General features: G+C 38.2%; 34 protein-coding genes, 4 tRNA genes and 3 pseudogenes. 15 read left to right on the top strand and 26 right to left on the bottom strand.

From position 1 onward, the window contains the following. The 9 genes and pseudogenes from CL42_RS07755 to cxpE all read right to left on the bottom strand — a co-directional run. Positions 1-419, bottom strand: a pseudogene (locus CL42_RS07755) (alkyl hydroperoxide reductase subunit F); the annotation flags it as partial. A 171-nt stretch (positions 420-590) separates the two neighbouring features. Then, positions 591-1,511, bottom strand: coding sequence for a hypothetical protein (locus CL42_RS07750; protein WP_035266876.1), 921 nt, complete (start codon positions 1,509-1,511; stop codon positions 591-593). A gap of 17 nt (positions 1,512-1,528) precedes the next feature. Next, positions 1,529-2,659: a toxic anion resistance protein gene (locus CL42_RS07745; protein WP_035266874.1), complete on the bottom strand. Its 1,131-nt coding sequence runs from the start codon at positions 2,657-2,659 to the stop codon at positions 1,529-1,531. A gap of 8 nt (positions 2,660-2,667) precedes the next feature. Then, positions 2,668-3,450: a hypothetical protein gene (locus CL42_RS07740; RefSeq protein WP_035266872.1), complete on the bottom strand. Its 783-nt coding sequence runs from the start codon at positions 3,448-3,450 to the stop codon at positions 2,668-2,670. 127 nt (positions 3,451-3,577) lie between these two features. After that, complete coding sequence (locus CL42_RS07735; RefSeq protein ID WP_035266870.1) at positions 3,578-5,989, bottom strand: CSLREA domain-containing protein; 2,412 nt, start codon at positions 5,987-5,989, stop codon at positions 3,578-3,580. Continuing rightward, on the bottom strand, positions 5,983-7,275 hold the full coding sequence (rbtA, locus tag CL42_RS07730; protein WP_081403256.1) for a rhombotarget A: 1,293 nt from the start codon (positions 7,273-7,275) through the stop codon (positions 5,983-5,985). The genes CL42_RS07735 and rbtA overlap by 7 nt, the downstream gene beginning before the upstream one ends. Positions 7,276-7,284: 9 nt before the next feature. Then, on the bottom strand, positions 7,285-7,791 hold the full coding sequence (locus CL42_RS16500) for a CSLREA domain-containing protein (RefSeq protein ID WP_051586560.1): 507 nt from the start codon (positions 7,789-7,791) through the stop codon (positions 7,285-7,287). A gap of 179 nt (positions 7,792-7,970) precedes the next feature. Further along, positions 7,971-8,678, bottom strand: a complete 708-nt coding sequence (gene hda, locus CL42_RS07725) for a DnaA regulatory inactivator Hda (protein ID WP_035266869.1) — start codon at positions 8,676-8,678, stop codon at positions 7,971-7,973. Between the two features lie 15 nt (positions 8,679-8,693). After that, entirely contained in the window at positions 8,694-9,917 is a 1,224-nt protein-coding gene (cxpE, locus tag CL42_RS07720; protein WP_035266867.1) for a chloramphenicol efflux transporter CxpE, read from the bottom strand. A gap of 135 nt (positions 9,918-10,052) precedes the next feature. Between cxpE and purM the strand changes: the two genes are divergently transcribed. Both purM and purN read left to right on the top strand, forming a co-directional pair. Further along, positions 10,053-11,123 (top strand): phosphoribosylformylglycinamidine cyclo-ligase, encoded by a 1,071-nt coding sequence (gene purM, locus CL42_RS07715; RefSeq protein ID WP_035266866.1) that lies wholly within the window; start codon positions 10,053-10,055, stop codon positions 11,121-11,123. A gap of 18 nt (positions 11,124-11,141) precedes the next feature. Then, a complete protein-coding gene (gene purN, locus CL42_RS07710) occupies positions 11,142-11,771 on the top strand; it encodes a phosphoribosylglycinamide formyltransferase (protein ID WP_035266864.1) in 630 nt (209 codons plus the stop codon). Positions 11,772-11,786: 15 nt separating this feature from the next. On the opposite strand, the gene CL42_RS07705 is transcribed toward purN, so the two are convergent. Together CL42_RS07705 and sppA are read right to left on the bottom strand one after the other, a co-directional pair. Beyond that, on the bottom strand, positions 11,787-12,596 hold the full coding sequence (locus CL42_RS07705; protein WP_035266862.1) for an alpha/beta fold hydrolase: 810 nt from the start codon (positions 12,594-12,596) through the stop codon (positions 11,787-11,789). Then, a complete protein-coding gene (gene sppA / locus CL42_RS07700) occupies positions 12,593-13,606 on the bottom strand; it encodes a signal peptide peptidase SppA (RefSeq protein ID WP_035266860.1) in 1,014 nt (337 codons plus the stop codon). The genes CL42_RS07705 and sppA overlap by 4 nt, the downstream gene beginning before the upstream one ends. A gap of 131 nt (positions 13,607-13,737) precedes the next feature. On the opposite strand from sppA, the gene CL42_RS07695 reads away from it, so the two are divergent. Then, entirely contained in the window at positions 13,738-14,673 is a 936-nt protein-coding gene (locus CL42_RS07695; RefSeq protein ID WP_035266859.1) for a lysophospholipid acyltransferase family protein, read from the top strand. Here the strand turns inward: CL42_RS07695 and CL42_RS07690 are convergent. The 3 genes from CL42_RS07690 to CL42_RS07680 form a co-directional block, all read right to left on the bottom strand. Next, a complete protein-coding gene (locus tag CL42_RS07690; protein WP_035266858.1) occupies positions 14,670-17,159 on the bottom strand; it encodes a DNA internalization-related competence protein ComEC/Rec2 in 2,490 nt (829 codons plus the stop codon). The genes CL42_RS07695 and CL42_RS07690 overlap by 4 nt on opposite strands. 82 nt (positions 17,160-17,241) lie before the next feature. Next, entirely contained in the window at positions 17,242-17,919 is a 678-nt protein-coding gene (gene lolD / locus CL42_RS07685; RefSeq protein ID WP_035266856.1) for a lipoprotein-releasing ABC transporter ATP-binding protein LolD, read from the bottom strand. Then, on the bottom strand, positions 17,912-19,147 hold the full coding sequence (locus CL42_RS07680) for a lipoprotein-releasing ABC transporter permease subunit (protein WP_035266853.1): 1,236 nt from the start codon (positions 19,145-19,147) through the stop codon (positions 17,912-17,914). Before CL42_RS07680 ends, lolD begins: the two co-directional genes overlap by 8 nt. A 23-nt stretch (positions 19,148-19,170) precedes the next feature. Between CL42_RS07680 and CL42_RS07675 the strand changes: the two genes are divergently transcribed. Beyond that, positions 19,171-19,746, top strand: a complete 576-nt coding sequence (locus CL42_RS07675; RefSeq protein WP_035266851.1) for a PilZ domain-containing protein — start codon at positions 19,171-19,173, stop codon at positions 19,744-19,746. Positions 19,747-19,755: 9 nt separating this feature from the next. On the opposite strand, the gene CL42_RS07670 is transcribed toward CL42_RS07675, so the two are convergent. Together CL42_RS07670 and CL42_RS07665 are read right to left on the bottom strand one after the other, a co-directional pair. Next, positions 19,756-20,664: a DMT family transporter gene (locus CL42_RS07670; RefSeq protein WP_035266850.1), complete on the bottom strand. Its 909-nt coding sequence runs from the start codon at positions 20,662-20,664 to the stop codon at positions 19,756-19,758. 23 nt (positions 20,665-20,687) lie between these two features. Further along, entirely contained in the window at positions 20,688-21,170 is a 483-nt protein-coding gene (locus tag CL42_RS07665) for a YaiI/YqxD family protein (protein ID WP_155756969.1), read from the bottom strand. A gap of 256 nt (positions 21,171-21,426) precedes the next feature. On the opposite strand from CL42_RS07665, the gene CL42_RS07660 reads away from it, so the two are divergent. From CL42_RS07660 to CL42_RS07635, 6 genes are all read left to right on the top strand, one after another. After that, a tRNA-Glu gene (locus CL42_RS07660) sits at positions 21,427-21,502 on the top strand. Between the two features lie 108 nt (positions 21,503-21,610). Continuing rightward, positions 21,611-23,023, top strand: a complete 1,413-nt coding sequence (locus CL42_RS07655; RefSeq protein ID WP_035266846.1) for an amino acid permease — start codon at positions 21,611-21,613, stop codon at positions 23,021-23,023. Positions 23,024-23,237: 214 nt separating this feature from the next. Then, a tRNA-Glu gene (locus CL42_RS07650) sits at positions 23,238-23,313 on the top strand. 24 nt (positions 23,314-23,337) lie between these two features. After that, positions 23,338-23,413 (top strand) — tRNA-Glu (locus tag CL42_RS07645). Positions 23,414-23,458: 45 nt separating this feature from the next. Continuing rightward, a tRNA-Glu gene (locus CL42_RS07640) sits at positions 23,459-23,534 on the top strand. Positions 23,535-23,691: 157 nt separating this feature from the next. Further along, positions 23,692-25,095: an iron-containing redox enzyme family protein gene (locus tag CL42_RS07635; RefSeq protein WP_035266843.1), complete on the top strand. Its 1,404-nt coding sequence runs from the start codon at positions 23,692-23,694 to the stop codon at positions 25,093-25,095. A 59-nt stretch (positions 25,096-25,154) separates the two neighbouring features. On the opposite strand, the gene CL42_RS07630 is transcribed toward CL42_RS07635, so the two are convergent. From CL42_RS07630 to CL42_RS07605, 6 genes are all read right to left on the bottom strand, one after another. Further along, positions 25,155-26,399 (bottom strand): NADH:flavin oxidoreductase/NADH oxidase family protein, encoded by a 1,245-nt coding sequence (locus CL42_RS07630; protein WP_035266842.1) that lies wholly within the window; start codon positions 26,397-26,399, stop codon positions 25,155-25,157. Positions 26,400-26,501: 102 nt separating this feature from the next. After that, on the bottom strand, positions 26,502-28,079 hold the full coding sequence (locus tag CL42_RS07625; protein WP_035266841.1) for a dipeptide ABC transporter ATP-binding protein: 1,578 nt from the start codon (positions 28,077-28,079) through the stop codon (positions 26,502-26,504). After that, positions 28,057-29,067, bottom strand: coding sequence for an ABC transporter permease (locus CL42_RS07620; protein ID WP_035266840.1), 1,011 nt, complete (start codon positions 29,065-29,067; stop codon positions 28,057-28,059). The genes CL42_RS07625 and CL42_RS07620 overlap by 23 nt, the downstream gene beginning before the upstream one ends. A 2-nt stretch (positions 29,068-29,069) precedes the next feature. After that, positions 29,070-30,140, bottom strand: coding sequence for a microcin C ABC transporter permease YejB (locus CL42_RS07615; protein ID WP_035266839.1), 1,071 nt, complete (start codon positions 30,138-30,140; stop codon positions 29,070-29,072). A gap of 11 nt (positions 30,141-30,151) precedes the next feature. Beyond that, positions 30,152-32,005, bottom strand: a complete 1,854-nt coding sequence (locus CL42_RS07610) for an extracellular solute-binding protein (protein ID WP_035266837.1) — start codon at positions 32,003-32,005, stop codon at positions 30,152-30,154. Between the two features lie 33 nt (positions 32,006-32,038). Next, a complete protein-coding gene (locus tag CL42_RS07605) occupies positions 32,039-35,251 on the bottom strand; it encodes a LysM peptidoglycan-binding domain-containing protein (RefSeq protein ID WP_035266836.1) in 3,213 nt (1,070 codons plus the stop codon). A gap of 215 nt (positions 35,252-35,466) precedes the next feature. Here CL42_RS07605 and rnhA point away from each other — a divergent pair. The 4 genes and pseudogenes from rnhA to nudC all read left to right on the top strand — a co-directional run. Then, a pseudogene (rnhA, locus tag CL42_RS17745) lies at positions 35,467-35,980 on the top strand (ribonuclease HI); the annotation flags it as partial. Positions 35,981-36,153: 173 nt separating this feature from the next. After that, positions 36,154-36,893: pseudogene (dnaQ, locus tag CL42_RS17740) on the top strand (DNA polymerase III subunit epsilon); the annotation flags it as partial. Positions 36,894-37,012: 119 nt separating this feature from the next. After that, positions 37,013-38,653, top strand: a complete 1,641-nt coding sequence (locus tag CL42_RS07595) for a hypothetical protein (protein ID WP_035266835.1) — start codon at positions 37,013-37,015, stop codon at positions 38,651-38,653. After that, entirely contained in the window at positions 38,653-39,411 is a 759-nt protein-coding gene (gene nudC, locus CL42_RS07590) for an NAD(+) diphosphatase (RefSeq protein WP_035266832.1), read from the top strand. Before CL42_RS07595 ends, nudC begins: the two co-directional genes overlap by 1 nt. 23 nt (positions 39,412-39,434) lie before the next feature. On the opposite strand, the gene CL42_RS07585 is transcribed toward nudC, so the two are convergent. The 4 genes from CL42_RS07585 to CL42_RS07570 form a co-directional block, all read right to left on the bottom strand. After that, positions 39,435-40,316: an alpha/beta hydrolase gene (locus CL42_RS07585; RefSeq protein WP_035266830.1), complete on the bottom strand. Its 882-nt coding sequence runs from the start codon at positions 40,314-40,316 to the stop codon at positions 39,435-39,437. Then, complete coding sequence (locus tag CL42_RS07580) at positions 40,316-41,008, bottom strand: BON domain-containing protein (RefSeq protein WP_035266827.1); 693 nt, start codon at positions 41,006-41,008, stop codon at positions 40,316-40,318. The genes CL42_RS07585 and CL42_RS07580 overlap by 1 nt, the downstream gene beginning before the upstream one ends. A 64-nt stretch (positions 41,009-41,072) precedes the next feature. After that, on the bottom strand, positions 41,073-41,489 hold the full coding sequence (locus tag CL42_RS07575; protein WP_035266825.1) for a YraN family protein: 417 nt from the start codon (positions 41,487-41,489) through the stop codon (positions 41,073-41,075). A 14-nt stretch (positions 41,490-41,503) separates the two neighbouring features. Continuing rightward, entirely contained in the window at positions 41,504-42,433 is a 930-nt protein-coding gene (locus CL42_RS07570; RefSeq protein ID WP_035266822.1) for a penicillin-binding protein activator, read from the bottom strand. An 11-nt stretch (positions 42,434-42,444) separates the two neighbouring features. On the opposite strand from CL42_RS07570, the gene rsmI reads away from it, so the two are divergent. Next, positions 42,445-43,287, top strand: a complete 843-nt coding sequence (gene rsmI / locus CL42_RS07565) for a 16S rRNA (cytidine(1402)-2'-O)-methyltransferase (RefSeq protein ID WP_035266821.1) — start codon at positions 42,445-42,447, stop codon at positions 43,285-43,287. The last annotated feature ends 13 nt before the right edge of the window (positions 43,288-43,300 follow it).

The raw sequence follows: 43,300 nt of genomic DNA, 5'->3' as shown, positions 1-43,300 counted from the left end.
AAGTTAAGTGCTTGAACCACATCTGGACAGTTATGACAGCTTAAAGATACGAATACGTCAAAGTCAGATTTGATTTCTAAAGCTTTGATGGATGCCAATACTTCATCAGATACTTTTGGTGCATAACCAGAAGTTTGTAGCAATGCCAAAATCAAAGACGTGAACTCATGACCCATTGGTAAACCTGCAAAGAAGACACGCGGTTCTTCACCTGCTTTTGCAATACCAAAGCTCGGCGCACGTTTATTTTGACCATCAAAACGAGCTGTGACTAATGGAGAAAGTGCAGCCACTTCTTCCACAAGTTCTTTGATTTTTGCAGATTTGTCTGAATCATTTAAAGTCGCAACCAATTCGATTGGACCTTCAAGGCGTTCTAAAAGCGTTTTTAATTGAGCTGAAGTATTTTGATCTAACATTGCTAACGTCTCCAAAGGAGTAATATTTGTTTGATAAAGCTATATTAGAAGAAATACAAAAATAGGTAAAACAGTTAGTTTACATAAAGACTATCGAAAAATTGAATTAAAAAATCATCCGTTTAAAAATGAATGATTCTTTTATGATGATCGTAACAGTACAAACTTTAACTATATCTCCAAACGTTGAGTGATCGTTTGAATTCTGCTTTTAAAACTACGAGCTAATCCAAAGAAAATAAACATTGCCAATAACATGATAGCTGAGAGCAGCATGAACATCATCTTGACGACTTCTGAGATTTGTCGTGCCTGATTTGCCCGAGGATCTATCGCTTTTGCCCAAGGAGTAATAGATTGACCATACACTTGTTGCTGCATTGACCATAACTGCTCTGTATTAAAGCCATATTCGACAAACTGTTTTTCATTTTTTTCAGCTTGCGCAAGTCGAGCTAAATATGCAGTTGCTAGCTTGGTATCTTCAGGTTTGTGAATCAAAGCCACTTGCGCAAGGACGTAGGCTTGAATAATTGGATTGACCTGTTGTTCACTCATGATGACAGCAATCTGACTTTCATGAATCGATTTATCATAATGACTTAATTGATATTGTTGTTCTAAAGACTCATCATTCAAGTCATATTGAACATAGGTCAAACTTGACCAAATTAAGATGACAGCAATTAACCAACCTACAAACTTAAGCACAAATGATTGAAAGCGCACATAGAAAAAACTTATTTTTTTTAAAAAATGAACAATAAAAAAAGCACCAATGACTGAGCTAAATACTTTTAGAATTAACCAGCCTAACCAAGATATTAAATTAAAAAAATAGTCAGGCTGATGTTGGTACACGTTTAAGACTTCATCTAAACTATGTGGCAAATGAAGCTGCTGAACAGTTTCACTCATGCCCATAAAACCATAAATCATGTCCTGATGAATAAAAAGCGACACGACTGAAATGATGAATACACTGGTACTCAAAAATCCCCATAAATTAAGTATGCGATTTCGTTTGTACAATTCAGGCAATCTTTTCTGAATCTCAGTCTGCGCCACAAGATATTCATTGGTTTTATTCAAATTTAAACCTCAAGAAATTAGTGTTTTGGCTGATTTTGACTCGAATCCAAAACAAGTTGTTGAAGATTTCCTTGCAAAGCCTTAATACGGATTGATGCCTCTTCACGTTTTTGCATCCCTTCTTTCTGAATACTAATAACATCATTCACTGTTTTAATGAGGGTATTTTGAACATGTTCAAGTGTTTCAATGTCAATCACTGAACGTTGATTTGCTCGAGCAGTATCGACTGAATTCTGGTGTAATAAATCTGCATTTCGTTTAAGCAATTCATTCGTCGCATCATCAATAGTATTGGCCAATTGGACGCTATTTTTTTGTTCCTGTAATGAAATCGCCAAACTAATTTGATTTTTCCAAGCAGGAAGCGTGATATTTTTTATCGCATAAAACTTATCCACCAACATTGAATTATTTGATTGAATAATTCGAATCATCGGTAATGTTTGCATCGCAGATTGTTGCAATACCTGTAAATCACTCACTCTTTTTTCCAAATTGTTTGCTAAGTGATTTAAGTCGTAGATTTTTTGATTGGTTTGCGCATCTTGTTCTAGCGTACTCAATTCAGCTATTTGCTCTTGAACTTCTTGTTGTTTAATTTTCCCTGCAGCAATATAAACCCCTAATTGTTTATATTCATCCTGCACACCATCAAACATACGATCCAATGTATTTACACGGTCTTTTAAACCTTGTTGAGAGGTTTCGATTTCTTTAACTAAAGCATCTATTTGTTCTTTAGTGGAATTGAACTTTTGATCAAAGCTCTGCTTCGCACCTTTAAATCGATTTAAGATACTGCCCAAGAAGCCTGAACTTTTAGCAGGGCTTAAAATACTGTTTGTATTGAGCTGTTGAGCCACTGTAACAACTTCATTTAACTTTTGACCTGTTGCATCCAAATCTTTATTTTTGACTAAATCCAGCAGTTCATCCGTATAAGTCGCCGTTCTAGTCGCAATGTTTTTCCCATATTCAGCAACCGTTGCATGATTCATATCAGATAGTTCTTGGTGAACTGATTCGACTGCTACAAGGTCTGACGTCGTCAACCCAATTTCTTTTAAATCTAACTTGGAAAACTTTTCCTCAGTAGAAATTAAGCTTAACGATTCATTTTTCTTTTGAATTGGTAAATCAGACATAACACACCTTATTCTTTAATTAATGATTTTTTTAGAGATCGAATCAGTTGTTCGCGACTTTGATCTAGCTTTTCAATATCGACTGCGCCATTTTTAATTTGAGTTTGCTCAAGATGATATTGCCAAGCTGGGATTAATACTTGCTGCGCTTCACGAAAACGATCCGTCAGAGTTAATGAAAGTTGTTGAGTCAATTGCATTTGCATGAGAGAAATATCATTGTTTGCTTGTACCGACTCTAATGTTTGTATTTTTTTAGCCAATCGCTCCTCAAAGTTATCGAGTGGATGGCGATGATGAGAAAAATCTGTGTATTCTGTTAAAAATTGTCTTGCTGCTTGAATGTAGCGCGCCATTTGCTCTCTTAAACCAACTGCTTGCTGAAATCGAGAACTAGACTTTTGGATTTCAATGTGAATACGTTGGGACAGCTGATCAGCATCTAGAATGAGTTTATCTAAATCACGAATATAAGAAATTTGACTCGCACCGAACTCTAAATCCAGACCTAACCACTTTTGGAGAGCATTAAATTTTTTTTGTTTTAATTTCTTTTTGGATTGATTCAATTTTTGAATAATATCTGAAATTGTTTCGCTTAATTTTTTATTTAAAGTCGGGTCTATTCCGACCAATAAAGCATTCTGTGCCTGCACAATATGTTCAGCATATAAATTAAGTTTAGACGAATCAGTCAATAAAGGAACAAGATCATGCCTCTTAATTGAGAGTAAATCCGAAGGATTAACTTCAATTTGATTTAAGGGTATAAGCTCATTAAAAGATGACATTAGCGTAATTTAAGCAAGTAATCAGCAATCCTTAAATGTAGCAATAAACTGTTCAAAATATACTAATTTTTTGCAAAATATTACACAAAATCAAATACAAAAAAAGCCAGCAAATGCTGGCTTTTGATTAATGCGATTTAGATTTTCTCATTCTAAGCCAACTCAAACCAATGAGTCCTAAAAGCCCGAACCCACCTAGGCTACCCCCTCCACTCGTACGAGAACTTCCAGGCCCTGTTTCCGTATTTAGAACAGCTAATGTTCCCTCACCTGATGAAGCGCCGTCTGCGTCCAATACTGAGTACTTAAGATCATAGGAAAAGACATCCAAATTATTGTTCAACTGAACTCGAATGTTTCCACCATAACACTTTTTAAAACGGTCATTAGCACATGGCTCTACCCGATCCGCGATAATTGAAACGGGATTCGGTACTCTTGCAAAATAAATTGATACCTCATCCCCATTAGCATTATGGTAAAACTCCTTTTTATTTGGAGGATTGATTGCATTTCTGTTGCCATCACCAGCATCACTCGCTTCAGCCAGTAAATTTACACTGATTTGAGTCGATTTTTTTGGATTGATTGTATATTCCACACGTTCAGGAACGGTTGGCACGATATTAATAAAATTACCAATTAAATATGCACTTGATGTTTTTTTACTGTCGCTTTTTGAAGTAAGCGTATATGTACAGAATTCAGAGTCTCCACTCGGTGTTATACGACCATCTGTTCTATACATGACTATCTGCTTAAGCTGCGGTTTCCATTCACATTTCAACCGATCATCAAACTTACCTAAGAACGTTTTATCGATATCTAATTTCCCAACTCCCACAACCTCAACTTTGACATCATAATTATCAACATTAAGATGCTCAATTTTTCGCACCTTACCATCAGGAGAAACAAATTCATCTGGTAAATTCAATTTAAATGGATCGAACAAAATTGGACGATATTGATTAAGATTATTTAACTCATTAAAAAATGCTTTTTGTTCAGTGAGCTCCTTATTATAATAATCAATCACTTCTTCTTTGGTTTCAGGATCGGCAATAGCATCTTCGAATGCTTTAATTCTATTCTCAGTTGATTTCTTTATTTGAACCAATGATTCATTTGCTTTACTTAAATTGGAAACAGTCAACTTTAAGGTTTCTATCGCACCAATATCGCAAGTATTGGGAGTCGCATCTAAACTATTGAGCGAGTCCAATCCAATCCGATTAATACCTCGTTGATCAAGCAGCGAACAACCATCAGTACCAAAATCAACTAAATCTGTACCACTAGAATTAATCTTCGGAAAAAAGACAGGATGAAAGTTAGTATTCTCATCATTAACCGGTAACGATGTTGAAAACAGATCATTGATACTCAATTGACTAACATCAAGACTATTTTTTTGAGCATTTTCTGACGCTTTTGCTGGTAGATCACAGTCTATAGATGGATTACTCAGTGGAATAGCATTTGCCAATAATTCAATACCTGCTGACTCAACTTGGCTCACATCACCGTGACTATATATACAGGCTTTAGCCTGATTAAAACCTATCACATTATGATTCAAGGCTTTTGCACCTGTATTTCCATACCAAAGCACAGATCGCGCGGTATTCGCGATAATCGTATTACTATCGAGCTTCAAAATAGAATTGGGACTCAAATTTATTTGACCCCCATCTGTTAAACGATCACTAAATTGAAAAATTTGACCTTGTGTAGTATTTAATACATTGGAAGAGATTGTATTTGCTTGCAATTGAGCTGTAGGTTCACCACAAAATGAGAATAAACTGTTTGAAGCTGTATTTCCATTTTCGGTAATAGACATACGGGATAAATCAATCTTACGGCGTGTGAACACAAGATTATCCAAACAAGACATCGCTATAACAGCGCCTTGCTGAGCTGTATTACCACTCACCCAACCGACCGAATAACTTAAAGAGCTATCACTGTCATTCAAAAATATCGCTCCACCTCTTAATGCAGAAGAGCTAGTGATATTTACATTATATAAATCAGTCTCGCCGCCCAATAGCAAAGCGCCACCGTTGGTAGATGATTTACCATTTCTCAGCTCTATATTTCTTAAACTCAAACTTGGTCGATTTAGATTGGTCGTATTGAAAATGCGATGTGTATTTTGACCATTAATTATAGTTTGAATTTTAGTTTGCGCAGGATAACTATTTGAAATGACATTCGGTTTGGAATAATCGACAGGCTCTTTTCCCCTAATTATCACTGAAGAAGTTGGCTGAAGCTCTGCATTCAAGCTATAGGTACCAGCTTCAAGCTGAATAATGTCAGTTTGTACTCGATCCGTATTACCTTTAGCACAACCTCCATAAGCTCGATTAGTCGAAGCAGCCGTCAACGCTTCTCTGAGTGAACACTTTGCATCATTAGTACCGTCTTCATCATCAAAGGTAGTGACATGAATTATTGTATCTTCAGCAGCCATCAAGGACATTGCAGAAAGGACTGCTAAGGTCAAAAAAGCTTTTCTACTTTTCAACATACGATTCCCTTATTATTTTTTCTACGTATCGCGATTAAAGTCATCAGACCTAATACGGAGATTAGACCTAGTCCCCCACCAGAAGTTTTTACTTTATCGCTTGTATAAGTATCTCTGGGGTCTTGTTTAATGACAGTTGGAATTTCAATATAAGGATTCATTGACTCATTCAATTGACGTGTAGAAACAACGACCAAAACTTTAAAATCATCAGTTCCGTGCCAATTCCCTTGAGGCGTATAAGTAAACTCCCCATTTTGGAGTAGTTCAGCTTTACCTTTACTTGGAGAATTATTTTGTTGGATGATCATACAGCCCGCTTGCCATTCTTCTTTTTTGGGATGAGGTCCGACTAAGGCATCACATTGACTAGCAGGTATTAGCTCACCATCGCCTAGAAAATCATTAATATTTAACTTAACAATTTCTCCGTAAAATATATCTTTGCCAAATCTACCTGAAGACGTACTTGACTGAATCAGTTCGATTGCGCCTCGATCACACAAAATACGATCCTTTCGTGCGTTGCCACGCTGATCAACTGTTTCACATGATGTACCATTTGAATCTGGTCCACGATTAATGATCGGAGAATCTGTCAATTGTCGATAACTAGGCAACACTCTTGGGCGGAAATATCCTAAAGCATAGCCAGAATAGACTTTGAACGGACATAAAATGCCAGATGAATTAACATCACATTCACCTTCTACATCAGTCCCAGCTAATAATGTGCGCTCGCCCAGTTTTTCTGAAGCTGTGCCCTCACAACCAAAACCATATAAATTATTGTTTAAATTTGATTGATCTATTGCAGTCTCTACACGGCAGTCTCGATTGCCATTTTTTGCAATTATATTGTTAGTAAGCGATGCCTTCTTAAACGGTGCATTAAAAACCAAGCCAAAATCATTAAAGACTAGCGTATTGTTATTAAGTGCAATACCATCCTTAACATTGATAATATAGCCCTTATTATTAAAAATTGTTGAATTGATCACTTTGGCATAATTGAGATTGGTCACCTTAGTTTCATCTTCACTCAACACTTTATGGCTATAAATTGCGAAACCTTCTGAATCTGTTGTTTTATTACCTTTAATAACAGAAGCACTAATGTCAAAATCAGGAAATTCACTATACAAAACAGCACCTTGTTGTGCTTGATTGTTTTCCAGTAACGAATTAACTAGATTCACTCGCGCGGAACGAATTTTGCTAGTTTCGGATTCAATAAATGATTCAACATTATAAATCGCACCACCAAAATTTGCTTTGCCATTGATAAGATGGCTTTAATCAAATTTTAGCCGTTCATAATTGAGAATTAATCCACCTTTGTCTTTGCATACAGATGCAGTACAACCTTGCAAGGTAATTTCGTAAAATTCCACACCAATTGCAGCATCTCTAATTTCATCATCAGCTTTAGGACGAATTCGCTCAATATGGAAAATTCGATCAGTACCCTTCATTGTTATGACGGCATTTTTTGTACCAGGAATATCGTCGACAATGGTAGTTTCATACTGCGTTCTAAAAACCATCGGTTTAGAGATGCGAACTTGCTCGTTTAGGAGATATTCTTTCGTAGATAAGATAATATTATCTGTGGCATCTTTACCACCACAGCCATTGAGACCTGCTTCAGGTTTACCCTGATTAATATATTCAATTGCTTCACGCAACGAACATTGATCATCATTTTTGGTGATATCTTCAGTGGTCGTAACCACAATATCTGCACTGAATACATGCCCTGTTGCACACAACAATACAAGACCTAAGCCCCGTCTGAGCATTACCATCTCCTTAATTTTTCTTTATTTTTTTAAGTAGCGAACTTTAATTATGTAGCGCTATTTGTCCATTTTGACTAATCTGTCACAAATTTTTAGAATTCTCAATTATTTTTAAGTAAAAAATTGCCGAGTTCAGATAAAATCTACATTTTGAGTTTTGAATAACATTTAAAAAGCATTTAAGCACTATACTGATCGATGAGCGCGTAGATTTGCTTAAGGGTTGCGTTGGATAGCTTAACTTTTTCACCCTGTAGTAACTTTGATAATTGATCAACCGTTTGTAATAAGGTACTGGTCTGTATCGGGCCATTGGTCAGCAGATAATCAATAATTAAAGGATCAAAATGCACACCTTTACGATCTAACACAGAATGTAATAAGGCATAGCGGTCAGCGTAGGATTGACCTGTTGGCACTTTAACACTCACCGCTTGAGTTAATCTCGACTGAAGATCTGGTAATTCAAGTTTCAATTCAATTGGCGCAGATCTAGATGAAAAGACTAGTTGTCCTCCACCATCATTATTATTATTTATTAAATGAAATACCGCCTTTTGCCAATGCGGTACACCACTAATCGCTTCAATATCGTCTAGAGCGACCAAATCATAACGATCCAATGAAGTAATCGCCTCAATTGGAGCATCGAGCAATTCTAGCAATGAAACTTTAATTGCAGATTTCCCAACATCTAGATATGAGTCACATATCGCAGTTAATAAGTGACTCTTACCTGTGCCCGCACCGCCATAAAGGTAAAATCGATTCATTAATCCAGCATGAAGTTGGCGAACTGCATCAATGACGGGTCCCCAACCTGGGCCGGAAAAATCACTGATCCGTGCATCAAGTTGAGGTTCTATATCAAGTTGCAGTTGCCGCATAAATGCTTGGTCACCTTAAGGTTCTTTATTTTGTGTCTGCACATCGATTTTTTCAGATGTTGCAATATCTTGTTGATTATTGATTGATTGTGGTTTGAGATCAAGCTCAATATCAACCTGATCGGTTTGGATCGTAATTTCACCACCACCATGATCAGCTACGGCAACAGCAGACGTACCATAAATTGTACTTTTTTCATAAGTGTCACGCGCATGTCGGAGCAGTACCACGATTACAGCAGCAACAGGTAATGCAATCAACATTCCCAAGAAACCAGCCAATTGTGCACCTGCCAGTACAGCGAATACAACTGCTACAGGAGAAAGACCAATTTTATCTCCCAATAAGAATGGCTGAAGCACATAACCTTCAACGGCTTGACCTACCATGAACACCACTGCAACTAAAAGGAGTTGAGTCCAATCCATACCAAATTGGAAGAAAGTTGCGATCACGGCAGCAATTATTCCTACTGCAAATCCTAAATATGGGATGATACTTGCCAAGCCCGCAATCATGCCAATGATCAAGCCGACTTCCAGACCAATCAGTTGTAGACCAACGGCATAAACAATCCCCAAAAGGATCATCACGAGGAATTGTCCTTTTACAAATGCACCTAGTACGCTATGGCATTCACCCACGATTTCAAGCGTAGAAGCTTCATAAGGGCGTGGAATGAGTCGACGCAAACTATTGAGCATTCGATCCCAATCTAAGAGGAAGTAAAATGCAATAATTGGAATCAGTACAATTGTCCCACCAATTTGAATAAAATTCAGACCAGATTGTGCCAATTTAAGTGCCATCGCTTGGATACTATCGGCACTATAATTGGTTTGAACATACTCCATAACAGCTGCTGAAATTTGATCTACATCCAACTCTAATGGCACTAAATTGAAAGTGTCTGATAACCACGGTAAGAAGCTATAATTTACCCAGTGAACTACTTTCGGGATGCTTGATTTGGCATACATGAGCTGTTCCCAGATTAAAGGAACCAAATACCACATCGCCCATGTGATCACGACACCAATACCGATAAATACCAAACTGATGGACAACCAACGAGGTAAACCTATCTTATGCAATCGATCAACCAATGGACTGAAAAGATAAGCTATTAAAAATGCACCAATAAATGGAATTACGACCGGTTTTAATAAGTATAAAATCCAGAGAAATAAAGCTATCCCTGCAAGGATAAAAACACGGCGTAGGGTACGATCTACCATAGAAACTCGCCTTTTTTAAGATTATTCGTTATGTAAAGGAAAATATTTTAGTAAAGATAACATTTTAGTGCATAAATAACATAAGAGTTTCGTATATTCAGGTTATAATCCCCGCGCGAATGCGGAGACTTCAATATGAGCAACTCAACTTCTACCCCAAACACTGGTTTAAGCTACAAAGATGCAGGTGTCGACATTGAGGCGGGCGACGCGTTAGTCGATCGTATCAAATCAGTCGCTAAACGCACGACTCGTCCTGAAGTAATGGGCGGTCTTGGTGGCTTCGGTGCACTTTGTAAAATTCCTAAAGGTTATGAAGAACCTGTTCTCGTATCTGGCACAGACGGTGTTGGTACAAAATTACGTTTAGCATTGAATTTAAACCGTCATGACACAATCGGTCAGGATTTGGTTGCAATGTGTGTGAACGACTTACTTGTCTGTGGTGCTGAACCACTCTTCTTCCTTGATTACTACGCAACTGGTCACCTCAATGTTGATGTCGCAGCAAATGTAGTGACAGGTATCGGTCAAGGTTGTGAGCTTGCTGGATGTGCATTGGTCGGTGGTGAAACTGCTGAAATGCCAGGCATGTATGAAGGTGAAGATTACGATTTAGCTGGTTTCTGTGTAGGTGTTGTAGAACAAAGTAAAATTATTGATGGCTCTAAAGTTAAAGCTGGTGATGTATTAGTTGGTGTTGCTTCAAGCGGCGCACACTCTAATGGCTACTCTCTTCTTCGTAAAATTTTAGATGTAAAAAATGTTGATTTAACTCAAATTGTTGATGGTCGTCCACTTGCTGATGTTGCAATGGAGCCAACTCGTATCTACGTTAAACCAATTCTAGAGCTTCTCAAACAGGTTGATGTTCACGCGATGGCACACATCACAGGTGGCGGTTTACCAGGTAACTTACCTCGCGTATTACCAAATGGTGCCCAAGCTGTAGTAAACGAATCTTCTTGGGAATGGCCTGAGCTGTTCAAACTTCTTCAACGTGAAGGTGGTGTAGAACAATTTGAAATGTACCGCACATTCAACTGTGGCGTAGGTATGGTTCTAGTTGTTGATGCTGCTGAAGCTGATAAAACAGTTGAAATCTTAAATCAACTCGGCGAAAAAGCATGGACAATGGGCCACATTGTTGACAATGCTGAATCTGTAGAAGGTGCAGATGAAAAAATTCGTGTGATCTTCGCTTAATCTGTTTATTGTTATAACATGATTAAAATTGCTGTTTTAGTATCAGGTAACGGATCAAACCTACAAGCATTAATCGATGCAAACCTTTCAGGTCAAATTGTCGGTGTGATCTCGAATAAACCTGCTGCTTACGCACTTGAGCGTGCTGCTCATGCCAACATTGCAACTGCAGTGATTGAACATAAAAACTTCCCAGATCGTGAAGCATTTGATGATGTTATGCACCAGCAACTACTCGACTGGGAAGCTGATCTTGTGGTTTTAGCGGGGTTTATGCGCATTTTAAGTGCTAAGTTCGTTAAAGCATGGGAGGGTAAAATGATCAATATCCACCCCTCTCTGCTGCCAAATTACAAAGGAATGCATACACATCAACGTGTATTGAATACTGGTGATCTATGGCATGGTTGCACAGTACATTATGTCACTGCAGAACTAGATGCAGGTCAAGCACTTGTTCAAGGCGTACTCAAAGTTTCTCACCATGATAATGTTGCATCTTTAGCAGATCGTGTACATCAACTTGAACATTTAATTTATCCTCAAGTTGTAGAATGGATTTGTAATCAAACCATTCAAGTCACATCCGAAGGTGTGCACTATAAAAATCAAATTTTGAAAGATCCAATACAGTTCTGTCATATTTGATTTAAAAAACGCAGCTTAGGCTGCGTTTTTTAGTGGCGTCAAAATAGTTTTTAAATGTGCAGCCAATTGCTCAGGATGTTCGAGTGGGAACATGTGTCCACCTTCAAAAATACTAAAAGGCACACCAAACTTTTTCCTCACTTTATGAGGGAATTTACGTGCTAAGAATGGACCTTCAGAAGCAACAATTAATTGACTTGGAACTTTGAGCTTAGGTTGAGGCAGCCACCACAATGAAGGATTGGTTCTAAAAATATCCACTTCAATAGATTTTGGAATCGCCAACTCAACGCCGCCACGCTTTGGATCTTCAACTAATGCAAATTGAATATAGTCATTAAAACATTGCTCATCAAATGCTGCATATAGGGCTTTTGGTCGAAGTAATGTTGCAGCTTGCTCTCGACTATCCCAATGATCACGTCGACGTTTAGACAATGCCGCTGGCGACATTTGATCCACTGCTTTTAACTTCAAAGACTTTGCAATATGCATAGCAAATGATTCTAGCCCCATAATAAGAGGTGGATCGAGAAGAATAGTTTGACTAAAAAGTTCTGGGCATTTCAACGCAGCTTTGAACGTCAAAACTCCTCCTAAGGAGTGCCCGATACCAATCACTTTACGACCATGGGATTTCTGAACAATATTATCAATCACTTGCTGTGTCATACTTTCCCAGTGTTGATCTACAGGATAACGTTGATCAACACCAAGATTGGTCGTATAAATCACATCGAATTGATCAGACAAAGCATCAAAAAATTTTTGATAAACTTTCGATGGAACCCCGTTGGCATGAGCAAAATGGATCAATGGTTTCATTGGATTCGATTCACCTGCTCAGATTGAATCTGCTTGGAAATTGAAGAAGCAAAACCTTGACCAATTTCACTTCCAAGTCGTCCAAGCACAGAATCAAAGGGGCTACGTTGAATAGTATAATCTACCGTTTTTTCGACTTTTAATTCACGTTTCAGTGTGTGAATACTGCCAATCCGATCTGCGATACCGAGCTTCACAGCCTGCTCACCAGTCCAAAACAAACCTGAAAATATAGCAGGGTCTTGCGATTTCAATTTATTGCCACGACCTTTTTTGACTGCATCAATAAAATGTTGATGAACATTATCCAATACACCTTGTACGTGTGCACGTTGTGCAGGATCAACTGGTTGTGTCATCGACAATAATGCTTTGTTCTCACCTGAAGTCATGGTGCGATCTTCAACGCCAAGTTTTTGCATCAAACCACTCACTCCATAGTTTGGCATAATGACGCCAATTGAGCCGACTAAACTTGATGGATTAACAATAATTTCATCCGCTGCAGACGCAATGTAATATGCACCTGAAGCACCTGTGTCACCAATTAATGCATAAAGTTTTTTATCTTTATAAACCGACTTTAAATATTGGATCTCTTGCCAAATTTCATCAGACTGAACTGGAGATCCACCCGGAGAGTTAATATTTAAAACAACAGCTTGCGATTGCTTGCTTTCAAATGCTTTTTTCAAACCTTTGATCGTATCTGCACTATTCACACTTTGCTGGTCTGCAGCAATCGTTCCTACAATATCGACTGTAGCAATATGCTGTGATGACACCGCACTATCAGTGGAAGTCGTTGAACAACTTTTCCCCATGACCAAAACTATAAACAACAGATATGCGAAAGTAAGAAATTTAAAAAAGATTCCCCAACGTCTTGCACGTCTCTGTTCTTCTACAGATGCGAGAACAGCTTTTTCTAAAATTTGCCATTCTTTTCCGTTCGGTTGGTTATTTGGTTTTTGATTTTCATTTTGTGGTTCAGGCGGCCAAGCGGACATACATACCATCCAAATTAAATTTAAGCTGACATTATATACAAGGAATGAGGTCAAACTATTTATAAGTCAAGATTTAACATATAATAAACCCAAATCACAATATTCTATGAACTTACCAAATTTTGAATCTAATGCCTGAAACCAAAACATCGACCACAACCCGCCTGTTAAATTTCTTCAGTCGCCGTCCGATTCGTTTTTCTCGTTTTTTTGCAAAAATGCTTGCAGGGCTGATTAATACGCTAAAAATTACAAAAACTACGAATACCATCCGCCTCAATATCGACATTTGCTTACCGCATCTTTCTGATGAAGAAAAACATTTAGTGACTCGTGCAGCGGTAAGAAACGAACTTCAATCTTATATGGAATTTTTTAGTATTTGGGGAAGCTCAAACGAAACCAATATTTCACGAATACGCAATGTCACTGGTGCTGAATATTTTCATGAAGCAATGGCTGAAAAGAAAGGTATTATTTTACTCGCACCACATTTTGGTACATGGGAAGTCATGAATGCGTGGTTCGCACAATATACTAAGATGACCATCATGTATAAACCCATCAAGAATGAAGAAGCAGATCAATTTGTGCGCCAGGCTCGTAGTCGAGAACAAGCAACTTTAGTCCCTACAGATGAGAGTGGTATAAGACAAATTTTTAAAGCCCTTAAATTAGGGGGGACAACTGTGATTCTTCCAGATCACAATCCTAAACACGGTGGTGAAATGATCGATTATTTCGGCATACCACTCGAGTCCAGTAATTTAAGTGCCAAACTCATCCAAAAAACTAAAGCCAAAGGCCTTTTGGTCTATGCAATTCGCAATGAAACTGAAGATTTTGATGTATTTATTGAACCAATGGATGCTTCGATTTATGAAGGCACTCCCGCTGATGGAACGTTAGTAATTCACCGTGCAATAGAAAGCCTGATTCATCGTTATCCTGAACATGCTCATTGGAGCTACAAACGTTTCCGTGCAAATCCTGATCTACATAACATTTATCGTATCCCTGCAGAACAAGCCAGAGCAAAAATAGAACAAGTCAGAAAAGCAAGTTAATCTATGGGGATATTCCGAGTTAACCACGCTTTTTGATCTCGATGATATCGAAATTGTACATCTCCGTTTTTATCGAAGGTCATTCGAATGCTGCCCTTCGATTGGGTATCGAGTAGCGGAATATTAAGCGCTTTTAAACGCTCTTTGACAACAGGATGTGGATGATTATAGCGGTTATCAAAACCAGCCGATGCAATGGCAATTTTAGGTTTGGTATTTTTTAAAAAGTCGTAAGATGAACTATGTCGACTGCCATGGTGTCCTAAGATTAAAATATCTACTCTAAGTTCAGGATACTGCTTTAAAATACGATACTCTGTCTCCCACCCTGCATCCCCCATAATCAGAATATGCTTAAAATCGTTAGCATAGGGTAATGTCAGATATATTACGCAAGAGAGCTCATTACGATTTTGACTGACAAAATTTAATTGTGATTCAACTGGTGAAAGAAATTGTATATTGATCTTACCAAATTGTACCTGTTGATGCTGTCGACAATAATCAAATTCAACATACTGAAACCTATCATCTTTTTCATTTGAGATAACTTGATCAATTTGTATATGTTTTCCAATAGTGCGGTATGCTCCAGCATGATCTTGATCAAGATGACTGATAAAAACTTGATCTAATTTTGATATGCCACGTTGAATTAAGAAAGGGACAACTACATTTTCTCCGATACTAAATGTATTCTCATCAAAGCTCCCGCCTGTATCAACTAAAGCAGTTTTCCCTGATGACTGTAAGAGTATGGACTGCCCCTGCCCTATGTCCAAAATTTCAATGATATCGTATCCATCATCACGTTTAGGCATCAGCAATGCCACACCTAATACGGGTATCCATAATCGAGGGATTACATTCTTTGGCATAAAGAACATGAATACTGCCAAAACGAGCAATAACATTTGTGCTTTCGTTAACGCTACCCATTTCAATGGATTGTCTAATATTGCTCCCAGCTTAGTCAGTAGCACCAAAAGAACCGATATCAATACATCAGCCAGATGAAATAAAAATTGACCAACAAAAGGAATATAGCTAAGACAATAGCCCAGTACTTCCAATGGCACGATCAAGGTCCCAATCATTGGAACAGCAACTAAATTAGCAAATGGCGCAAGTAAAGAAATCTGTTGAAATATCAGTAAAGTGAGTGGTATCAGTGCAATAAATATTTTCCATTGGGATTGCAAAAGTATTTTAAGATACATTTTTGCTTTATCTAGAAAATGATATTTGTTGATTAAAGCAGTGTTTTGCTGTTCATTAGCGATCGTTTGATATACACGAATCAAAATCAAACATGCGCCGTAAGAAAGCCAAAATGCAGCAGATAAAATACTAAAAGGGTCTAAATAGAGCATTAAGCTCGCACTTATAAGTAATAGCACAAAAGGCTTAATCTTAAATTTGAATAAAATAGCGATACTAATTAGACAAACTGACAATGTAGTTCTTAGTGCAGGAATTTCGAGCCCTGAAAAAAAACTATAAATAATTACCCCACATACGAAAGGGATTAAAAGTAAATATGTTTTGGGAACTTTTAGAAAAATATGAGGACGAAAAATTGATACAAGATACCCCATGAACCACGATAATAAGCCAGCAAAAATTAGAACATGTGGACCTGAAATAGCCAATAAATGCGTAATGCCTAGTTTTTTAAATAATTCTTCTTGTTGCTCCGTCAGTAGACTCTTATCACCTGTGAGTAACGCGACTAGCAAACCCTTATTCCTGAATACTCCCTGTTCGATATCACCCCTAAAAGCTAAACGTGCTTTTTCAATGCTCAGGCTCAATCGTGCGATAAGGCTCCGATGCACATCGGTTGAAGATAAATAACCTTCAGAATATAACACCGCTTCACTTACAGGTACGATCCAATCTACACGCATTGTTCCAGCTATATTTTGCTGCAACAACCATTTCTCTTGATCAAAGACCCCATCTACTGCATAACTATGTGCGGGTCTTAATTTTCCCGTAACTTTATAATAGCGCCCAAGTTCTAATGTCGTATCAAGTTTTGACTCTCGCAAATATAATAATAGCGTTTGAGATTGTCCTTGCTTCTTGTCGATCACCTGCGCACGCTGCTGTATTGATCGACCTTCCTGATCCATTTTCAGCTGATTAATTTTATTGATATAAACAACTATTTCTTTTTCTTCAATATATTGAACACGTTTATCTAAACAATCGTGTAAGGCTGTTTTTGCATGTTGATGCCCCAAAACAAATGTGATCAGACAAATTCCCGTTAGCACAAGCATTCTTGATGATGACTGGACAATACTTGAGGTGTGAGGATAAATGAATCGATCAGGTTGCCTTATTAATCGTAAAAAGTAACCCATGATCAAAATGATACTTGCCATACCCAGCAAGAGAGTTGAATATTCAGCTTCACCCTGAAAGCTGATCGTAGCAACACCAATGATCCAAAAGATGAGAATAAATATTAAAAACATCTAACTTTTATGTTTATTTTTCTTAAATAGATTAAAGCCCACCTAAGTGGGCTTTAACAAGACTGTTAATCGGATTTTGAGCCTATACCCACAATCCATCTTGCATATGCAAAATCTTATCAGCAGTTTGTGCGAGCTGTTCATCATGGGTCACGATGAGCATTGCCATATTAAATTCTTTACGCAGATCGGAAAGCAATTCAAAAATTGTGACGGCAGTTTTACGATCTAAATTTCCAGTAGGCTCATCTGCCATCATCAATTTAGGTTGAGCCACTAAAGCTCGTGCAAGCGCAACGCGTTGTCGCTCACCGCCAGATAACTCACCTGGTTTATGCGTTAAACGATGTGATAAACCCACTTTATTCAACAAATATTCTGCACGTTCTTTTACTTCTTTAAAATTTGCATCTTTACGTAACATCAGCGGCATTGATACATTTTCTAAAGCCGTAAACTCAGGAAGTAAATGGTGAAATTGATACACAAATCCGAGGTGTTCATTACGTAGGAAACCGCGTTCAGCTTCGCCTAAAGTGTCAAAACGCTGCCCATTAAGCATCACTACACCTTCGGACGGACGATCAAGCCCCCCTAATACATGTAACAGCGTACTCTTACCCGAACCACTTGATCCAACAATTGAAACAAATTGTCCTTGCTCAACAACTAAATCCAATCCCTTAATCACTTCAACAGTTGATTTACCATCTGTAAAATGTTTATGAATATTTTTGGCTTCTAAGACAATATTACTCATAGCGTAAAGCCTCTGCTGGTTGAACTTTAGCAGCACGCAGCGCTGGATAAATTGTTGCAAGGAAACTTAGCGCTAGTGATAAGCTAACAATCACCACCACATCTTGCCAACGTAGATACGATGGTAAATAGTTAATGAAATATGCATCGAATAAATTTAGTCCAAAAGCGGTGTTCAGCCAGCCAATAAATCCACTGATGCTCGTTGCAAAGATGATACCTAGTGCTGCTCCTGCCAGTGTTCCTACAACACCAATCACCGTACCCTGTACCATAAAAATCTTAGTGATCGTTGCTGGTGAAGCACCTAAGGTTCTTAAAATAGCAATGTCGGATTTTTTATCAGTAACCACCATCACCAATGAAGATACAATATTAAATGCTGCAACCAAGACAATCAGGAAAAGTAAAAGGCTGACCATTGCTTTTTCCATCTGAATGGCACTAAAGAGATTGCCGTGCGTATAAGTCCAATTTGATGGATAGAAATTGCCTGGTAAATCCATAACAACTTCTTCAGCGACTTGTGGTGCTTTGAAGATATCATCTAGCTTCATACGGATACCTTGTGCACCATCCGGCAGTCTCAACAGTGTCGAAGCATCATTTAGCGCGATGTAACCCATCATCGAGTCCACTTCCGCACCAATACTAAAAATACCGACAATTTTAAAACGTTTAAATCGTGGAACAACGCCAGCGGGTGATGGTGTCGCTTCAGGTAATACCAATGTTACATTGTCATTGAGACTTAAACCTAAAGCATCCGTCATCTGCTTGCCCAAAACAATCCCGAACTCACCTTTCTTTAATGAGTTGATGTCGCCTTGAACCATATGATTTTGAATAATAGATACATTTTTTTCATAGTCAGGCTCAATACCCGTGACCATTATCCCTGCAACCTGTCCTTGGGCTGTTAACATCCCCTGCAACTGTGTAAAAGGTGCAACACCCGTCACATGTTCATGTTGGTCTATTTTCTTTGCAAGCTCAGGCCAGTCTGTTAGAATTTGTGTAGAGGAAACAGTCGCTTGAGGTACCATTCCCAAGACACGGTTTTTTAATTCACGATCGAAACCGTTCATTACAGATAACACAGTAATGAGAACAGCGACGCCCAAAGTCAGACCGATCATGGAAACTAAAGCAATAAAAGAAATAAAGTGATTACTTCGCCGTGCGCGAGTGTATCTCAACCCTATATACAGCGAGATCGGTTTAAACATACCATCTAGTCCGAGGTGTTTTAATGGAAAATCTTCAGCATCAAAGTGGCAATATTGAAAGACGCGTCATGTCACGTATTGATGCTGCCTTAAGAATAAATTATCAGATCATCACTAAAGATGTCGCTTTGAATGATCCCTATGATTCAAATTTTGTACTACCGCGCTATTTTCTCTTACTTGCAGAATTAGATCAATTTGATCATGCGCTTATGTACGAATTAGAACAATTAAATCAAAAAGATCAACAAATTGCTCGGATATTATCCTTATTTAATCAAAAATTAAACCTCATTACGGGCTCACTTTACGACTCTATTGTACAAACCATGTTACCAGTACCTACTCAAGTCAATTTGTCTGAAACGGGTTTTAGTTTTTATGCTGAGCAACATATCCCTGAACAAACCTATATACACATCACATTGAGTCACCCTGAAAATGATTTTCATATCGCTGCAACTGCACAAGTTGTCTACAGCAATCAAGAAGAAAATGGGCTGTTTAGAACCGGTGCATATTTTCTAACGTTACATCCCCAAGACAAAGTAAAGTTAACAGAAGCCTTGAAGCATTTAAAAAACTCACAGAATCGCTGAGCATCCAACTTAAGGCTTTAATACTTTTTGTTTAAATTTCTGATTCGTTTCTATATCCCGATAAAAATACATAAACAATCCCAGAAGTAGGATCATTGCTCCCAGTATCATACCTAGCGTTAATTTCTCATGATTAAATGCAGCACCTACACCAAGAGCTAGAACTGGAGTCATTACATTTGTCAGTGACAATGTCGTCGGTTGGATTTTTTTGACCAAATAGAAATAACAAAACATAGCCACTAATGAAGCCATAACAACAGAATATATGATCGCAAGTAATGACTTCATTGAAGGTAATTCAGTAGGTAAATATTTCCATATAAATGGCACAATTAAACATGCAACAAAGGTAGAAACCAGTATTGAACCTGTCGCCTGTGCCATCGGTGCTACATCAGCATTTATTTTTTTTACCCAAAAAATTGACATTGCGTATGAAAAAACGCTAAGCAACATTAAACCAATTCCAATGGGATGGATATGTTGTGATGATCCAGTAAAACTGATCACTACGAGCCCAGTAATCGCGACGATCATTCCTAACCATTGCAGCTTATGCAAATCTTGTTGAAAGATAAATTTTCCAATAAGCCCTGCCATAATTGGTGCTAATCCAAACATCAGTGCAATCATGCCAGAACTTAGATAATCAGTAGCTACATAAGTAAAAAATTGCGAACCAATCAAGCTAAATGAACCAGCAAAATAACTATGCAATGCAATTGAATTTAAAGGAAATTTCACCTTTAAAACTATGAGAAGTAATGCCGCGATAGGCAGTGCCAAGCCTAATCGAATCACCAATGCCCACATTAAATAAATATCTTCTACACTCCACACAATCGCAAGTGGAGTTGTTGCCCAGATGATGACCAATAAGGCATAAATGAGCATAAGTTTAGATTTTTCTGGCATGTGAACTCGATTGATAAGATAAATCAGGCAGTTTTTCTTTTTTGTTTTTGAATCGTTTGATCCAAAGCACTTGAAAATTCACGCTTATCTCTTTCTGAAATTGGCGGTGGTCCACCGGTTTGAACGCCAGCCCCTCTCAAAGTTTCCATGAAATCACGCAAATGTAATCGTGCCTTAATATTAGCTTCTGTCCAAATTTCACCACGTGGATGAATTGCAACGCCACCCTTTTCGATGACTTGAGCTGCTAGAGGAATATCCTGCGTCATGACAATATCATGCTCTTTCATACGTTCGATAATTTCTTTATCAGCTTGATCTGCTCCACTCATCACTTGTATTGAATTAATACGAACGGAAGGAGTTATTCCTACATTTTGATTGGCGACAAAAGTTACTTCGAGTTGATAACGATCAGAAGCTCTTAAGATGACTTCACGCAAAATTTTAGGTAATGCATCAGCATCGACCCAGAGTTTAAATGGCAACACGCCTCTTTCCTTCATTGTCTTACCACGTCATCTTATCAAATTTAATAGATGGTTGGTTTGATATGATGAATATAAAGCGGATCGTTTTTTCATAGTGAGGACCTTCTCTCCATACTAATCAAATACATCAAAAAACCTTATTGTTGTCAGTTTAATCAAAATTAAAACTAATTGTTTGTTTTTGCTTAATGTATGAACGATTAAAACTTTTTTTGATACGAAGCTTTTGACAATTGATATGTCTATCCTTAATATACAAGCACCTCGCAACGTCCCTATCGTCTAGAGGCCTAGGACATCGCCCTTTCACGGCGGTAACCGGGGTTCGAATCCCCGTAGGGACGCCATTATCGTCTCATACGATCACTCAATATTCAAAATTACTATTATTTCATTGAAGAATTGTAGTTTTTCACTACAATAACTCGCTTCATTTGTTTCGAATTTTCAATCCTATGCACTCATCTCCGAATGATGCTTCGCATCAGGGCAATTCTGCGCCTTTACAACGCGCTATGAGTACTCGACATCTGGTTATGATTTCGCTTGGCGGCGCAATCGGTACTGGACTTTTCTTAGGTTCGGGTGAAGTCATTGCACAAACGGGGCCTGTAGGTGCCATTATTTCTTATATCCTTGGCGGGATTATCGCCTACATGGTTATGCTGTGTTTAGGTGAGCTTGCCGTTCATATGCCTGAGTCTGGTTCGTTTGGTGCTTATGCCAAAAGATATATTGGACCAGGAACAGGCTATACCATCACTTGGTTATATTGGTTAACTTGGTCGGTTACTTTAGGAACTGAATTTACAGCCGCCGCCCTCCTCATGCAGGAATGGTTCCCAGATAGTTCCATGTGGATGTGGACTATAGTCTTTGGTGTATTCGTATTTGTTTTAAATATGATTTCCACAAAATGGTTCGCAGAATCTGAATTTTGGCTGGCCTTAGTTAAAGTTATTACTGTTGTTGCATTTATTCTCTTAGGCCTACTCGCAATTTTTGGCGTAATTGGCTATCAAGGTTACGAAACGGCGCCTTTATTTAGCAATTTAACTGCTCAAGGTTGGTTCCCTGAAGGTCTATTCCCAATTTTTGCTACGATGCTTATCGTAAACTTCGCATTCTCTGGAACAGAATTAATTGGGGTTGCTGCTGGTGAAACTAAAGACCCAGCTAAAAATGTTCCTAAAGCGATTAATACAGCGATTTTTCGTCTGTTGATTTTCTTCGTAGGTACAATCATTGTAGTAACGTCACTTCTTCCACATCAAGAAGCTGGCTTAGCTGCTGAAGGTGTGAGTAGCTCTCCATTCGTGACTGTTTTCCAGCATATTGGTATTCCCTATGCAGAAGATATCATCCGTTTTGTAATTATTACCGCTTTATTGTCAGCTGCTAACTCTGGTTTGTTTGCTGCGTCACGCATGATGTGGTCTTTATCTTACAAAAAGCAGCTCCCTGCAGTATTTTCTAGAGTGAATGCACGTGGTATCCCCTATGTTGCAGTGATCGTGACAATGATCGGTGGGTTACCAGGCTTATTGTCAGAACAATTCGCACCTGAGACTATTTTTACCAATTTATTAGGTATTGCTGCTTTTACAATGGTCGTTGTGTGGATGAGTATTTGTTTAAGCCAATTTAATTTCAGACGCGATTGGTATAAGCAAGGGCGCAAAAAAGAAGAGCTGGGCTTTGCTGCTCCATTATTTCCAATTGTCCCAATCTTAGGTTTTGTGTTCTGTTTTATCACATGCTTAAGTATGGTATTTGATCCAAGTATGCGTATTAGCTTTTTCGGGTGTTTAGCGTTCATTGCTGTATGCTATGCCAGTTATTACCTGTTTTATCACGATAAATCTTGATTTTGAAATAGCGACTTCGGTCGCTATTTTTTTGTTTAGACAGTTCCTATTTTCCAAATGCTTTTCTAATATTTCTTGGAGATTTGATCTAAATTTAGCCTTAAAATTCAATATTGTTTTATTTTCATACGAACACACGTATTTTTTAATTTTTTTGCTGAAATGCGTTTGACACCCTCCTATTTTCACCCTATTATACGCCCACCTCTGAAACGTCCCTATCGTCTAGAGGCCTAGGACATCGCCCTTTCACGGCGGTAACCGGGGTTCGAATCCCCGTAGGGACGCCAATTTTCAGAAGTAGATTTTATTAAGTCCCTATCGTCTAGAGGCCTAGGACATCGCCCTTTCACGGCGGTAACCGGGGTTCGAATCCCCGTAGGGACGCCATTAATTTCAATTGAAATAACATGGTTTAAAATATATTTCTGCACTGTCCCTATCGTCTAGAGGCCTAGGACATCGCCCTTTCACGGCGGTAACCGGGGTTCGAATCCCCGTAGGGACGCCATATTCGAGATGATACATCTCATAAAAAAGCCCAAGCATTTAAGACTTGGGCTTTTTTTTATAACTTAGTCACCCTAAAAATCGAACACAAAATAAACAACATTATCATCTTTGCAGGTTATGGTGGTTTAAACCCTTAATAACGCTTGGAGAAGATGATGTTGGACAACACCGTACTTAATCCCCTAGCATCCCCATCACAATTAAATACAATTAGTCCTAAAACAAATAAAGACTGGGTTGAGTTTTTTTTAGACCCTAAAGTGAATCGTGAATGTAAAACAGAATATGCCGAAAGCTATGTTCTTTCACTATTCGATCAACTCAATACGACTCATTTATCGTGGATTGATCAGGTAGACCAAGTTAGGCAACATATACAACACGAACATGATCAAACTTGTTCTAAATTTCAAAGTTATCTAGATCAACGAAAATCAGGCCTTGGGCGTGACTACTTTCCAACCATCTCTCATGCTTTAGAGTTTTTATATAAAGTTGCTCCAGTTAAATATGCAGATGGCTCATGGCTATATTCATCTCTTACGCACCCCTCTTTGTTTGAGAACAAAGATCTAAGCTATATCTACTTAGAAGAACTTGGCTTGGGAGATGCTAAAGCAAATCATGTTTGCATGTATCAAAGCTTACTACGACATTTCGAGCTTGAACCGTACATTAATTATTTAGATGATATTTATTTTGAACAAGCCGCTGTTCAACTTGCTCTCGCATATATATCACATGATTTATTTCCACTGGTAATTGGATTTAACTTGGGTTATGAACAATTACCACTACACCTGTTAATCACCAATTATGAGTTAGCAGAACTTGGAATTGATCCTCATTATTTTAATATTCATATTACAATTGATAATGCACACAATGGACATGCTGAAAAATCAATACAGGCATTTATTGATCATTATCATCAAGCTCAAGATAAATCAAAATATCTTGAACTGGTGAAAATGGGCTTCCAAATGAATGATCTTGGCTTGAGCTCGACGAATATCATTCAAGAAATTGATCTGACTAAAAGCGTTTATCAACTTCTGCAAAGAAAAGCAGTTGTCGGTCAACATATCCATAACCAAAAATGTCAATTCAGTGGCAAGTCTATTAATGAGTGGCTCGCTCAACCTCAATTAATATCTGAATTTGTTCAAATCTTAATTGATAAACAATGGATTATTAAAAACAGACCTGTCGAAGAAAGTCGTTTTTGGAAACTTATTCACGATAGTGATGGCAAAATGTTTGGTGTATTTAATGCAACTGAGAAAATGCTGATCAAAGACTGGATTCAAGGGGAATCATTAACTATTCGTTTAAAAAGAATGCCTGTAACAGGAGATCAAAACTGGCTCTCAAAATACAATAATCAACATGAACTTGAACAGATCAAACATCAATGTGATTCATTAGATGATACAAACGATAAACTAGCATTATTAATTCCATATCTCTCACCTTACTATCATCCACGAGCGATCGGATTATGGGCAACCCAAGAAGTTTCTAAGATACTTTTCCCTTTTCAAACGCTTGCGCTTTAGTTCTAAGTCGCAGCATAAAATAAGGAGCCATGAAGGCTCCTTATATATATTGATTCACACTATGCAGATTTTCTTGAATTAACTTTACCTTGAATGATAGCCTTCACATTTCCTTTTGCATAATTCAGAAAAACTTTTAAAGGTGAAAGTTTTGGATTAGGTTGATTACCCTCACCAATCGCTTTGAATTGTGCCGCATACCAAATAATTTCCATAATTGCCATTTTATCAATAAATGGAATCCCTGTTTTAATTGGTTTTACTGCATATCTAACATCGTGTCCTGCAATCAAACGATCAGTTAAATCCGTTTCTACAGCGAGCGGGCGTGCAATTCCAATAAAGTCACATGCACCACTTTCTAAAGCATCATTCATCCCTTTAACGGTTCTGAATCCACCTGTAACCATCAGTCTGCATTTTACTTCTTTACGTATTTTCTCTGCGAAATCTAAAAAGTAAGCCTCACGTGCAATGGTACTTGCTTTACGCTGTTCAGCTTTAGCACCTGCCATTGCGGGCGCTTCATACGTACCACCTGAAATTTCAATTAAATCGATACCTGCATCATCAATAGCTTTAAATACTTGAATCACTTCTTCTTCAGTAATTCCACCACGTTGAAAATCTGCGGAATTCAATTTCACTGAAACGATAAAGTTATTAGATGTTGCAGCTCGAACAGCTTTATAAATTTCTAATAAAAAACGCATACGATTTTCAATGCTGCCACCCCATTGATCATTACGTTTATTGGTCAGTGGCGATAGAAATTCACTGATTAAATATCCATGAGCACCGTGTAATTGAACACCTTCAAAGCCCGCTTTTTCGCAAATCGCTGCAGAGGTTGCAAATCGTTGGATTAGATCTAGAATTTCCTCATGCTCGAGAGCCCGTGGAGTAGCAAAGGTAGTAGCCAACATAGCACTAAATGGAACAGCAGACGGTGCAACAGTTTCTTTATTTAAGCCTTTAGGACACTGTCTGCCCGGATGAGACAATTGAACAAGCTGGACCATACCATAACGTTTACCTAGGTCAGCCCATGCCTTTAATTTAGGTAAATCTCGCTCATTTTCGACCACGACGACACCAGGCTCATTCTTCGCACGTAGATCAACCATCACATTTCCTGTGATTGAACACCCTAAACCACCTTTTGCCCAAGCTTCATACAAGCCTGTGTGCAAATGATTTGGTTCACCAGCAGCATTCGCTAGAGCTTCACTCATTGCGCCTTTAATAATGCGATTTTTGAAAGTTGTATTGCGAATTTGAATCGGCTCAGCAATTTTACTCATCTTGAAGTTCTCAATTTTGTGCTTATCTAAACCTAAAACCAATTAGGCGTGACTTCCCTGAATTTCAGTCTAGAATTGACAATCCTTCTTGTCAAATAACTTTTATAAACTACTTTGTATAAGATGTTGCGTATAAGCATGAATCGGTGCACTGAATAAACGTTCTGTCTCTTGAATTTCTACAACTTTTGCATCTTTCATCACCATAACTCGATGGCATAACGCTTTCACAATTTTCAGATCATGACTAACAAAGATGTAACTGATCCCTGTTCTTTGCTGTATATCTTGAAGTAAGTTCACCAATTTTATTTGTGTATTGCGATCTAATGCAGATGTTGGCTCATCTAGAATGAGTAATTGAGGTTTCAGAATCAGTGCTCTGGCCAGTGATACTCTTTGTCGTTGTCCACCCGACATTTGATGAGGATAACGATGAAGAAATTCTTTTGTGAGATTAACCTCTTCAAGGGCTTGAATCGCGAGATTTAATTTTTCACTCTTTCTCAATTTTTTTAATCTTAACCCTTCAGTTAATAATGACAAAACATTCATTCTTGGGTTAAGACTCGAAAAAGGATCTTGAAAAACGATTTGAAAATCATTTCGATGCGCTCTTAATTGCTTATCAGACAACTGATTGAGCTTGATACGATTTAACTCAATGGTACCTGTTGACTCTATGAGTCGTGCAAGCGCGAGTGCAGCACTGGTTTTTCCAGATCCACTTTCACCTACAATACCAAGCGACTCTCCTTGTTTAAGCTGAAAACATAAATCTTCCACCGCTATAAATTGAGTTTTAAATACATTCAGAAAATTCAGCTTAGGTGGATACCGCACTCGAAGATGTTCAGTATTTAAAAGTTCTTTGGCCTCTTCACTGATAGGTGAAATCGAATCAAACTGCTGATTAAGGAGCAGTCGAGTATATTCATGGCGAGGCTGCAGGAATATTTGAGAGACATCACCCTGTTCAACTGTGACACCTTTAGACAAAACCAATACCTGATCAGCATATTGTTGCACCAACCTTAAATCATGACTAACCAAAACTAAGGCCATATTTTTTTGATGCGCTTGGTCTTTAATTAATTTTAAAATTTGCTTCTGTAGTGATACATCAAGGGCTGTTGTTGGTTCGTCTGCAATTAAAATTTCAGGTTCGGAAATCAGAGCTGTTGCAATCATTACCCTTTGACGCTGCCCACCAGACAACTGGTTTGGATATCGCTTGAGGATGTCTGATGAACTCCCCAACCCTACATCACAAAGCACTTCTTCTATTTTTTTTCGAATGGTTTTTTTCTTAAGCCCCATCAGCCATAAAGGTTCTGAAATAATTTTTTCAATTGTATGTAATGGATTTAGTGCCGTCATTGGCTCTTGAAATATCATCGCGATCTTATTGCCACGTATTAAGCGCAACTGATCCTCGTGTTTTAGACGCAGATCTTCATTTTGAAATATGATTTCACCACTTAAGTCTAGAGCGCGATCTTGAAGACCTAGAAGACTTAGACAAGCTAAAGATTTTCCTGAACCACTTTCACCAACAATCGCAACTGTCTCACCCGCATTTAGCTTAAAAGACAAATCAGTTAAGATTTTTTGTTCATTCAACTGAATATTGAGCTTGTTGACTTCAAGTATTGGTTTAGCCTCTTGGATCAAATGCATCTCGAGCTGCCTCCCCAATATAAATAAGAATAGATAACACAACTGCTAGACTAAAAAATCCAGATAAAACCAGCCACGGTGCTGATAGATTATTCTTACCCTGCAGTAAAATTTCACCAATTGAAGCTGTATCAGGTGGCAAACCATAGCCCAGAAAATCCAAGGCTGTAAGTGCGGTAATATTAGCGGTAAGAATGAAAGGAAGCTGTGAAAGTGACGAACTTATAGCATTGGGTAAAATATGTTTGATAATAATTTGACTATCTGTAGCACCGAGTGATCTCGCAGCTCGCACATAATCCAAATTTCTGGCTTTCAGAAACTCTGCACGAACAAGACCAACTAACGCAGTCCAACCAAACATCAGCATAATTAAAAACAGCCAATATACGCTTGGTGTAAACATGCTCACTAAGATCATCACAATAAATAACATTGGTAGACCACCCCACACCTCTAACAGCCTTTGACCGATCAGATCCAACCAACCGCCAAAGTAGCCTTGGATAGCACCAATGGTAATTCCTATGAATGCAGATCCAATAGTAAGTGCAATACCGAACAGCAAAGAGATACGAATACCATATATTAATCTTGCCAAGACATCACGACCTTGATCATCTGTGCCTAACCAATTCACGGAGGTCGGTGGAGATGGTACAGCTTCTGCCAATTCATAATTAGGTGTTTGATATGAAAATGGGATGATAGGCCAAATCTGCCATCCATGCTCATTAATCAATTCTTGAACGGCTGGATCTTTATAATCAGACTCAGTCTCAAAGACACCACCGAATGTTGTTTCAGGATAAGGCTTAAAAATTGGGAAATAAATTTCTTCTTTATAATAAATAAGTATTGGTTTTTCGTTGGCAATAAACTCTGCCCCCAAGGATAAAATAAAGATCGCGATAAATAAAATGAAGCTGAAGAATCCGAGTCGATGTGACTTAAATTTTGAAATTCGTTGATCGAAAAGTGGAGACATTTTTATGCTCCTTGACGATCAAAATTGATTCTTGGATCAATCAATTGATATAGAACATCACTGAGTAATCTCAAAATTAGACCGACCAACGTAAAGATAAACAATGTTCCAAAAATTACAGGATAATCACGCTGCTGAATTGCCTCAAATCCGAGCAATCCCAAACCATCAAGATTAAATATAATTTCAACAAATAGATTGCCAACAAAAAAAATTCCGATCAGTGCTTCAGGTAATCCTGCTATAACGATCAACATGGCGTTACGGAAAACATGATTGTATAAAACGCGTGGCTCGGTCAGACCTTTAGCACGAGCTGCCGTCACATATTGTTTATTTAACTCTTCCATAAAAGAGTATTTTGTTAGATATGTGAGGGTCGCAAATCCACCTAATATAATAGTAAGGACAGGCAATGTAAGATGCCAAAAATAATCTTTTACTTTATCAATGAAGCTGAGTTCAGCGAAATTCTCAGAGACCAATCCTTGTAATGGAAACCATTGCAAATACGATCCCCCCGAAAAAATCATAATAAGCAGAATAGCAAATACAAAAGTTGGCACTGCATAACCTACGGCCAATACTAGGGAGGTCGTTTGATCAAACAGACTGCCATGTCTTTTCGCTTTGCTGATCCCTAGAGGAATGGCGATACTGTAGATCAGTAAGGTACTCCATAATCCAAGGGAGATCGTAACTGGGATTTTTTCCAAAATTAATGTTGTTACTGATTTATTTTTAAAAAAGCTCGTTCCAAAATCGAGTTGAAGATATCCTTTGAGCATTTTAAAAAAGCGCTCATGCACAGGGCGGTCAAATCCATATTGCGCTTTGATCTGCTCGACCATTTCAGGACTGAGTCCTCGTGTACCCTGATAATGACTCTGGACTTCATTGATGTGAGATGTCGAACCAGACACAACACCAATGCCTTGAAACTGTTCAGCTCTCTGTATTGCCTGTTCAACAGGTCCACCAGGAGCAATTTGAACGACGGCGAAATTGATGAGTAATATCAAAAATAAGGTGGGAATGATTAGCAAAAGTCGTTTAAGTATATAAAGACCCATAAATTTAACCTTTAACGTGAGCCTTTACTTCGACCAAGATAAGCAGCCACTTTGCGAGCTTGCTGTTGATCTACCCACCAATAATCTTCACCAACAGCAAGTTTTGGTTTAATCTGTGGCTGTTTATACATATTCCAATACGCATACCATTCACGATCATTTCCATAAGTAAGTATCTGATAATATCCTGCACGTAATAAACGATCCAAGATACGTGTATTTAATATTAATTTTTCTCGATCAGGTGCATGGATAATACGTTGTATAATTTCATCTATAACGCTATTTTTCACACCAGAAAAATTATAATTTCCCTCTTCATTTGCAGCATGACTGCTCCAAAATTGCGCTTGCTCATTCCCAGGATTTAGTGACTGAGGCATCACCATCGTGGTTAAATCAAAATCATATTGACGCATTCGCTGTAAATATTGAGGCATATCGACTTGGCGAATCGAAACCTGAATACCCAATTTTTTTAAATTTCGAATATAAGGCATGAGCGTCCGTTGTAAGCCTTCTTGATGAAGAAGCAACTCTAATTGAATTGGTTTTCCATCACGCGCATGCAAATTACCATTTTTAAATGAATACCCCTGGTCAATTAAAATTTTCCGAGCAGTGAGTAAGCTTTTACGATTGTAGCCTGTACCATCAGTAATAGGATATTTCCACGCTTTTAATACTCCTTCTCGTTGTAAAGGATGTAACCGAGATAAATAAGGTTTTAATATTGTTAATTCTTTAGGGCTTGGGACTGACTTTGCCTCTAGCTCACTAAACTGGAAATGACTTTGTAAACGTTGATATTGTTGATAAAACAATGCTTTATTTTGCCATTCAAAGTCATAAGCATAGGTCATTGCTTGTCTAAAATAGATATCGTTTAGCGGTTTTTTTCGTGTGTTAAAAACGATACTTTGTGTCGGAGCAGGATTTTGTAAAGCTACACTATATTTTTTAACCAACCCTGAGTTAAATGCTGGAAAGTTGTATTCCGTCTTCCATTTACGAGCAAATTTCTCTTGGTGAAATGTATATTGTCCAGCTTTAAATCCTTCAAATGCAATGTCCGAACTACGGTAATAAACATATTTAATTTGATCAAAATTATAACGACCACGATTTACAAGCAAATCCTTAGCCCAATAATGGGGATTACGCTGATAGGTAATACTACGACCAGCATCAATATTTTTAATTGTATATGGCCCTGATCCTAAAATGGGTTTGAGTGTTGCTCGACTAAAATCTTTAGATTCCCAATCCTTTTTAGAAAAAATAGGCATCTGTGAAAGTATTGCTGGCATTTCAGTATTACTTTCTGATTTAAATACCATTTTTACGGCATGTTTAGACAGAACCTGAATTTTATCTAAATCAGACAAATACATCTGTAAACCGGGATTGGTTTTGGTTAAATACATTTCAAACGTGAATTTGACATCCTCAGCCAGTACAGGCGATCCATCACTAAATCGAGCACGTGGATTTAAATGAAAAATCACAAATTTTGTTCGGCTTGGATCAAACTGAATTTTCTCAGCCAAAAGTGGATAAAACACATTTGGTTCATCTAATGACTTTGAAAATAGCGTATCGAACAAGTAATTTGTACCTTCAACCCAACTCCCTTGCCCATTCATACCGTTTAGATTATCAAATGTCCCATCAGCCGCTTTCACCAACTTTCCACCCTTTGGTGCGTCTGGGTTGGCATATGGCATCGCATCTAAATTCAGATATTTAGGTTTTGACTGTAAAGCAATATAAGTCGTCGTTTGAAGATTTGCCCATGCACTGATATGAATGGGCAAGAAGAGGAGAATAAACTTTGCTTTTGACAAAGTTGATGAAATGCACATCTCGAAATGAAATTCCTGATTGCTTAAGCAGACTTAAGAATGTGGAACTTTTATCGTAGCACCAATCTGTAAAGGTGTGTTTGGTTTCAAACCATTCATTTCTGCAAGCTGATCAATGTCTATACCAAATCGATTCGCAATTCTATACAGGGAATCACCACTACGGACTTTATAATCTGTAACAACTTTAGGAACTTGAATAATTTGACCTCTTTGCAATCCAGCACGTAGGTTCAACTTATTGAGATCTGCAAGTTCTTTTGCAGTCATATCAAATCGTGTAGCAATAACATGGAGAGACTCACCTGATTTGACAGCATAATCCTCTGTATCACGCGATTTTGATTGACGGACTGGTGTTTTTTCAGTACTCTCAGCCGCCTTTTCAACATCGCCACTTACTTTTAATTTTTGACCAATTTGAAGGACTGATCTCGCATTTAGATCATTCAGCGTAAGTAATGATTGAAGCGACATATCATATTGTCGCGCAATACTTGCTAAGGTCTCTCCACTCTTCACAGTGTGAGACTCCACTTTCTCAGCAACCGAATTATTTCGTGTCGAACTCTGCTTAGTGGAAGCTTTATTTTCATCTTCTTTCAAATTCAGCTTTTGCCCAACTTGTAATCCAGCATTCGTACGCAAGCCATTCATTTCTGCTAACTGTGCAACAGAAAGATTATATTTGCTTGCAATGGCATTCAGGCTATCGCCTGATTGAACAACATATTGCTCTGGTACTTTAGATCCCACCGGTACTTTAATGGTTTGACCAACCATCAATCCTTTTTCAATATCCAAATTATTCAGTGTCGCCAACTCAACAACGGTTAACTTATTCGCATTTGCAATGTTGTACAACGTATCTCCTCGTTGTACGCGGTAAGTTTCAGTCTGAATTTCAGGTACAGTTTTAGCATTACTCGCGCGAGTCGTTGATGAAGCTGTAGCAGATTGCACTTCTTCTAAAGGAACATTAATTTTTTGACCCGCGTATAGGCTACTATCAGCTTTCAATCCTGAGCTTAATGACGCTAACTCTTGAGTCGAAAGTCCGTATCGATCAGCGATTAACTTTAAGTATTCACCGCGTTTGACCGTATAAGATTTCGTTTGAACCTTAGTTAGCGCTTGTTCAGTTTTGCTTGATTTAGATGCTTGAGACTGGGTTAGATTTAACTTCTGCCCAACCAGTAAATTACTATTGATAGTCAGACCATTCAATTCAGCCAATTGTTGGACACTTAAATCAAACTGGTTTGCAACACTAGTAAGACTATCATTTGCTTTTACAATATAACTTGCTGGCTTTATATCCGTTTTCTGGGCAGATGCTACTGGTTTAGCATCGTACAGATATAGGGTCGCACCTACATATAAGGTTGCATTTGGATCTACTTGGTTCCATTTTGCAATATCTCTCCAACTTACGCCGTTTTTCATTGCAATAATTGCCAGCGTGTCACCAGGGAGTACCGTATACGTACTACGCTTACCCTTAGGTGGTTCTACAACCACTTCACTTTCAGTTTTCTTAAATGCCTTACCTTGATTAAGCTGGGCTTCCTCAGAAGTAGGCAATGTACTTTCTGCTACAGATTTAGGATAAGCAAAGCCAACTTTAACTTCTGAACCTTGTCCTGCTGCCACAGATTGACTTGTTTGAATCGCAGTTAATTTAATCTTGCCATCCAACGGATCGACAATCTCAGTACCTTGAGGTGCAATGGCACTAATCTCTCTAACGACTTCCGCTTTTTCTGCTTCAGTGGCCTGTGGTTCAATGACCGAGGCAATAATTTGATCAGAACTCGTAGTTGTTGTGGTTTTTTCAGGTGCAATTGAAGCTAAGATTTTGGCTTTTTCTTCAGCAGTGATTTCTGGTTCTACACGTACAGGTTTAACATTTTGCGCCGGTGTAACAGCAACAGGTATACGAGGTGCGCTTGGCACCACTGCCGAAGCAGCAAAAGCTGCCAATGCATCAGAACCAGAAGGAGTCCTACCCTTCGAAGTTGAAATTGTTGTAGATACTGAAGGTGTTTGAGTATTATTAACTGGCTTCGCTGTTTGAGTTGCCAATACGGAAGCATTTGAAGCTTTTGGTGTATTTACTGTCGTTATAATTGTGGTTGCTGGCGTAGATGTAGAAACAGGGCTTGAAGCGCTCGCCCATAGACCTGTACTGCTTGGTTTAAGTGCTTTCAATTTACGATCAATATTTGGATTTAAATCTGCTGGAATTAAAATTCGCTGTGGACTTTGAGGATCAATGATATCACCACGATGCCCTGGATTCAGTTGATAAAGTTCTGCACGACTTAAGCCTGTCAGAGAAGCAATTTCGTTTAAACTCGCACCTGCTGGAACTGGAACTTCTCTAAAGTGAGGACGATTCGCAATTGGTGGTAATCTTACGCCATACTTTTCAGGGGATTTGATAATCTGTGCAACCGCAAGGAAACGTGGAACATAGTTCATTGTCTCTTGAGGCAAACGTAATGACCAATAATCTGTAGGCAAGCCAGCAGCCTTATTACGGTTAATCGCTTGTTGAATACGTCCAGGACCAGCGTTATAAGCCGCTAAAGCTAATTCCCATGAACCGAATTGGTTATATAAACTTCCTAAAAACTCGTAGGCTGCACGTGTAGATTCAACTACATCACGGCGTCCATCATACAAATTGGTCTGTCTTAATCCATAAATACGACCTGTACTTGGGATGAATTGCCACATCCCTGCAGCTGCCGCTGAACTCGTTGCAGCTGGATCATAGGAACTCTCAATGACGGGAAGTAAAGCAAGTTCTGTAGGTAATCCACGGCGCTCTGCTTCCTTTACAGTATGATAAAGATAACGAGAAGCTCGAGCGGATAAACGATCCAGATAAGGCTGACGCGTAATAAACCAACTTCTTTGAGCATCAATCCGTGGATCCCACTTTGTTTCATCCATTTTAAAACCAACGGTCATACGTTTCCAAACATCGCCGTGCTTTAAAATAAGTAAACGATCACCTTCAACTGCACGCATATCAGTTGCAGATAAAAGATCTTCAAGTGAATCTAAGCTACTGGCATCTAACATGCCGAGTTGATTCGACTTTTGCGTCTTTGCGGAAGTGGGACTCGCTGTACAGCCAGTCATTACGCCTAACCCGGTTACTGCGGAAGTAATTACTGAAATTTTAAATAAAAAAGTTGCAGATGGCTGCCACACTGCGGTGGTTGTTTTAGACATACAAATTCCGAAAGACGCATAGTAAATTTATTGTATATAAGCCATTTTAGAGGAGCTCGTTGTTCAGGCAAGTCTCTTCTTGATGAGTAATTGCTTATAAATGTTACAAGACATTAAAAAATATCCAGTTATCGCACTGATGTTTCGCATTTACGTATACAATAAAATTTCCGAACTTGATGTTCAACACTTTATTCGATTGATTGGTTCAAACTATGTCTGAAATAACACTTTATGTTGATGGCGCATGTCGTGGTAATCCTGGGCTAGGTGGCTGGGGTGCTTACATCATCACTAAGGATACAGAACATAAAATATGTGGTGGTGAACCTGACACGACCAATAATCGTATGGAGTTAACAGCCGCAATCGAAGGAATCAAATTTTGTCCTGTTGATGCGAAGCTGATCATTTGGACAGACTCAAACTATGTAAAACGCGGTATTACTGAATGGATCAGTGGTTGGAAAAAGAAAAATTGGAAAGACGTAAAAAATCCTGATTTATGGCAAACTTTGGATCAAGTTTGTCAAGGTCGCGATATTGAGTGGAACTGGATTAAAGGTCATGCAGGACATCCAGGCAATGAAATGGCAGATCAGTTAGCTAATCAAGGCGCTGACCAAACGGCTGAACAATTAAAAAATTCCCTGCAAGCGAATGATAAAAAAAAACAGTCTGAAGATTGGTTGCTCAATGATCCGTTTGGTTTAGATCTCAACGATCAAGATGAAGAAGTTGAAGAAGAAGTCGAAATTGATTTAGCAGAAAATGATGATCAAGCTAAATACAGCACGGACGAAGTCACCTCAAACTCCTCAGATATTATTAAGACAGTTGATGCACAGGACTTAAATTCTGAATCTGTAGATCAAAGCGTTCCTCAGTTAGCTGAAAAATCGCATCCACATATTGTGGTCACGCCTGCTCGTTTAAATTTACAAGGACCACGCCAACTGATTTTAGATACGGAAACTACAGGTTTTTATTATCAAGATACAGACCGTATTATCGAGGTGGGTGCGATTGAAATGATCAATCGTAAACTGACAGGAAGTTCAATTCACATTTATATCAATCCCAAAAAACCAGTCGGTGAATCTGAAGCAATTCACGGTATTTCTGATGATTTTTTGAAAGATAAACCTATATTTGAAGAAATCGCTGCTGAACTGTACAAGTACTTAAAAGGTGCAGAAATTATCGCACACAACGCAACTTTCGATATGAACTTCTTAGATATGGAGTTCAAACGTGCTGGCTTTGGTACGCTTTCAGAAGTCTGCGCAGTGACTGATACACTTGCGATGGCAAAAGCGAAACATCCAGGTCAAAAGAACTCATTGGATGCATTAGTGAAGCGCTACGAAGTTCCACAGCGTGATCGTACCTTCCACGGTGCTTTACTGGATGCAGAAATTCTGTCAGATGTTTATTTAGCCATGACAGGTGGTCAAGTTTCATTTGATATCGATGCACTCTCCGCGCATGATCATCATTCTGAAACTGGACAAAATCAGTACCAAAAAATTGAGGTAGATTTACCAATCATTTATGCTTCTGATGAGGAATTAGCAGCACACCAAAAATGGATCGAAGATTACCAAAAAAAAATGGCGAGCCGTGCTTATTTGCTAAATAATCTTCCATCTGCTTGATTCATTTTGTAGAGTACGATCAGTTCGGCTATATTCATTTAGAGCAAAAATTCCCCTTATCTGGGCTCTGAGCAAAATTAACGGCCAACATAGGTTTCGATCGATGTCTTATCAAAGTTCAATTTATTTTGACCCTACAGCATTACTTATTGTTAAAAAAGAAATTGATCAAATCATCGATCAGGTCGAAAATACAGTATCAGAGCTTATTGAGGATCAAACACTTCCTTTTGGGATAGATGACGCATTCATTCGACTTGAACAATCCAATCAAGTTTTTGCCATGATCGAGCTTCCTCATCTCGCACAACTTGCACACTACTGTGCGCAAGTCATGTCAAAGATGATGCAAAATCCAACTGCAAAAAACCTGAAATACGCTGCTGCATTAAGTGATGGTACAACGATGCTAAAGCGATATATCGAATTTATTTGCTTACGTGAAGTCGATGTCCCCCAATTTCTCTTAGATACACTTAACCATCTTGAGCGAGTATTGAACATCCCTTGCACAGCTTTGGGTAATGGAATTCAGACCACTCAGAAACAATTAACTTTAACACCGCAAGCTTCATCGAATCAGATTAATTCATCTGATTATTGGAATACACTATATAAAGATTGTTTAATAAAATTAGTGACGCAAAATGAAACTGAAGACGATTTTGATCGTTTTAAACTCATTGTATATCATATAGCACTGCTCTCTCTTGAAACACCGAGTCAACAATATTGGCTTCTGATGCAAATCGCATTTAATCAACTTGACCAACTCATTCTCAGTGATGCACGCCTAAAATGGTTGGCTAAAGTTGGCAGTCAAATTCGGGAGTTTTTAAATGCACCCCAGCATTTTCAGGTCGATGAAACTGACTTTGCTAATGCTTTAGCGATTTGTATTAGCCAAGAAAACTACGATTCACAAATGCTTCGTGAGTATTTTCAAATCTCGGACAACATTTTGACTGATGTTCAACTACAAATTTTTAGTCGCCATCTGTTTGGACCTGATCAAAGAACAATGGATACCGTTGCTCACTTGATTACAGAAGAATTGAATCAATTAAGATTAGATATTGAAAGTCACTATCAAAGTTTTACCGACGATCAAATTTTAGATATTCGCTTAAAGCTGTATCGTATGGCAAATATCTTTTTAGTCATGAATCTTAATGAAGCTTATGCAGAGATGAAACTGCAAGCAGATCATTTTCATCGAACCTATATTCAACAAAATACCGATTTTGCTCAACGATTAATGAACAGCATGCTATCGGCTATGAACTCTATCGGGATTTTGAAGCGAAATTTTGCACCAACTCGCATTCAACTTGATGTGAATAATATGAATATATCACTGGATCGGCTAGATGATGCACATGAAACGCTGCAAAAAGAAGCTCGAATTCTCTTGCAAGAACTAGGCGATAAGCTTTTTCAAAACATCGATGCTAAAGACACAAATGATTTATTAAACATCACAACCAATTTAAGACAATTAAGCGGTGCTGCTCTATTTCTTGATGCTCAAGAATTAAGTAATGCGCTAAAAAATAGTGCTGAGGCGGTTGAACACTATTACGATATTCAGAAATCACTCACCCCCCAACAACTTCAGCACATTCTAGATGTGCTTGCCAGTCTAGAGCTTCATCTTGATGGCTTGAAGTATGATTATCCTATTCATAAATCAGTATCTGAGACTGCACTCATCAGCAGTCAAAAAATTAAAGCGGTTGCCTAATGTCTGAACTCTCTGTTGCTTATATTTTTAAACAACATCAACTTCTCGTCGATGAAAACTTCCAATTACCACGTGTTGAACGTTTAGAGAGTGATCTGATTTTCAAATCTGGTGATCAGGTAATTGCACGAGATCTACATATTGAAGAAGCGATTCCTGAAGGTTATCAACTTGTGCCAATCCGACAGTTGATCACTCAATGGTCTAAGCAACAATTTGAACAAGCGAGCCGAGCAGTTCAATTATTAGAATGGCGTCGTAATCATAAATTTTGCAGTCATTGCGGTACAGAAACGGATGTGCACCGTTCAGAATATGCCATGATCTGCCCAGCATGTAATTATCACCAATACCCTCGTGTTCAACCTTGTGTTATCACCGTAATCACACGAGGTGACAATGAAATTTTGCTGGCGAAAAATGCAAAAAATAAATCCAATATGTATGGATTAATTGCAGGTTTTGTCGAAGTTGGTGAAACTTTAGAAGAGGCTGTGCAACGCGAAACCATGGAAGAAATTGGTCTAAATGTTAAAAATATTCAATATCTTGCCAGCCAACCTTGGCCATTCCCAAGTAATTTAATGATTGCTTTTCGGGCCGAGTATGATTCAGGTGACATTGTGCTTCAAGAAGATGAAATTAGTGATGCCCAATTCTTTAAATTTGATGATTTACCAGAAATTCCATTTGCAGGAAGTATTGCGCATGCCATGATTCAACATGTCATTCACAATACTCCTTTCAAATCAGAATAAATCAAATCCGAATCGTTATAGATTTATTTGAAGGACTCTTCTAAAACTTTCAGGATGAGAGATCGAGTTTTGAAGAGTCGACCAAATAATGTTGCAGTTGTTGCCATGATTGATACATGTCCAGTACGAGGCACCCGAATGAGCTGGCTATGATTCTCTACAGCTAACAGTGCTTGATGCATCTCTTCAGAATTATGATCTTTTACCAACGTATCTTGATCTGCTAGAAAAATATAGTGCTGAATATTATTTTTCTCTACAAAATAGTATGGCATCACCGCTTTGAAATTTACTGCTTTATCGAATGCATGTTCAGATAAATGATCACCTAGATAGTTAAAGTGATAGGGTCCAGCCAAACCAATCAACGCTTTAATTCGATCTCGTCCTTCAAAGGCAATGAATGAAGGATGATAAATCAGTGACATCACATTAAAAGCACCAGCAGAATGTCCGATAAGCGCTATTTGATCTGCACAAATACCATATTTATCAGCACTTTTGATTAAATATTGAATTGAATCTGCAAGGTCAGTTACGTAACGAGGAAAAATATGTTCTGGCGCCAGATGATAGTTTATTACGGCGAGGTTATATCCAGCACGTGTCAAACTTTCTCCAAGAAACTTGTAATCGTCCTTACTTCCTCTACTCCATGCACCACCATGCACGAATATAACTAAAGGTTTATTCGCTGGCGCTTGGCAAACATAAAGATCCAGTCGTTGCCGAGCTTTAAGACCATAAGCAATATTTCTTTTTACAGAATAGCCTTTATTTGAGGTCAATTGATTTAATGCCAAACCACCCAAATTATATGGGCGAAAAGCATTCAGTTTTTGATTCAATTTGGTCAGTTTTAACTGAACTGATTTCGGAAAAAATTGCGCAATCTTATTCGACATTATTGGTAACTGACACCAGCGTCAGGATCAATTGCAACGGGTGTTTCAACATAAGGTTGAGTACTCACCGCTGAAGGGTTCATAAGTGATGATGATTGAACACCTGCGCCTACTTGAGCAGATTCCACGTTATCAATCAAAGTAACAATTTTCGTGACATTCCCTACTCGTTGTAAAACTTCAATGAGATCTTGCTCTTCAGCTGTATTTAAGCGTCCCATCACATATAACACGCCATCTTCAGTATGAACCAAGACTTTACTGTCTGAAACAACTGGCGCACGCATAATTAAGCCACGTGTGTTCGCTGTCGCAGTCGCATCTTGCATGATGGTAGAGTAACCAATTTGAGGACCAACTGTGATGTAGTTATGAATAGATTTCACATCACTCATCGCTCGAACGTTATCTTCTGCTAACTGTTTCAAATGCGCATCAGGCACTTGACCTGTTAACAAGACATTACTGTGAAAGCTATTCACATTGACTCGAGATTGTTTAAAACGAGCATCCAATTTGTATAAATTGATCTTTGCTGTACGTTCAATTGAAGAGTCAATAAATACCTGACCTAAAGAACGAGCTCCACTCACCACCCCAACTGGTTCTGCGCCAGTTCCACCTGAAATAAAACTTGCACAGCCTGAAAGACTAGCAACACACGCCATCGAAATTACAATACGCTTCAACACTCAATCCGTCTCCTCGTGAAACTTGAATTTTTTCTATTGTTGGAAATGGCTTAGCTCATTCGGTTCATAGATTAATCAAGTCTGCATTTATTGTAAATGCATTTTCAATCCACTCGAGATCATAATCTATATCAGAAATTTCATGCTGTAACGGTTTTGCAATTTTTTTATGAAAATCAAAACAAAACACATCAAAACGATAATAAAACTCTGTATAGCTTGGAAATTTTTGTAGAAATGACATTGCTGTTTTCGCAATTTTAATTTGCTTGCTCGATGATATTGATTCTAGGGCTGAAGCATAGGTTGTTTTTGATCTGGCTTTGACCTCAACAAATACAAGCTCAAGATCACGTTGAGCAATCAGGTCTATCTCACCATAACGAGAATGAAAATTTCGAGCCAGCACAATATAACCCTGTGAGATCAAGACTTTTTCAGTTTGGTCTTCAGCCCATATACCTAATTGTTGAGAACTCATCCATTTAAGTCCTCTTAAATATTTTTTAATCTAAACCATGTTTTCTCGAAGCACGCAGGTTTTCTTTCGATCCGATGCTCTTTAAAACTCAAGTGCCCAGTCTGACCTTGAATTGATATTTGATCAGGATTCTTCGTTTTCAACATCAAATCCGCCAAACGCCAAACATCTTGACCGAAGGCATTGAGACGTTGGAATGCAGCAGTATTTTCTGTTGTTTGATTAGGTTTTTTTAAAAATTGAACCATGACTGGAACATCACAGAATTTAGTTCCGTTCGGAATATCCATATTATGATCAATAGCAAAAGCCTGAACATACAAACGTTTTGAAGGCTTATTCTTCAATGAGTTGATCCACGCCATACTGCCTAAAAGCAACACCCCTTCATTTGACTTTATATCAGGCAATTGTTGGACTAGAGAAAACTTACCATGAAAATTTTTAAACACGGCATTTACAAAGCTTAAACTCTCGGACTCAGTACCAGACTCACGCAAGATATAGAGATGTTGAACTCGGTCCTTTTCAATCTGTTTAATTAAACCTTGAGCATCATCAGTTTTCGATAAACTAAACTGCCACACTTTTGCATGCTTAGAAGGAACTTCATTCAGTGCTAAAACAGGAATTTTAAGCGGTTCTTTCATTATTGCTTCGACATCCTGTCTGACTAATGGACCAATAATAAGTTTGGTGTTTTGACTGACTTGCGTCTTTAGTATCTCTTTTAATCGTTTTTGATCCGAATTGACATATTTGATTGGCATTTCACTTTTAGACTTTTGATAAGCCTCATCAATACCATTTTTAATGCTATTACTTGCTCGCGCCATAGGGCCTGAATCAGGTAAAATAACCAATACTTCCGCTTGGGCTTGGAAAATCATTCCACATAAGCCAATACCAATGAATTCTTTTTTTATTCTTAATAGATCCGACATGGAGAAACCTTATGAGTGCTCAGTTATTTGTTGTAGCGACGCCAATTGGGCACTTAGATGACATGACTTATCGAGCAATTGATGTTTTAAAGTCTGTCTCTCTTATCGCGGCAGAAGACACACGTCAGTCCGCTCTTTTAATGAAACACTATAATATCTCAACTCCGTTTACAGCGTGCCATGATCACAATGAAAGTAACAAAATTGATATAATTATCGATAAGTTAAAAAATGGTGAAAATGTTGCACTTGTCAGTGATGCAGGTACACCGTTGATTAGTGATCCTGGTTTTAAATTGGTTCGTGCAGCTCAGGACCATGGTATTCGTGTCGTTCCTGTTCCAGGTGCATGTGCAGCTATTGCAGCATTAAGCGCTGTAGGTCTACCCAGTGATCACTTTAGTTTTGAAGGATTTCTATCTTCGAAACAATCACAACGTCTTATTCAATTAAATAAACTGAAAGACAACACGCATACCATGATCATCTATGAGGCACCACATCGAATCCTAGACTCTGTAACGGATATGGTCTCTGTGTTCGGGGCTGACCGTGAAGTCGGGTTTGCACGTGAAATTACCAAAACCTTCGAAACAATCAAAAAAATGACCCTTGGAGATTTACACTCATTTATTGCAAATGATCATCACCAGCAAAAAGGGGAAATTGTACTCGTCATTGCTGGAGCAGCCACTGAAAAAGACATGCAGCAAGAAGAATTAGATAAATTACTCAATCGTTTATTGCAAGATTTATCTGTAAAAGCAGCATCTCAACTTGCAGCTGATCTCACTGGAATCAAAAAGAAAGTCGCATATCAACGCGCGCTAGAGCTCAGTGGCGCGAATGATTAAGTAAAATAAAAAA

It is taken from the genome of Acinetobacter sp. Ver3 (assembly GCF_000632455.1).
Lineage (GTDB): Bacteria > Pseudomonadota > Gammaproteobacteria > Pseudomonadales > Moraxellaceae > Acinetobacter.
Note: the sequence above shows the minus strand (reverse complement) of the source record. Positions and strands in the feature narration are given on the sequence as shown.

Excerpts from the sequence above, each read along its gene's own strand:
- CL42_RS07745 (WP_035266874.1), bottom strand. The coding sequence starts at position 2,659 with ATGTCTGATTTACCAATTCAAAAGAAAAATGAATCGTTAAGCTTAATT.
- CL42_RS07740 (WP_035266872.1), bottom strand. The coding sequence starts at position 3,450 with ATGTCATCTTTTAATGAGCTTATACCCTTAAATCAAATTGAAGTTAAT.
- CL42_RS07735 (WP_035266870.1), bottom strand. The coding sequence starts at position 5,989 with ATGTTGAAAAGTAGAAAAGCTTTTTTGACCTTAGCAGTCCTTTCTGCA.
- CL42_RS16500 (WP_051586560.1), bottom strand. The coding sequence starts at position 7,791 with ATGCTCAGACGGGGCTTAGGTCTTGTATTGTTGTGTGCAACAGGGCAT.
- hda (WP_035266869.1), bottom strand. The coding sequence starts at position 8,678 with ATGCGGCAACTGCAACTTGATATAGAACCTCAACTTGATGCACGGATC.
- cxpE (WP_035266867.1), bottom strand. The coding sequence starts at position 9,917 with ATGGTAGATCGTACCCTACGCCGTGTTTTTATCCTTGCAGGGATAGCT.
- purM (WP_035266866.1), top strand. The coding sequence starts at position 10,053 with ATGAGCAACTCAACTTCTACCCCAAACACTGGTTTAAGCTACAAAGAT.
- purN (WP_035266864.1), top strand. The coding sequence starts at position 11,142 with ATGATTAAAATTGCTGTTTTAGTATCAGGTAACGGATCAAACCTACAA.
- CL42_RS07705 (WP_035266862.1), bottom strand. The coding sequence starts at position 12,596 with ATGAAACCATTGATCCATTTTGCTCATGCCAACGGGGTTCCATCGAAA.
- sppA (WP_035266860.1), bottom strand. The coding sequence starts at position 13,606 with ATGTCCGCTTGGCCGCCTGAACCACAAAATGAAAATCAAAAACCAAAT.
- CL42_RS07695 (WP_035266859.1), top strand. The coding sequence starts at position 13,738 with ATGCCTGAAACCAAAACATCGACCACAACCCGCCTGTTAAATTTCTTC.
- CL42_RS07690 (WP_035266858.1), bottom strand. The coding sequence starts at position 17,159 with ATGTTTTTAATATTTATTCTCATCTTTTGGATCATTGGTGTTGCTACG.
- lolD (WP_035266856.1), bottom strand. The coding sequence starts at position 17,919 with ATGAGTAATATTGTCTTAGAAGCCAAAAATATTCATAAACATTTTACA.
- CL42_RS07680 (WP_035266853.1), bottom strand. The coding sequence starts at position 19,147 with ATGTTTAAACCGATCTCGCTGTATATAGGGTTGAGATACACTCGCGCA.
- CL42_RS07675 (WP_035266851.1), top strand. The coding sequence starts at position 19,171 with ATGGAAAATCTTCAGCATCAAAGTGGCAATATTGAAAGACGCGTCATG.
- CL42_RS07670 (WP_035266850.1), bottom strand. The coding sequence starts at position 20,664 with ATGCCAGAAAAATCTAAACTTATGCTCATTTATGCCTTATTGGTCATC.
- CL42_RS07665 (WP_155756969.1), bottom strand. The coding sequence starts at position 21,170 with ATGAAGGAAAGAGGCGTGTTGCCATTTAAACTCTGGGTCGATGCTGAT.
- CL42_RS07655 (WP_035266846.1), top strand. The coding sequence starts at position 21,611 with ATGCACTCATCTCCGAATGATGCTTCGCATCAGGGCAATTCTGCGCCT.
- CL42_RS07635 (WP_035266843.1), top strand. The coding sequence starts at position 23,692 with ATGTTGGACAACACCGTACTTAATCCCCTAGCATCCCCATCACAATTA.
- CL42_RS07630 (WP_035266842.1), bottom strand. The coding sequence starts at position 26,399 with ATGAGTAAAATTGCTGAGCCGATTCAAATTCGCAATACAACTTTCAAA.
- CL42_RS07625 (WP_035266841.1), bottom strand. The coding sequence starts at position 28,079 with ATGCATTTGATCCAAGAGGCTAAACCAATACTTGAAGTCAACAAGCTC.
- CL42_RS07620 (WP_035266840.1), bottom strand. The coding sequence starts at position 29,067 with ATGTCTCCACTTTTCGATCAACGAATTTCAAAATTTAAGTCACATCGA.
- CL42_RS07615 (WP_035266839.1), bottom strand. The coding sequence starts at position 30,140 with ATGGGTCTTTATATACTTAAACGACTTTTGCTAATCATTCCCACCTTA.
- CL42_RS07610 (WP_035266837.1), bottom strand. The coding sequence starts at position 32,005 with ATGTGCATTTCATCAACTTTGTCAAAAGCAAAGTTTATTCTCCTCTTC.
- CL42_RS07605 (WP_035266836.1), bottom strand. The coding sequence starts at position 35,251 with ATGTCTAAAACAACCACCGCAGTGTGGCAGCCATCTGCAACTTTTTTA.
- CL42_RS07595 (WP_035266835.1), top strand. The coding sequence starts at position 37,013 with ATGTCTTATCAAAGTTCAATTTATTTTGACCCTACAGCATTACTTATT.
- nudC (WP_035266832.1), top strand. The coding sequence starts at position 38,653 with ATGTCTGAACTCTCTGTTGCTTATATTTTTAAACAACATCAACTTCTC.
- CL42_RS07585 (WP_035266830.1), bottom strand. The coding sequence starts at position 40,316 with ATGTCGAATAAGATTGCGCAATTTTTTCCGAAATCAGTTCAGTTAAAA.
- CL42_RS07575 (WP_035266825.1), bottom strand. The coding sequence starts at position 41,489 with ATGAGTTCTCAACAATTAGGTATATGGGCTGAAGACCAAACTGAAAAA.
- CL42_RS07570 (WP_035266822.1), bottom strand. The coding sequence starts at position 42,433 with ATGTCGGATCTATTAAGAATAAAAAAAGAATTCATTGGTATTGGCTTA.
- rsmI (WP_035266821.1), top strand. The coding sequence starts at position 42,445 with ATGAGTGCTCAGTTATTTGTTGTAGCGACGCCAATTGGGCACTTAGAT.